Source organism: Streptomyces sp. NPDC003034, from assembly GCF_053591375.1.
Map to the genome: position 1 here is coordinate 166917 of NZ_JBSFTS010000006.1, position 55693 is coordinate 222609.

The following is a 55693-nucleotide window of genomic DNA, read 5'->3' on the forward strand; positions in this document are numbered from 1 at the left end:
ACGTCCTCGTCCCGCGCCCGCACGGCCACCGCCGTCCCCGGCCGGTCGGCGGCCAGCGCGGCCAGCTCGTCCAGGCCCAGCCGGGGGGCACCGGTCTCCGGTACCGGAACGTCGTGCAGGACCAGGTCGGGCCGGCAGTCCCGGAGGATGAAGTCCAGCCCGTAGGCGGCCGGCCCGGCGACGACCTGGGTCAGCCGTGCGCCCAGGAGGTGCGCGGCGAGCCGCACCAGCACCACCTCGGGCCGGTTGCGGCCCGCCACGCAGGCCACCCCGGCTCCCCGCCCGACCCCGGCCTCCGCGAGCACCCCCGCCAGGCGGTAGACGGTGTCCAGCACCTCGGAATACGGCATGACGCTCCGGCCGACGCCGAGGGCCGGGCGCTGCGCGTACCGCTCCAACGCCTCGACCAGATCCGTGACATACCGCGCGGCCACCACGTGCGCCCCCTCTCCGTGCCCCGCGTCGACCCTACGCCCCGGCGAAGGCCGAGGCCGTCGCGGTCGCACACGCGGCGCCGCACCGCTGAACGGGTGACACCCCGCAACTTGCCACGCGGGCAACCGTTGATCAAGGCGCTACACCATTACGCCATCGGGCACTCGTGGAACAGAAGGACCAATAATGATCAAGAAGATGATGGCCACCGCCGCCGCCACCGCATCGATCCTGGGCGCGGGCGCCGCCGTGGCCGCTCCGGCCATGGCCATCGGCAACGACAACGGCATCAACACCGTGAACGGCAACGGCGCCTCGCAGGTCTACGGCAACCAGACCACCCACGGCGCCATGAGCCCGCAGCTCAGCCTGGTCCAGGGCACCCTGAACAAGCCCTGCATCGGCCTGCCCGCGAAGATCAACGCCCAGTCGATCGCCGCCCTGGTCAACGTCGGTGTCCAGGACATCAACGTCCTGGCCAACCCGCAGCACCAGCAGTGCACCGAGAACTCCACCCAGGCCAAGGGTGACGAGCCGCTCTCGCACGTCCTCAGCAACATCCCGGTCCTGTCCGGCAACTTCTCGTCCGGCAGCTGACGCACCCCTCTTCGAGCCGGGGCCTCCGACGCCTGCGCGAGTGCCCACGGGGCCCCGGCTTTTCCGTCCCGGATCCGTGGATCCGGATCTCACGCGGGCGCGTCGGCCGGAAGGCCGTCCCAGTGGGCACCGATTCGCATACAGAGCCTCCCGCCCTGACGGGCAGGAGGCTCTGTGTGTGCGGGTGCGTTTCGGCGCCCCCCGGAGCGCCGGGTGTCGTACGCCCGCCGACCCGTCCGCGGTCGTACCGTACGGGGGTGCGCCTCACCCCCACCCCCACCGCCCTGGCGGCGGCCGTCGTCCTGTGCGTCACCGGAGCGTCGTGTACCGCGGCGCCGCCCCGCATCCGGTCGCAGGCCCCGATCCCCGCACTCGCGGCCGAGGTCGTCCCCGTGCCGCCGGAGAAGATCGGCCCGACGCACCGGCCGGGCTGCCCCGTACCGGTCCATCGGCTGCGGCTGATCCGGATGAACCACTGGGGATTCGACGGAAAGGTCCACCGGGGAGAACTGGTCGTCCACGAGGAGGCCGTCCGGCCCCTGCTGCAGGTCTTCGGCAAGGCCTTCGAGGCGCGGTTCCCGATCCGCCGGATGCGCGTGATGGCCGAGTACGACGGCAACGACGCGCGGGCGATGGCCGACGACAACACCTCCGCCTACAACTGCCGCCGCGTCACCGGAGCGCCCGCGCTGCTGTCCCGGCACGCGTACGGTGACGCCGTCGACATCAACACCGTGGAGAACCCGTACGTGGACGGGCGGGGCGCCGTGCATCCGCCGGAGGGCCGCCGCCACCTGCGGCGGGATCGTCCCGTTCCGGGCATGATCCGCGAGGGGGACGTGATCCTGAGGGCCTTCCGCGACGTCGGATGGCACTGGGGAGGCCGCTGGTCCAACCCGGACTACCAGCATTTCTCCGCGAACGGCGAGTAGCCGCGGCGACACGGTCTCTTCGACGTCAGCTTTGCGACGACATGTTCGTTGTCATCCTTTGGACGACATGCTACAAGGGAAGTACGTTGTAGCACATGGGAGGTGTTCGTGATGCTGATGCGCACTGACCCGTTCCGCGAGCTCGACCGGCTCACGCAGCAGCTGATGGGTACGGAGGGCACCTGGTCGCGGCCCACCGCGGTGCCGATGGACGCCTTCCGGGAGGGCGACACGTATGTGATCGCCATGGACCTGCCGGGCGTGTCCACGGACGCGATCGACATCGACGTCGAGCGGAACATGCTGACGGTCAAGGCCGAGCGGCGGCCCCGCGGCGAGTCCGACGCCGTGGAGATGGAACTCTCCGAACGCCCGCTGGGGGTCTTCTCCCGCCAGGTCATGCTGGCCGACACCCTGGACACGGAGAAGATCGAGGCGGAGTACGAGAACGGTGTCCTGACTCTGCGCATGCCGATCATGGAGCGGGCCCGGCCTCGCAGGATCGCCGTCAGCGGTGACGCCGGACCCCGGCAGATCAGCGGCTGACCGGCGGTAACAGGCGGCGGAGGTACCGATGGTCATGCGAAAGGAGGCGTTCCTGGACCACGTCCAGGAACGCGGCGAGTACAGCACCCGTGAAGAGGCCGACCGCGCGGCCCGCGTCGTGCTCGGTCTGCTCGGCGCGCACCTCGTGGGAGAGGACCGGGTGGAGACGGCGGCCCGCCTGCCCGAGACCTTCGCGCTGATCCTGCTCAATCCGCTCAGGGCGGCGGAACCGCTGAATGCGGAGCGGTTCGTACGGGCTGCCGCCGCCTGGATCGACGGCGCCACGGAGCAGACCGCCAAGTGGGACGTGAGCGCCGTGCTCAGCGTGGTGGCGGATGCCGTGGACGAAGATCTCATGCGGCGGATCCTGCTTCAGCTGCCCCCCGGATACGACGTGCTCTTCGGCCGGCCCCAGCCCGTCTGACGGGCCGGGGGCGGCCACTTCCACGGGGAGGCGCGGGCCCTCAGCCGTCCGCCCCGGGGCGCGCGAGCCGTTCGACACGAGCCAGGAACTCGGTGGGGTGGAAGGGCTTCGCGAGACATTCGTTCACACCGGCCTCCAGCGCGCGGACGGTGCACTCCGGATCGGCGGGCGGCAGCGCCAGGATCGGCACGAGCCGGTGGGCGGGGTGCCGGCGGATCTCCTCGAACATCGACACCTCGTCCAGACCGGGCCCCGTCCGCTCGCAGACCACCAGGGCGACGGGCGCGTCCCGGTCCAGCAGCGCCACGGCGTCCACGCCGCTTCCGCCGTCGACCACGGCGAAGCCCCTCCCCACGAGGAGGCGCTCAAGCAAGGTCCGGAGCGTGCGCTCCTTCGCCACCAGGAGGATCTTGGCGGGGGAATCGCTGCTCATGGTGTTCGGTGTTCCTCTGCATCGGGTCCATCGCCTCCCTCGGGTCCCTCGCGTCCATGTGGTGCATGCGGTGCATGTGCGCGGGGTTGGGCCGGCTCGCCGTAGAGCCTACGAGAGGGATGCCCGGGCGACGCGACGCGGCCGACGCCACCACGGTTCTTGCATCGCCGGAGCCCGGATGTCTAGCGTCGGGGCATGACCACTGAGCCGCAGCGCTTCGAGATCCTGTTGGTGCCCGAGCACGTCAAGAACCAGAGCGGCGGCCCCAGCCCGGACCACCCCTTGCGCTCGGCCGTGGTCGAGGCGACCGGCCAGACCGGTGCTTCGGGCTACCCCCACTACGCGGGGGAGGGAGTGGAGGCCGACATCGACCCCGCCACCCGCACGGTGGAGGCGCTGCTCATCGACGGCGCGGAGCTGGACCCGGGACTGACGGCCCTGATCGCCCCCGAGTCCCGGGGCCGGGCCGGAGGCTGATCAGCAGCAGGCGCCGGGCGGCGTACGGGCCCCCGTCAGGAGCCGTCGGCGAACACCGCGTACACATCGCGCTGCCCCGCGTACTCGCTGAGGTTCCAGATCACCGACTCCCGGTACGCCCAGCCGGTGGCGGTGCCACTGTGGAAGCTGAGGTCCTCGCAGCCGGTGGCCAGGCGGACCACGGTGGTGGGCGTGTCGGCGCCCGAAGTGAGGCTGCGCAGGCTGCCGTTGGCATCCGGGCCGTTGCTGGCCGACAGGTAGTGCCGGCTGTCGCGCGAGACCACGCCCTGGATCTTGCCCTGCGTCACCGTGACGGCTTCGACCGCCGTGGTGGAGGCGAGCCTGCGGGTCGTGTAGTCGAGCGGCCACCGGACGATCTTCGGGGTTTCGATCGTGGTGCCGTTGCCGTTCCACCCGGGACCGGAGTAGTCGACGGCGGGGGAGGTGAGGCTGGTGGCGTACTCGCTCACCGTGAGGCTGTCCGGGCTCGATTCGCGGTCGAGGCCGATCGCCGAGAAGCGGACCAGGGTGCCGGTGTTGTCGTAGGCGCCGATCTGCGGGAGGACGAACCGGTAGTCGTACGCGTGGTAGCGGCCGTCGGTGTGCAGTCCGCAGACGTCCGGGAGTCCCGTACTGACCTCGAACAGGCGGTCCATGTCGAACACCCGCAGGCCCTTGTAGGTGTCCACGACGTAGAGCCGGTTCCCGTACCACATGATGCCGCCGGCGTGCTTGCGGATCGGCTCGTAGGTGTACGTCCCGTCGGCCGTGCGGACCGGTTCCACGAGCAGGACGTGCCGGTACACCGGGGCGACGGCCGACGTGTAGTCGACGAAGCTGACGCGGATGCCCTTGTCGATGGCCAGCTCGTGGACGTCGTCCTGGTTGGGGTCGGTCTCGAAGTACCAGGACACCAGCACGACGCGCTTGCCGCCGGCGGGCCACAGGCCGGCGCCCAGCGCGTCGGCACTGGTGGTGATGCCCTGCGGAATCCATTCGACCGCGTCGCGGTCGCTGTTGTTCCAGGTGAAGCCGTGCGAGAAGCCGCCCACGCCCGCCGGCGCGGCGGACAGGCGCGTCGCGACACGGTTGGCGGTCGCCAGCACGCCGGTCGTCGTGTTGACGGGCAGTACCCGGGCCAGCCCCGCGACGAGATCCGTGAACTGCCCGGACGCGTTGGAGGTCCGCTCGGCGAGTGTGAACTGCCCGGGGTCGATGGTGGCGGCCCGGGCCGTGCTGGGGGCCAGCGCGGCGCCGGCCACGGTGATGAACGGCGCGGCGGCCATTCCCTTGATGATCGTTCTGCGTGACATGGCCATGGGGCGAGAATCTAGGGCTCCGGTCACGTCGGCGCAAACAGGCGAACCAACGCCCGCGCGGGTGCGGCTGACGGGGTGCCAGCAGGGCGGCGCGGCCTCACCCGGACCGCTCCGGAAGAGGCCGCCCCCGATCGCGGCGCGGCGCGGCGATCAGTGGAAGAGCATGGTGGCGCCCCCGGCCGCCGTGGCGACCGAGCCGGGACAGAGGAAGCTGCCGGACGTCTTGGTGGCGGTGAAGGGCCGGTTGACGTACTTCCTGCTCGTCCCCTCCCGGTCCCACACGATGTTCGTCGCCTTGTAGCGGCAGGAGACGAAGCTCTGCTGTCCGGTGATGTCGATGAGGTCGGTCTTCGCCACGCCGCCGGCGTCGTCGAAGGTGAAGACGGGGTTGTTGTTGAGGGCCGCGGTGAGGCCGCCGTCGCACGCGAGATTGCCGCCGGGCCTGTTGATCGTGGTGCGGTCGACGGTGAGCGTGCTCGGTGGCGCGGCGCTGGTGTTCGCATTGGTCCAGGCGCAGGTGGAGCCCGATACCGCGATCACCCCGTCCACCTTCATATCGGCCGCGGGTCCTGACGCGACGGCTCCCGAAGTGCCGCCGACGGTTGCCGCGACAGCCAGCGCCGCCAGTCCTGTGAGCCGGGAGATGTACCTCATGTCGCTCCTCCTTGCCACGTCCTTGTGGGGGTCTGAACCCGGTTTCGGCCGTCTGGCGGAGGATCCCGGATTCGGAGTGCGCCAGGAGAGTGGCACAGGGATGTTGAAATGTCATGCGCAGATCAAGAGGCGTCCGAAAGTCGCCCCGGCTCCGACCGGTTCGGCGTACGGTCCGACCGGTTCGGCGTACGGTCAGCCGCTTCGGTGGGCCGTGAGGAGGAGGTACTCCCACTCCATGACGCCGTTCTCGGTGTGCTCCCGGGCGAGGGCGTCGAGGTCGCGGTCGAGGGCGGCGGTCCGTTCGGGATCGCCGGCGATGTTGCGGTAGACGGCGATGGTGGGGCCGTAGCAGGCCTTGAAGAACTCGCGGAAGGCCGAGGGCTGCCCGAACCGGTCCACGCGCACCGTCCGGCGGCGGGCCTCCACGTCGGTGACGCCGTCGCCGAGGAGTTCGTGGACGTGCTCCTCGTCCCCCCACAACGGGGGCGGGAGGGCGTCCGGCGGAGGTGGGGGAGCGTAGGGCTTCATCGTGGCGAACATCCGGCCCAGGAAGCCCTCCGGCGTCCAGTTGATCAGGCCGATCGTGCCGCCGGCGCGGCAGACCCGGAGCAGCTCGTCCGCGGCGGCCTGATGGTGCGGCGCGAACATGACGCCCACGCAGGACATCACGACATCGAACTCGCCGTCCGCGAAGGGCAGCGCCTCGGCGTCCGCCTCCCGCCACTCCAGTTGGACACCGCGCACCGCGGCCCGCTGCCGCCCGACCTCCAGCAGCTCCGGCGTCAGGTCGGACGCCACCACGTCGGCCTCCGCCATGGCGGCCGGAAGGGCGGCGTTGCCGGCGCCGGCGGCGACGTCGAGCACCCGGTCACCGGGCTTTACACCGCACTCCTGGACGAGGAGGGGCCCCAGCTCGGAGATGACGTGTGAAGCCACCGACGGGTAGTCGCCCAGAGCCCACATCGCGCGGTGCTTGGCCTTCAGGGCGCGGTCGGCCAAGGCCGCCGCGCCGCTCGCCTCCGTCATGACAGCGCCCTTCATGCGTCGGAGCGGCCCCTTCTCCGAGCATAAGGAGATTTCCCGGCACCGGCCTGCCGGAGCCGCCGCGCACGCCCGCCTCCCCGGCACCGGTCGTCCCGGCTCGCCGCTCCGCCGGTCGCTCGATCGGGTGAATGGCCGCCGCCTACGAACAGACCGGCTCCCGCACCATCGCGGGGCCCGCCGGGTGCCCGCCCGAGGGGCGCTGCGGGAGCGGGATCTCGAAGTGGACCGTGCCGAAGCCGCCGTGCTCACCGGTCGTACGGGCATCGCAGACCTCGGTGGCCAGACTGCGCCAGAACGCCTCGGCGCCGGGGATGTCGACATTGGTGTGGAGGTAGATGCTCTCGTAGCCGGGGACCCCCGCCGCGAACTCGCAGGCCGCCCTCACCATGGCGCGCGCCAGCCCGTGCCTTCGGTGGCCGGGGCGTACGTACACGCGCAGCAGCTGGGCCGTGCGCCCCGACGGGTAGCGCTCCGCCAGCCATCTGGGATGCGGCGGGTGGGCGGGCCCCCGGGAGTGGAGCGCGGTCGTGCCCACCACCTCGCCGTCCTCGCGTACCGCCACCACCAGGGTGTGGCGCGGGTCGTCGAGGTACGTGGCGCGGAGGTCGATCACGTCGGAGTGCCACTCGGGCACGTATCCGTAGGCGAACTCCCGGTAGAAGGTGTCGAGCATGACGCTGCGCGCTCCGCGTACGTCCTCCGGCCCGGCGTGCCGTACCTCGTACGGCCCTGCGTTTCGGTGCTCGGGCGCCCGAAGCGGCGGCGCCTGATGCTGTCTCAGATCCCTCATCGCTTCACCGTATCGGAAAATCGACGTATTGGAAATGAAAACGCTTTCAGATAGCGTCCCTCTGGGTCCGGTCGGACGCCTCCTGACAGCCGCCCGCACCCGACGCGTACCCAAGAGCTGTGACGGCGGTCTGAGAGGAAGTCCCGTGGGACATCTGCTGGTTATCGAAAGCTGGGTGGGGTCGATGAGCAGGCTCCTGCCGAGGGCGATCCGCGAGAGCGGACACGAGTTCAGCTTCCTCACCCGCGACCTGCACCACTACCTGCGTTCAGCCCCCGCCGGCGGACCGCACCCGCTGCTCGCGGCGCGCAACATCATCACCGCGGACACCAACGACGTGGAGTCGCTGCTGCCGCAGGTCGAGCGGCTGCACGCCGTGCTCAGCTTCGACGGGGTGGTGTCCTCCTGCGACTACTACCTCCCCGCGGTGGCGCGCACCGCCGAGCGGCTGGGGCTGCCCGGCCCCGCCGCAGAAGCCGTCGAGAGCGCCTGCCGCAAGGACCTGACCCGCCGGACGCTGGCCGAGGCGGGGGTGGGCGGGCCGCGTTTCGCCGTCTGCACGGACACGGCGCAGGCGCTGTCCGCCGCCCGTGAGATCGGCTACCCGCTGGTCGTCAAGCCGGTGGACCTGTGCGCCGGGATGCTGGTCCGCCAGGTCCACGACGAGCACGAACTGGATCTGGCCTGCCGGGCCCTGACCGAGTTCCCCGTCAATGCCCGGGGCCAGGAGCGGGCCCCGGTCTTCCTCCTCGAAGAACTGCTCACCGGCCCGGAGGTCAGCGTCGAGACCGTCTCCTTCGGCGGCGCCACGCACGTCGTCGGAGTCACCGACAAGAGCATCGGCGGCGCGCCGGCCTTCATCGAGACCGGCCACATGTTCCCGGCGGACATCGGCCCGGCCGAGGCCCGGGAGGCCGCCGACAGCGCCGTACGGGCCGTCAAGGCCCTCGGCCTGGACCAGGTCGTCTGTCACACAGAGATCAAGCTGACCCCCACCGGGCCCCGCCTGATCGAGGTCAACCCCCGCCCGGCGGGAAACCGCATCACCGAACTGGTCCGCCACGTCACCGGCATCGACCTCGCGGCCGCCTGCGTGGACGTCGCACTCGGCCGCACACCGGACCTTGACCACCGCTCCACCGGGGTGCGCAGCGCGGCCATCGCCTTCCTGCTGCCCGACTCCGCCGGGACCGTGACCGGCATCGACGGCGCCGAGGAGGTACGGGCCACGCCCGGGGTCGTGGAACTCACCCTCGCCGAACCGGGCCGTACCGTCCGGCCCGCGACCAGCAACAACGAGTACCTGGGCCACGTCATGACCACCGACACCGAAGGCGGTGGCGCGCGACGGGCGGCCGAGCGGCTGATCGCCGGCCTGAGCCCCCGCTACGAGCTGCCCGCAGCGGTGAGCGCATGAGCGCCCCCACCCTCCACGAGCCGTCCGTACGCAGCGTCGAGGACCTCATGGAGCGGGTGCGCACCGGTTTCTACGGTCCCGACCCCGCCCGGGAACGGGTGGCGCTCGCCTTCACCACCGCGCAGGCCGTACGGCACGAAGGCCGCTCCGGCGGCTACCGCAACGAGGTACTGAGCCTGCGGCTGGCCGCCGCCGTCGGATCCTGCGCGGTGGAACCGGGCACCCTGCCCGCCGCCTCGCTGGACGAGTGCGTGGGCGCCACCGTCGCCAGCCTGCTCGACCACCCGCTGCTGCCCGTGCGGATCGCCGCGCTCGACGCCTACCTGATGCACGTCCGCCCGCACACCCCCGAGCACGGGGCCCGCCCGTACGCGATCGCGGCCGGCAGCTCGCTGCACCGCTCCCGCGCCCGAGCCCGCGCCGTGGCGGACCTCCTGCCGGCGACCGGCCTGCGCCGGGTCCTGGTCGTCGGGGTCGTCAACTCGCTGCTGGAGCAGCTGCGCGAGCGCCGGACACCGTACGCCCCCTGCGACCTCAAGGGCGGCGCCACCGAATGGGGGGAGCCCGTCCTGACGGACGCCGCCTCGGAGCTGGAGCACTGCGACGCGATCCTCGCCTCCGGCATGACGCTCGGCAACGGCACCTTCCAGCCCCTGCTCGACCATGCCGCCGCCACCGGCAAGCCGCTGGTCATGTTCGCCCAGACGGGCAGCGCCGTCCTGCCGCGCTTCCTCGGGGCGGGCGTCAGCGCCGTGTCCGCCGAGCCGTACCCCTTCTTCTGGCTCGACGGCGGCCCGGGCGTCGTCCACCGCTACGGAGGAGGCCGATGACCGTCGCACCGATCCTGCCCCGCCCCGCGGCCACGGCCGCCAATCCGGATCTGCTGCCCCTGGTCGGCCGTACCCCGCTCGCCAGGATCCGCACCGCATTACCGCACCGGCACCCCGGCTTCTGGGCGAAGCTGGAATGCCTCGGCGCCGGCGGTATGAAGGCCCGCGCCGCAGTCTCCATGCTGAGCGGCGCCCGCGCGCGCGGCGAACTGCTGCCCGGCTGCCCGGTGGTCGAGTCGACCTCCGGCACGCTGGGGGTGGGGCTGGCCTTCGCCGGCCAGGCCCTCGGCCATCCCGTCGTCCTCGTCGGCGACACCGAGCTCGAACCGTCCATGCGGCAGCTGCTGCGCGCGTACGGGGCCGAGCTGGAGCTCGTCGACCGGCCCGCGGCGGAAGGCGGCTGGCAGGCGGCCCGGATCGCCCGGCTGCGCGAGGTCCTGCGCCGCATGCCGCACGCCTACTGGCCCGACCAGTACAACAACCCGGACAACGCCGCCGGCTACCTCGCCCTCGCCACCGAACTGACCGACCAGCTCGACCACCTGGACGTCCTCGTGTGCAGCGTGGGCACCGGCGGCCACAGCGGGGGACTGGCCGGCCCGCTGCGCCGGCGCTGGCCCCGGCTGAAAGTGATCGGAGTCGACTCCGTCGGCTCCGCCATCTTCGGACAGCCCGCCCGCCCCCGGCTGATGCGGGGTCTGGGCAGCAGCATCCATCCGGACAACGTCGTCCACGAGGCCTTCGACGAAGTGCACTGGGTGGGACCGGCGGAGGCGGTCGACGCCTGCCGCAGACTCGCCCGCTCCAATTTCGTCAGCGGCGGCTGGAGCACCGGAGCCGTGGCCCTGGTCTCCGCCTGGGCGGCGCGGGTCGAGCCCGGCGCGGTCGTGGCCACCATCTTCCCGGACGGTCCCCACCGCTACCTCGGCACCGTCTACGACGACGACTTCTGCCACGCCCACGGCCTGGACACGGCCGTGCTCGCCGTCCGCCCCCTGGAGATCCCGCACCCCCGCGCGGTCGAGGCGGCCGGCTGGGTCCGCTGCCGGACCGTGATCGACCCGGTGGCCACCGACCGTTCGCCGCTGCCCGAGCCGCCCCACGCGCCGCTGTCCGTCAACGGCCGCCCGCCGCTGCCCGCACCGACCCGCGGAGGCGCGGAATGAAGCTCACCTGGCACACCACCGACCTCGAACTGGCCGAACCGCTGCGCATCTCCCGCTCGGTGATGGCCCGCCGCGACGCCGTCTGGGTCGCGATCGAGCACGGCGGACTGCGCGGCTGGGGCGAAGCCGTCAGCAGCGACTACCTCGGGCTGCCCACCACGGCCATCGTCAAGCACTTGGAGGCGTCCCGCACCCGGACCGAGCGCTTCCCCGACCCCGAGACCGCCTGGGCCGAGACGGGCGCCGGGAACACGGCATGGGAGGGCCTGCCCGCCGGAGTCCTCGCCGCACTCGAAGCCGCCCTGCTGGACCTGGTCGGCAAGCGGGCCGGCGAACCCGCCCACCGGCTGCTGGGCACGCACGCGGCACCGGCCGCCGCGACGGCTCGTACGATCGGCATCATCGCGCCCGTACCGGCCGCGGCGCAGGCCGCCCGCCTCGCGGTGAGCGGCTTCACCGTCCTCAAGGTCAAGGCCGGATCCCCCGATCCGGCGGAGGACCTCGCCCGCGTCGAAGCCGTACGCACGGGAGCGCCCGAGGCGAGCCTGCTGCTGGACCCGAACGGCGCCTGGACCGAACGCCAGGCCCTCGACCTGCTGCCGCGCTTCGCCGCCCTCGGCGTCACCGCCGTGGAGCAGCCCATCGCGCCCGGGCGCCCCGACGCACTGGCCCGGGTCGCGAAGCAATCACCGCTGCCCGTCATCGCCGACGAGGACGCCGTCTCGTACGAGGACGCCGTGGCGCTCGCCGGCCGGGTCCACGGAGTCAACGTCAAACTCGCCAAATGCGGCGGGGTGCGGGCCGCGCTGCGCATCCACGCAGCCCTGCGCGGCAGCGGCACCGAGCTCATGCTCGGCTGCCTCACCGCCAGCTCCCTGGGCATCGCCCCCGCCGTGCACCTCGCCGACCGGGCCCGCTGGGTCGACCTCGACGGGCACCTGCTGCTCGCCGACGACCCGTGGACGGGCATCGGCGGAGCCGACGGAACCGTACGCGCCGCGAACCGGGCCGGCCTCGGCGTCAGACTCGCCCACGCGGAGGGCGCACGGTGAAGACCCTCGCCGCCGTACGGAGCTTCCCGCTCGCCGTACGGCTCCTGCTCGTCAACCAGCTCGGCGTGAACACCGGCTTCTACCTGCTCATCCCGTACCTCGCCACCCACCTGTCCGAAGACCTCGGCCTCTCCGCGGCCGTCGTCGGCGTGGTCCTCGGGGTGCGCAACCTCAGCCAGCAGGGGCTGTTCCTCCTGGGCGGTTCGGCCGCCGACCGGCTCGGCGCCCGCGGCGTGATCATCGCGGGCTGCGGCCTGCGGACGGTCGGCTTCGCGCTGTTCGCCCTCGGCGACACCCTGCCGCTGCTGCTCACCGCATCCATACTCAGCGGGCTGGCGGGCGCCCTCTTCAACCCCGCCGTACGGACGTACGTCGCCCAGGAGGCCGGAGAGCGCAAGGCCGAGGCCTTCGCGCTGTTCAACGTCTTCGCCACCACCGGGGCCCTGCTCGGACCCCTGCTCGGAAGCCTGCTGCTCCTCGTGGACTTCCGGGCCGCCGCCGTCACCTCGGCGGCCGTCTTCGCCGTCCTCACCCTCGCGCAGCTCCTGGTGCTGCCCGCCCGCACGGTACCGGCCCCCGAGACCCGCGTACTGGCTGACTGGCGTGAGGCCGTACGCAGCAAGGGATTCGTGGCCTTCTCCCTCGCCATGATCGGCATGTACGGCCTGGAGAACCAGCTGTACCTGCTGCTGCCCCACGCCGCCGTGCGGGCCTCCGCCTGGGACGGCTCCATCGGCCTGCTCTTCCTCGGCGGAACCGTCGCCAACCTCCTCTTCCAGCTCCGCATCACCCGCCGGCTTAAAGCCTCGGGCAGCCGCGCCCGCTGGATCGCCACCGGCCTGGCCGTCATGGGCCTGGGCTTCGTCCCGCCGATGCTCGTCTCCGGAGTCTGCGCTCCGCACCCGGCGCACCTGCTCCTGGTCCTGGCCGGCACCCTGCTGCTCCACCTCGGCGTGATGATCGCCCAGCCGTTCGTGATGGAGCTGATACCCGCCTTCGGCCGGGCCGGCCTGACCGGCACCTACTACGGCCTCTTCTACGCCGTGTCCGGCGTCGCGGCCGCCGCGGGCAGCGCGGCGGTCGGCTGGGCCATGGACACCGCCGGGCACACCGGCCTGGCCTGGCTGCCCTTCGCCTGCTGCGTCGCCCTCGGCCTGGCCTCCGCGGCGGCCGTCGCACGGCTGCACCGAAGACACGCCCTGCCCCCCGACCCCGGTCAGGACCCCGCCTCCCCTGCCGGTGCCCGCCCGAGAAGCGAGACCCGATGACCACCGGAAAGCTGCTCATGACGACCGGAAACCTGCTCACGGACCATCCCGGACTGTACGAACAGCGCTTCCCCGACCCGGACCACCGCGCCGCGCGCTGGGCCGAGGAGGTGCTGGCCCACCACGGCGCCGGCCCGCGCCTCCTCGACGTCGGCTGCGGCACCGGCCGTGACGCCGCCTGGCTGCACCACCGGGCGGGCCGCCGGGTCACCGGCATCGACACCTCCCCGGCCATGCTGGCGCACGCCCGCCGCCACCACCCGGGACCCGCCTACCACCGCGCGGACATGCGCGACTTCGACTTCGCAGCGGCCCGCTTCGACGCCGTCGTCTGCCTGGACAGCGCCCTGCTCTACTGCCACACCAACGAGGACATCACCGCCTTCCTGGCCCGCTGCCGCGCCCACCTCTCGCCCGGCGGCCTGCTCGTCGCCGAAATGCGCAACGGCGCCTTCTTCCTCGGCAACACCGAACTGCTCGACGGCCCGCGCTTCGCCCACGTCACCTGGCGCGGGGTCACCTACACCTCCCGCACCACGCTCTCCATCGACCACGGCGCGCAACTCCTGCGCCGGCGCCGCGACTGGACGGCCGACGACGGCTCACCCCCGGTGGAGCAGCACTCCGCCTGGCGCCTGCTCTTCCCGCAGGAGCTCCGGCACTTCCTGACCACGGCCGGCTTCGAGATGCTGGGGCTCTACGACGGGCCCGGCCCCCGGACCGAACCGCCTTGGAGCCAAGGCGACCTGCCGCATCCCACCGTGAGCTCCGACCGGCTCCACCTCATCGCCCGCCTGACGGCACCTCACAGCAACGGAGACAGCACCGCATGAACGACCGGCACCCCGATCTGGCCCGCCGAGGCTTCCTCCTCGCCGGCAGCGCCACCGCGCTCGCCCTCGCCGCCGGCTGCGGCACCACGGGAACCCCCGCCACCGACGCGAAGAACGGCGGGGGGACCACCCCCAAGTCAGGCGGCCGTCTGCGCGCCGCCTTCGCGGGCGGCGGCGCCGGCGAAACCCTCGACCCGCACGCGGCCAACCTGTTCGTCGACGCCGCCCGCGCCAAGGCCCTCTTCGACAAGCTCGCCGACTTCGGCGCCGACCTCGCCCCCGTACCCCGCCTCGCCGCCGGCTGGACGCCCAACGCGACCCTCGACACCTGGCAGATCACCCTGCGCCCGGCCGCCTTCCACGACGGCCGGCCCGTTACGGCCGAGGACGTCCTCTACAGCTACCGCAGGATCGCCGATCCGAAGGGCACCTTCCGCGCCAAGGCCTCGCTGGAGCCCATCGACCTCGCCGCCAGCCGCGCCGTGGACGCCTCCACCGTCGAGTTCAAGCTCAAGCGCCCCTACGCCGAATTCCCCAACACCCTCGCCGCCTTCGGCGCGTACATCGTGCCCAAGGACGCCACCGCCTTCGACCGGCCCGTCGGATCCGGCCCCTTCACCTTCGTCTCCTTCAAGCCCGGCAGCAGCCTCCTGGTCAAGCGCAACCCCGCGTACTGGGAAGGCGCACCCCACCTCGAAGAGCTCGAATTCGTCATCGCCACCGAGGAGTCCGCCCGCGTCAGCGCCCTGCTCGGGGGGCAGGTCGAATACGCCCACGAACTCAACCCGGCCACCGCCCGCGCCCACGAGGGCAAGGGCCGGATCGACGTCGTACGCCTGCCGGGCAGCGCCATGCAGGGCTTCGTCATGAAGACCGACCGGCCCCCCTTCAACGACAAGAGGGTCCGGCAGGCGTTCTTCCTCATCGCCGACCGCAAGGAACTCGTCGACGGCGCCCTCTCCGGAGCGGGCGAGATCGGCAACGACCTCTTCGGCAAGGGCTGCCAGTACTACGCCTCCGGCCTGCCGCAGCGCACCCAGGACCTCGACCGAGCCCGGGCCCTGCTGAAGGAGGCCGGCGCCGAAGGGCTCAAGGTCACCCTCGACACGGCGCCCGCGGCCACCGGCTTCATCGAGGCCGCCGGGATCTTCAAGGACCAGGCCGCCAAGGCCGGTGTCACCGTTGAGGTCAAGGTCGGCAACAAGGAGACGTACTGGAAGGACATCCTCTCCGCCGGAACCTTCGCCTCCTACCGCTCCGGCGCCATGCCCATCGAGTCCCACGTCTCCCAACGGCTGCTCACCGGCTCCACCACCAACGCCACCAAGTGGCAGCACAAGGACTTCGACGACCTGTACCAGCAGGCCCAGTCCACCGGGGACGAGAAGGAGCGCACCGCCCTCTACGAGCGGATGCAGCGCCGGCTGTACGACGAAGGGGGCTTCCTGATCTGGGGCTTCGCCGACTGGATCGTCGCCACCGCGCCCAAGGTGCGCGGGGTGTCCGCGAAGGCTCCCGCCAACACGCTCGACTGGGCGCGCTTCGACAAGATCTGGCTCGCGTGACGGGGGGCCTTCCCTGGATCGGCCGCCGCCTGCTCCTCGGCCTGGGGCAGACGGCGGCCGTCGTCCTGCTGATCTTCGTACTGACCGAGGCGCTGCCAGGCGACGCGGCGGTCGCCCTCGCCGGGGACCAGCCCGACCCCGAGCGCATCGCCCGCATCCGCGAGACCATGCGGCTGGACCGGCCCGCCACCGAACGGTTCCTGGAGTGGGTGGGCGGCATGCTCCGCGGCGACCTCGGCACCTCCCTGGTCACCGGGCGGCCCGTGACCGGCTATCTGACGGCGGGCCTCGGCTCCACCCTGCTCCTGGCGGCCACCACCCTCCTCGTGCTGATCCCGCTCTCGGTGGGCCTCGGCGTCCTCGCCGCGCGCCGCGAGGGCGGACCCGTGGACCGGACCGTCAGCGCCGTGACCCTGGCCCTGCACGCCGTACCGGAATTCGCCCTCGGCGTGCTGCTGGCCGCACTGTTCGCCCTGCACCTGGGCTGGCTGCCGGCGACCGCCGTCGGCGTCGACCCCGCCGTGGAGCCCGCCGTCCTGATCCTGCCCGTGCTGGTACTGACGGCTCGGCCGGTGTGCACCCTGAGCCGTCTGGTGCGGGCCGGCATGATCGAGGCGATGGCCTCCCCGTACGTCGCCCAGGCCCGCCGCTACGGCCTGTCCGGCGCCCGCGTCCGCTGGACCCACGCCCTGCCCAACGCCCTGGCGCCCGCCACCCAGCAACTGGCCCGCACCTGCGACTGGCTCCTGAGCGGAGTGATCGTCGTGGAGGCGCTGTTCGTCATCCCGGGCCTGGGCACCGTACTCATCGAGGCCGTCGCCGCCCGCGACGTACCGGTCGTGCAGGGCATGGCGGTCGTCTTCGGCGTGGTCACCGTCCTGGCCAACCTCGGCGCCGACCTCGTCGCCCGCCGCTTCGCACCGCGCTTCGAGGTGGCGGCATGAGGCATCCCGCACCCCGCTACTTCCTCGGCGTCGCCGTCGTCGCCGTACCGCTCCTGCTCGCCCTCCTCGGACCCCTGATCGCCGGGCCGCCCGGACCGCGGTCCGTCTCCTTCGCCACCGGCCAAGACCACTGGCTCGGGACCGACTTCACCGGCCGCGACGTCTGGCGGCAGGTACTGCTCGGCGGCAGACCGGTCGTGCTCGTGGCACTCGGCGCGAGCGTCCTCACCTACCTCGTCGCCCTGCCGGTCGGGCTCGCCGCCGCCCTCACGCACCGCACCTGGCTGGAGGAAGGCCTGATGCGGCCACTGGACGTGCTGATCGCCGTGCCCTCGCTGCTCCTGGTGCTGCTCGTCGCGGCGACCTTCACTCCCGGCCCGGTGGGACTGACGGTCCTGGTCGGCCTGGCCGCCGTGCCCGACGCGGCGCGCGTCGTCCACGCGGCGGCGGTGGAGGTCTCCTCCCGGCCGGCCGTCGAGGCACTGCGCATGCAGGGCGAATCCTGGTGGCGCACGGCCGTCGGCTACGTCGCCCGCTCCATGCGGCGCACGCTCGCCGCGGACGCCGGGATCCGGCTGACGGGGGCCCTCTACCTGGTCGCCACCGCCGCGTTCCTCGGTGTCGGGGTGCAACCGGACGCCGCCGACTGGGCGGTGATGGTCGACCGCAACCGCACGGGCCTCTTCCTGCAGCCCTGGGCCGTGGTGGTGCCCGCCCTGCTCATCGCGGCGCTCTCGATGGGCGTCAACCTGCTGTTCGACGCGGCGCTACAGGACGGAGCCGCGCGCGAGGGAGCTGTGCGAAGGCCCGGCCGAGGGAAGGGAAGGGTGCGATGAGCGCCGTCGTGGAAGTACGGGGACTGCGGGTCGAGACCGGGGGGCGGGCCATCGTCGACGGCGTGAGCCTCCAGGCCCACGCGGGCCGGATCACCGCCGTCATCGGCCCCTCCGGCAGCGGCAAGACCACCACCGGCCTGGCGCTCCTCGGTGAGTACCCGGCCGGCGCCGATGTCGAAGGTACGGTGCGCACCCCGCCGGGCGGGGTCGGATACGTGCCCCAGCACCCCGCGGCCGTACTCAACCCCGCCCGGCGCGTCGGCGCCCTGCTGCGCGACATCGCCGTACGGGCGGGCGGCGGCCGGCAGGAGGTCCGGGAGCGCGTGCACCAAGCGCTGCGCCTGGCGCAGCTCCCGGACCCGGCGGAGGTCCTGCGCCGATTCCCCCACCAGCTGTCCGGCGGCCAGCAGCAGCGCGTGGTGCTGGCGCAGGCACTGCTGTCCGGCGCCCGCGCCATCGTCGCGGACGAGCCCACGACCGGGCAGGACGCGCTCACCAAGCAGGGCATCGTGAGGGAACTGGCCGACCTCGCCCGGCAGGGCATCGCCGTCATCCTGCTGAGCCATGACACGGAGGTGGTACGGCAGTTGGCCGACGAAGTCGTCGTGATGCGCGCGGGCCGCGTCGTCGAGCGGGGCCCGGCGCGATCGGTCCTCGGCGGCGCGTCACCCGCGCCGGTGGTACCGCCGCCGCGCCCCCCACGCCCGGACGGGCCCGCCCGGCTGGAGACGCGGGCCCTGAGCGCGGCGCACCGTACGGCGCGGGGAAGCGTCGAGGTGCTCAGCGATGTCGCCCTCTCGGTGGCCGCGGGGGAGTGCCTGGCGCTGGTCGGCCGCTCCGGCAGCGGCAAGACCACCCTGGGGCGCTGCCTGGCCGGACTGCACACGCGCCACCGCGGGAGCGTCCTATTGGACGGCCTGCCCCTGCCGGGCAGCCTGCGGGCGCGCAGTCGCGCACAACTCGCGGCCGTGCAGTACGTGTTCCAGGACCCGAAGGCGGCCTTCGCCGAACACCGGCCGGTCCTGGACCAGGTCGCCCGTACGGCGGTCCGGCTGCGCGGCGCCGGCCCGGACGAGGCGCGCGAGGAAGCCGGGCGGACCATGGAGTCCCTCGGTCTCAGCGCGAGCACGGCCGGGCGCCGTCCCGGGGCCCTCTCCGGCGGCGAACTCCAGCGGGCCGCCTTGGCCCGGACGCTGCTGGCCCGGCCGGGGGTCCTCGTCTGCGACGAGATCACCTCGGGACTGGACCCCGCCACCCGGCGCGCCCTCCTCGACCTCCTCGCCGGGCTGCGGGACCGCACCGGACTGGCCCTGGTGTTCATCACCCACGACCTGGGAGCCGCGGAAGCGCTGGCCGACCGCATCGCCGTGCTGGACGCGGGACGGGTCGTGGAGGAGGGTCCCGGCGAGCGGCTGCTCACCGCACCGCAGCACCCCGTCACCCGGGGCCTGCTCCAGGCCGCGTACGGGACGGGGCGGGGGCTGTCCCATACGGCGGGGGCATGAAACGGCCTCGCCCGGCCCCCCCGATCAGTGCGCGGCGCGCGCCGACCCGTTGGGGGAGAGGTGGTAGATCGCGAAGGCACGGTTGATGACGGGCATCGCCACATTGCGCACCCGCACCCCGCCCGCCGTCATCCCGTGCTCCGTACCCATGTGCGCGTGGCCGTGGACGGCGAGATCCGCCCCCGCCTCGTCCATCGCCTCCGCCAGCAGATAGCTCCCGAGGAAGGGATAGATCTCCGGCGGCTCACCCGCCAGCGTGTCCGGTACCGGCGAGAAGTGCGTCAGGGCGATCCGCAGGTCCGAGCCCTCGTCGCGCAGCTCGCGCAACGCCCGGCCGAGCCCCTCGGCGCAATTGCGGGTGTACCGGACGAAAGCCTTCATCTCCGGCTCGCCGAACTCGCTGGCACTGCGCCCGACGAAACCCCCGCAGAACCCCTTGGTCCCCGCGATGCCGACCCTCGTACCGTCCACGTCGAGCACGACCCCGTCGCCTTCCAAAACATGCACGCCCCCCTTGCTCAGCTCCCGGACGACCTCCGTCTCCTGGTCGCTCTGGTAGTCGTGGTTTCCCAGTACGGCGACCACCGGCACCGGCAGCCCGGCCACCTCACCGGCCACCACCCGGGCCTCCTCGGGGGTCCCGTGCCGGGTCAGGTCGCCCGCGAGCAGCAGCAGGTCCGCGCAGTTCCCGAGGGTGTCGAAGGCGGGGCGCAGCAGACCCTCGCTCCCCGGCCCCAGATGGATGTCCCCGACGGCGGCGATGCGGATCACGACAACTCCTCGGGATGAGCGGGCGGGTCCGGGCAGTTCACGGTGAGGTCGTCGTGCCAGGGCACGCCCGCCAGCTCCTCCTCCGCGAGCCGCAGAACGGCGGACCGGCACTCCGCGGTGGACACGCTGCCCCACACCAGGGCGCGACCGCCGCGCGTCTCGATCCGTACGCCGAGCTCGGCGATGTCCTCCCGGGCCAGGCGGTCCCGCAGGTGCTGGATGCGGTAGTCGATGATCTCCGTGGACGTCATGACGTCCCCTCCGTCCGCTCCCGGGGCTCGATGACGTGGAGCCGTTCGAGGAGGTAAAGGAAGGCGTCCGCCAGCGGAGACTGGCGGTGGACCCGGTCGAGCCGTTCCCAGTCGATCTGTTCGCGCAGCATCCGCGCCATGGGCAGCAGATCGCCGTAGTCGCAGTAGTGCTCGCACAGGGCGGCAAGCCGGCTGTCCATGAGATCGGTGGGAGCCAGCACCGGCATCCACACCGAGTCCACCGCCTTGACGGGCGCCCGCTCCAGCAACTCGGTGGAGACGGGACGCCGGGCCAGCTCGAAGATCAGATCGATCTCCTCGCCCGCCGACCGGCCCTTGACCAGCCAGTCCTCCGGCGCCCGGCGCATCGCGATGCCGCCCTCCTCAAGGGCCGCGATCACCGCGTCCGCGTCCTCGGGCCGGACGCAGAAGTCGGTGTCGTGCTGGAACGAGGCCGGCACGCCGTGGGCGAACGCAGCCACGCTGCCGGCGAGGGCGAAGGGCTGGCCGGACTGCTTCAGCAGCGCGGCCACGCGCTTGGTCACCTCCAGGATCGCCTGGGTGTGGTCCTTCGGCAGCTGGCCGTCGGAGACCACCGGTGGGCTCAGGCTCTCCGGCACATTGACTCCGCCCCCCGAGGCGTTCACTGGTTGACTGATCACGGAGTGCCTCACTGTTATCACTCGTCCATCACTCGTCGGCCGGGGGCGTTTCCTCAGGCGCGTCCCCGGGCCGGCCGCGGACACGGGTGCGGTGACTGGTGTCGCACCACGGGAAGATCCTGCTGCGCCGGCAGGTGCACAGCGCGACGACGGGCCGGTCGGAGTACGCGATCGAGCCGTCCCGGCGGGCCCGCTCCACCGGGCCCTCGACCAGTTCGGGACCGCCCGGCTCAGGCTCCCGTACGACGCGCCCCGCGCCGGCCGTCGAGGGCCCGCCGTGCTCCGGCGGCACCGCTGCCGTTCCCCTTGAAGTCATGGGAAGCGAGTAACCGCTGGAGCGCCGCCGAAACCCCGTATGCGTGCGGTTCGCCCGAGCGGGTAGGCGCCGCGCATGCCCTTTCCCGTGATCGAAGCCACCGCCGCCCCGCTCGCGCGCGGCTCAGCCCGGGCCCCCGGCCGACGCGGCGGCGAGCGGGAACGTCCGTACGAAGAGCTCGTCCATGAACGGGTCCGAGCTCAAGAGAGTGGGCACATGGGGATGCACATGAATCGCGCCGCGCTCTTCGATGTCGACGGAACCCTCGCCGACACCAACCACCTGCACGTCACGTGCTGGTGGGAGGCCCTGCGGCAGGCTGGCCACCACATTCCGATGCACGAGATCCACCGGGCGATCGGCCTCCCGGGAAAGGACCTGGTCGCGCACCTGCTCGGTGAGGACCGCGACGCGGGCGCGGACGGCGAGCTCAGCGCCGCGCACGACACCCTTTACGGTACGTACTTCGACCGGCTGCCGGGCCTGCGCTCCGCCGCCGAGCTGCTGCGTGAGCTGCACCGGCGCGAGTGGCGCGTCGTCCTGGTCACCTCCGCCGGCAGCACCGAGCTGGAGGCCTTGAGGAAGGCGATCGGCGCCGACGACGCCATCACGGCGACCGCCAGCTCGGACGACGTGGAGGAGGGAAAGCCGGCGCCCGACCCGATCCAGCACGCCCTCGGCCTCGTGGACGCGCCCCCGGACACCGCCGTCTTCGTCGGCGACACGGTGTGGGACATGAAGGCGGGTGCCCGGGCGGAGGTGACCTGCGTGGGCCTGCTCTGCGGCGGCATCCCGCGGACGGACCTCGAAGGGGCAGGCGCCCGCGCCGTGTACCGGCACCCCGCGGACCTGCTCGCGAACCTCGACCGCAGCCCGTTCGCCGACACACCGGCGAGCGGGGACGGCACGGCACGGACTGACGGAAAGGACAGGGAGGCATGACAACGAACCCATCCGCCGCGCCGGGCGGCGAAGGAGCCCGCGTCGTGGTCGTCGGCGCCACCGGAAACGTCGGAACCAGCGTGGTGCGGGCCCTCGCCGAGGACCCGGCCGTGGTCTCCGTCCTCGGGCTCGCCCGCAGAACCCCGGAGTGGCACCCGCCGAAGACCCAGTGGGAGGCCGTGGACATCGAGCCGGGCGGGCCCGACCTCGCGCCGCTCTTCACCGGGGCCGACGCCGTGGTGCACCTGGCCTGGAAGTTCCAACCGACCCACGACCCCGCGCAGACCTGGCGGACGAACGTCCTCGGCAGCGTCCGCGTCTTCGAGGCCGTGGCCGCGGCGAACGTGCCCGTACTCGTCCACGCCTCCTCCGTCGGGGCTTATTCACCGGGGCCCAAGGACCGCGCGGTGGACGAGTCCTGGCCGACCCACGGCTGGCCGCAGGCCGCGTACTGCCGGGAGAAGGCCTACCTGGAAAGGGTCCTCGACGCCTACGAGCAGGAGCATCCCGGCATCCGCGTGGTGCGGATGCGCCCCACCTTCCTCTTCAAGCGCGAGTCCGCCTCCGAACAGCGGCGGATCTTCGCCGGCCGGCTGGTGCCCGGACGCCTGGTCCGGCCCGGGCTGATCCCGCTGGTGCCCGACTTCCAGGGGCTGCGGTTCCAGGCGCTGCACACCGACGACGCGGCCGACGCGTACCGGCGAGCGGTCATCCGTCCCGTGCGCGGCGCCTTCAACCTGGCCGCCGATCCGCCCCTGGACGCGACCGCCCTCGCGGGGATCTTCGACGCGCGGCGCGTGCCGGTCCCCACCGCGGTGGTCCGCACGGCCCTCTCCGTCGCCTGGCGGCTGCGGGTGGTGCCCGCGTCCCCCGACCTCTTCGACGCCGTACTGCGCCTGCCGATGCTGGACTGGTCCCGGGCGCGCGAGGAGCTGGGGTGGGAGCCGAGCCGGACCTCCGTCGAGGTCTTCGAGGAATTCCTGGAAGGCCTGCGCGAGGGTGCGGGCTTGGACACCGCGCCCCTCGCGGCCTGAGCTCCCCGGCCGCTGCACGCCCGCCAGGCCACTGCACCGCCCGGACCGCCGCTGCACCGCCCGTACCGTCACGGGCGGTGCAGCGGCTTCTCGTGTCTCGTGTGCGGCCCCGTGCCGCTCTGCGGCGGCTTACGGCTTGAGGAGCGTCTTGATCATGCCGTCCTCCTTGGCCTGGAACATGGCGTAGGCCTTCGGCGCGTCTTCGAGCGGCATCGTATGGGTGGCGAAGCCCTCCACACCCAGCGGATCGCCCCCGTCGAGCAGCGGAAGGATGTCATCCACCCAGGCGCGGACGTTGGCCTGGCCCATCCGCAGCTGGATCTGCTTGTCGAACATCGTCAGCATGGGCATCGGATCCGCCGCACCGCCGTACACGCCGGACAGGGAGATCGTCCCGCCGCGCCGCACCAGCTCGATCGCGGTGTGCAGGGCCTGCAGCCGGTCGACCCCGGCGCGCTCCATCAGCGCCCGCGCGAGGGGGTCCGGCAGCATGCCGGTGATGCGCTGCGTCGCCGCGGCCACCGGCGAGCCGTGGGCCTCCATGCCCACCGCGTCGATCACGGAGTCGGTGCCCCGGCCGTCGGTCAGGTCCTGGACCGCCCCGGTCAGTCCCTTGCCGTGTTCGGTGAGGTCCAGCGTGTGGACCCCGTACGAGGCCGCCCGCCGCAGGCGAGCCGCCACCAGGTCGATGCCGATCACCAGCCCGGCACCCCGGTGCAGCGCGATCCGCGCGGCCATCAGCCCGATCGGCCCGAGGCCGAGCACGGCGAGGGAACCGCCGGGCGGCACGTCCGCGTACTCGACGGCCTGCCAGGCCGTCGGCAGGACGTCCGAGAGGTAGACGAACCGCTCGTCCGGCGGCCCGTGCGGCACCTTGACGGGCAAGGTGTTGCCGAAGGGCACCCGGAGGTATTCGGCCTGCCCGCCCGGCACCTGCCCGTACAGCTTGGTGTAGCCGAAGAGGGCGGCGCCCTTCCCGTACGCGCGGACCTGGGTGGTCTCGCACTGGGAATGCAGGCCCCGGTCGCACATGAAGCAGTGCCCGCAGGAGACGTTGAACGGGACGACGACCCGGTCGCCGGGCTGGAGGGCGGTGACCTCCGGGCCGACCTCCTCGACGATCCCCATGGGCTCGTGGCCCAGGATGTCCCCGGGATCCAGGAAGGGGCCCAGCACCATGTAGAGGTGCAGGTCCGAGCCGCAGATCCCGCTGGACGTCACCTTGACGACGATGTCGGCGGGGTCCTCGATCCGAGGATCCGGGACGCTTTCCACGCGGACGTCCCGCGTGCCCTGCCAGGTCAATGCGCGCATGGTCTTGCCTCCGCGACGGGCTTGCGAGGGGACCAGCTGCGCCTGCCCGCCGGGTCCCACGACCATGCGCCGTTCGGTGCTCCGCCAGGACCGATCGTATCGGGTGGTCGCTGTCTGAAATGATCGTTTCGATTGTTGTGTGCGTTCGCTCTTGACTGTGATCGCTTTCGGACAAACCATGGTGCTCGTTCGCATCCTCCTTCCGTACGAGGTCCCGTAGGAGCCGTGCATGTCGCGCACTTCACGTACGTACCGCATAGCCGCCACCGCCTCCCTCACCGCTCTCGGGCTTCTGGCCACCGCCTGCGGAGCCGGCGGCAGCGACGCCTCGGGGCAGGCCGGGGCCGCCGACAGCGCCACCCGGCCGGTGGAGATCACGTACTGGTCCTGGATGCCCGGAACCAAGCAGACGGCCGAGGCCTTCAACGCGACCCACGAGAACATCAAGGTCAAATTCGCCGAGGTGCCCGCGGGCCTGGCCGGCGGATACGACAAGCTCGCCGCCGCGGTCAAGGCGGGCAACGCCCCCGACGTCATGAACATCGAGTACCAGGCGGTTCCCGACCTCGTCACCCAGGGCCTGCTGGCCGACTCCTCCCAGCTGCTCGGCGCCACCGTCAAGAAGCAGCCGCAGCAGGTCCAGGCGCTCGTCACCCTCGGCGGCAAGCAGTGGGCGGCGCCCTTCGACGTGGCACCGCAGATGCTCTACTACCGCAAGGACCTCTTCGAGCAGCGCAAGATCGCGGTGCCCAAGACCTGGGCGGAGTTCAGAACCGCCGCCGAAGAGATCAAGAAGGCCGACCCCGGGGCCCGTATCACCTCCTTCTGGAGCGACGAGGCGGCGACCTGGGCGGGCCTGTCCCAGCAGGCCGGCGCGCAGTGGTACGGCACCGAGGGCGACGCCTGGAAGGTGAGCATCAACGACGCGCCCACCCGGAAGGTCGCGGAGTACTGGGGCGGCCTGGTGAAGGACGACCTGGTCTTCAACCACAAGGCCTGGAGCCCGGAATCCACCAAGGCCACCTCCGAGAACAAGGTCTACACCCGCCTCGGTGCCTCCTGGAGCGCGGGCAGCCTGAAGACCGAGCAGGCGAAGCAGGAAGGCCAGTGGGCCTCCGCCGCCCTCCCCGGCTGGGGCGACGGCAAGGTCGGCATGGTCGGCGGCTCCTCCTTCGCCGTCATCAAGGACAGCAAGAAGGCGGCGGCGGCAGCCGAGTTCATCAAGTGGGCCACGACGAGCCCGGAAGCCGTCAAGGCCCGCCTGAGTTCCGGCACATCCAGTGCCCTGCCCGCCGACGAGGCGCTGCGCGCGAGCGCGAAGGCCTCCTTCGACACCAGGTTCTACGGAGGCCAGGACATCTACGCCACCGCTTCCGCGCAGGTCCCCAACATCGCCACCGGCTGGGTCTGGAGCCCGGTCCACAACGCGACCTCGGTCGATCTCGTGGCCGCCCTGGCCAAGGCCGAGAACGGCGACTTCGCGCCGGCCTTCGACACCGCGCAGGCCACGGCGCAGAAACTGATCAACGACCGCGGGCTGAAGCTGGCGAAGTAGCGCCCGTACGGGGCCCGGCGACCACTCACCGGGCCCCCGCCCAGACGCCCGACCCTCGCCCCCGACTTCCCGCCCTTCCCCTCAGCTCCACGCACGCGTCCCCGGCTTTTCGCCCCGCCCCCTTCTTCCTTCGGCCCCGGAGGTGCCCCCGGTGGCAGTACCGATCGTCCGCAGCAGTGCCGCACCGCCCCGCCCCGACCGACGCGGCCGACCGGGCGAGCGCGGCGCCGCGGCCCTGCTCGCGGGCCCGTTCGTCGTGCTCTTCTTCGCCGTGATGGTCGTGCCCATCGGGTACGCGGCCTACCTGAGCCTCTACCGCGAACAGTCCTCCGGCCTCGGCTTCGGCGGTACGCGCACCTACTTCAGCGGCATCGACAACTACCTGCGGGCGCTGAGCGCCCCGGCCCTCCAGCAGGGCTTCCTGCACATCGCGGCGTACTGCGCCGTCTACATTCCCGTCATGATCGGCGGAGCTCTCACCCTCGCCCTCCTCATCGACTCGGCCATGGCCCGCGCCAAAAGGTTCTTCCAGCTCGCCGCCTTCCTGCCGCACGCGGTGCCCGGTCTCATCGCCGCCGTCATCTGGGTGTTCCTCTACACCCCCGGTCTGAGCCCCGTCCACCAGTTCCTCGCCTGGGCCGGAGCGGAGGTCGACTTCTTCGGGAACGACGCGATCCTCTTCTCCATGGCCAACGCCACCGCCTGGCAGTGGATCGGCTACAACATGGTGATCTTCTACGCGGCCTTGCAGGCCATCCCGCGCGAGACGCTTGAGGCCGCGACCGTCGACGGCGCCGGCGGCATCCGCACCGCGCTGTCCGTGAAACTACCGACGATCCGCTCCTCGGTGGTCCTCACCACCCTCTTCACCTGCATCGGCGCCATTCAGCTGTTCACCGAGCCGGAGACCTTCCGCTACGACGCCACCGCCCTGTCACCGGAGTGGTCCCCGACGATGTTCATCTACCAGGCGGCCTTCTCCAAGCACGACTACGGGATCGCCGCCGCGGCCTCGCTCATCCTCGCCCTGCTCGGCGCTCTGCTCTCCTATGTCGTCACCAGGCTCGGAAACCGGTGGAAAGAAGCATGAGCACTCTCACCGCGGACAAGACCACGGAGCCCGGCGAGCGGCCCTCCCGGGGCCACTCGAACCGCCGGCGCACGCGCCCGCCCCGAACCCGCACCGGCGCCGGGCCGCTCGCCTCGAAAGCCGCGGTCAACGGCGTCCTCGCCCTGGTCGCGCTCTACACCCTGATGCCCCTGACCTGGCTGCTGTTCGCCGCCACCAAGAACAACACCGACCTGTTCGGCCAGCCCGGCTTCACCCTCGGCGAGTTCAGCCTGCTCACCAACATCGCCGACCTCTTCGCCTACAACGAGGGCATCTTCGGGCGCTGGCTGCTCAACAGCTTCGTCTACTCGGTCCTCGGCTCCCTCGGCGCGACCCTGCTGAGCCTCGCCGCCGGCTACGCCTTCGACAAGTACGACTTCCCGGGCAAGGAGAAGCTCTACGGATTCGTCCTGCTCGGCCTGCTGGTGCCCGCCACCGTCATCTCCCTGCCCATGTACCTGCTCGCCTCCCAGGCGGGCATCGTCAACAGCTACTGGGCCGTCCTGGTCCCCGGCCTCGTCAGCCCCTTCGGCGTCTACCTCTCCCGGATCTTCTCCGAGGGCTACGTCCCCGGCGAGACCCTGGAGGCCGCCCGCATGGACGGCGCCGGCGAACTGCGCGTCTTCGGCTCCCTCGCCCTGCCGATGCTGGCGCCCGCCTTCGTCACAGTCTTCCTCTTCTCCTTCACCAGCAGCTGGAACAACTTCTTCCTGCCGCTGGTCATGCTCAACGACCACGAGCTGTATCCCGTGGGACTCGGCCTGTTCAACTGGAACGCGACCCTCAGCCAGTACCCCGATCAGTACGCCCTCCTCATCACCGGCTCGCTGGTCTCCGTCCTGCCGCTCGCCGCGGCCTTCCTCTGCCTCCAGCGCTTCTGGCGCTCGGGCCTGACCGCGGGTGCGGTGAAGTGACCATGGCCCTCCCCGTACGGCACGCCCCGCGCACCGTCCTCGCGATGGGCACCGCGATCCATCGCACCCTGCTGGACACGGGCGCCCTGGAGCGGCTGGCCCGCATCGCGGACGCGGACACGGCGTTCGTCGTCACCGACTACCGGGCCGCCGACCCCGAGCTGCTCACCCGTACCGAGGTCCTCTTCACCCACTGGGGCTCCCCGCTCCTCGACGAGGACGCGCTGCGCCGCCTGCCCGCGCTGAAAGCCGTCGTCCACGCGGCCGGCTCCGTCAAGCACCACGTCACCCCCGCCGTCTGGCGGCGGGACATCGCCGTCTCCTCGGCCGCTGCCGCCAACGCCCTGCCCGTCGCCGAGTTCACCCTCGCCGCGATCCTGTTCGCCAACAAGCGGGTGCTGGAGAGTTCCCGGCTCTACCGCCGCGAGCAGGCAGCGTACGACCTCCTGCCCCGGTTCGCCGGATACGGGAACTACCGGCGCACCGTGGGCGTGGTCGGCGCCTCCCGCATCGGCCGCCGCGTCATCGAGCTCCTGCGGCCCTTCGACCTCGAAGTCCTCCTGTACGACCCCTACGTGAGCCCGGCGCAGGCCGCGGCCCTCGGGGCCCGGCCGCTTCCGCTCGCCGAACTCGTCGCGCGCAGCCATGTGGTCTCCATCCACGCACCCCAACTGCCGGAGACCCACCACATGTTCGACCGGGAGATGCTCGCCCGCCTGCCCGACGGTGCCACCCTCATCAACACCGCCCGGGGCTCCCTCGTGGACACCGACGCCCTCGTCGCCGAACTGGAGGCGGGCCGCATCCACGCCGTCCTCGACGTCACCGACCCGGACGAGCCACCCGCCGGCTCGCCGCTGTACACCCTGCCCAACGTGCTCCTCACCCCGCACATCGCCGGCTCGCTCGGCAATGAACTGGGGCGCATGGCGCACTGGGCCGTCGAGGAGGTGGAGCGGTACGCGCGGGGGCTGCCCTTCGCCCACGGCGTCACCCGGGACGAACTGCCACGTTCTGCCTGAGGAGAGCCGCGCACCGGCTCGGCGCCAGTGAGCGCCCATAAGGTCGATATCGCTGGCTATATACGGACTTCAGGGCATAGACACGAAGTTAACCCATGCCGGGCGGGCGCGGTACAGCTGGCCCGGCCTGGAGTCCGCCGGAACACCCGCCCCAGGAATCGGCGCCTCCGCACACTGACGTAAGTTGTCCCCCGGCCCGCCGGGCCGGTCGGAGACGAGGGACGAGCGCGGGCAGGAGTGGGCTGAGGACATGGTGCGACGCGGACGTGCGGAATCGGGGCGGGACGTCACCTCCGGTACGCCCGCCGTCCCGGACTCCGAGATAGCCGCCGCGGCCGCCGGGGGATACGAGACCTCGGGCTGGCTCCGCCTGGGACGCGACGGCCGGCTCACCGCCTATGCGAGCTGCGCCGAGGGCCTGGTGCGCTGGACGGAGTCGGCGCCCGGATCGGACGTCTGGCACGGGCCGGACCTCTTCCGCGTCGAGGGGTGGGGCGGAAGGTTCACGCTGGCCCAGGACTCCCACGGGTTCGTCTGGTTCGCCGGTACGCGCTACCGGGAGGACGTTCCGGGCGGTTACGAGTTCGTCATCGCCGCTCAGTACCAGACCGGCCGGCCGCTGGGCGACTGGCGCACGGTCGGCAATCCCTTCGCCGCGGAACAGGAGGCCGCGCCCGCTCCGGGAGACCCGGTGCTGCTCCCCGACGGCGGGGGCTCGCTGCACGTTCTCGTCACCCGCTTCGGCGAGGGTGTGCGCGGCCGGACACAGGCCGCCGACGGCAAGTGGGGGAGCTGGACGGACTATCAGGGCAAATGGGCCCGCGGCGCGGTCGTGCCGCTCGTGACCTCCCAAGGGCGGGCCGAATTCGTGGCGCCCTTCCGGGGCGGGGCCTCGTACTGGGCCCAGGACCGCCCCGGGAGTGCCTTCAGGTGGCTCGGCCGCACCGAGGCCGAAGCCATCGACGGGACATACAGTGCGTACGAGACGGGATTGGGCATCGGCACCCATTTCTGGCGGCACCCGGCGGACGGCAGCGTCATCGCCTACCGCCCCCGGTGGGGTGCGGGTGGCGTGCCGGCGCCGCTCATGCCGTTGGGCGGTGCGGGCGGCGTCGGCCCGGTGGGTGTCACCCGGGCCCACGTCAACGGTTATGACTGCACCGTTCTGTTGCAGCGGGGCGCGGAGGGGTATCCGGAAATCGCGGCCTACCCCACGCACGGAGAGCAGTACGGGGCCTGGTGGGCCCCCCTGGGGGAGCGGTGCGCCGGGCTGCCGGCCATCGCCCTGGACGGGTACGGCTCGATCACGATCGCGATGATCGGGGAGGACGGTGGGCTGCGGATCGCCCGTCAGGACCTCATGGACGTCGGCCAGGGGGGCCATGCGGGCCTCGGTTTCGGCGCCTGGCGTCGCGTCGGGTGACCTTCCTCACCGTGTGTGTCCGTCTGTCGGGACGCGGCGGTGGATTCCCCTCGACCGCGCCCCGAATTGGCGTGAGTTGGCCTTTTCGTCACGCCGCATCGGGAAGTGTACGTTCACATGTGCGAACTTCTGAGGCCGTGGTGACCCTGTGAATACTTGCTCGCCGTCAACCCGTTGGCTTACGCTGCCCAGATCTTTGTGAGGATCGCATAAGTGTGCGGATTGAAGGTCGGTGGGGCGCGTTGACGTCGCACGGAGTGGCGGGCGGCCGGGGCGAGGGACGGGTCCGGCAGTGTGCCGCGGGAGGCCCCCGCGAGCTGGAACGAGTGACTATCGAGGAGTTTTCCGAGTGGCAGGTATGTCCCGCCTGAGCGTCGTCGTGCCCTTCCAGGACGTCGAGATATACCTCCGGGAGTGCCTGGAGTCGATAGCGAGGCAGACGTTCCGAGACCTCGAAGTGATCATGGTCGACGACGGCTCCACCGACTCCTCGACCGCCATCGCCGCGGAATTCTGTCGCCGGGACCCCCGCTTCCGGCTCATCCGGCAAGAGTCCATGGGCCCGGGACACGCCCGTAATGTCGGCATTCGCGCCGCCTGCCCCGACGCCGAGTTCCTCGCGTTCGTCGACGGTGACGACGTCATCCCCGAGTACGCCTACGAGTTGCTCGTGCAGACGCTCGAAGCCTCCGGCTCCGACTTCGTCTCCGGCAACGTCCAGATGATGAACTCCACCAAGAAGTGGCAGTCCCCGCTGCACCGGGCGCCCATGCAGCGCAGCAGGCGCGGCACGCACATCACCAAGCTGCCGGCCCTCATTTACGACCGCACCGTGTGGAACAAGGTGTTCCGGCGGTCCTTCTGGGACTACCACTACATCGCCTTCCCCGAGGGCGTCATGTATGAGGACTCCTGGGTGAACATGTTTGCCCACTTCCGGGCCGCCAAGGTCGACATCCTCACCGACGTCGTCTACTTCTGGCGCCGGCGCGAGGGCGGCGCGGCCCCCTCGATCACGCAGAGACACACCGAGTTCAGCAACCTCCAGGACCGCGTCGCCGCCGTGCAGTCGGTCAGCCGCTTCCTCGCCGGGCACCGCGCGAGGTCGTACAGCGAGCACAAGAGGAAGTACGACCTCGCCTGCCTGAAGTCGGACCTGATGCTGCACCTGAAGGTGCTGCCGGATGCCGACGAGGAGTACCGGGACGCCTTCATGCGATGGGCGAACGAGTTCCTGGACGAGGCCGACGAGGACATCATCGACGAGCTGCCCGCCGACGCCCGCGTCAAGTGGCTGCTGGTGCGCGAGGGCAGGCTGAAAGAGCTGCTCGACGTGGTGGAGTTCGAACGCAAGGGCGGGCCGATGCCCGTTCAGCGGCGTCTGCACCGCTACCTCAACTACCCCTACCTCGGGGACCGCTCGATAGGCCTCGACAAGAGCGCCTACCGGCTGGACAAGGAACTCTCGCTGCACGGGTCGCTGACCCGCGCCCACTGGGACGATGCCGAGCACCTGACCCTCGAAGGGTCGGCGTACATCCGTTTCATCAATGTGCACAAACGGCACATGTCGATGAAGGCGATCGCGCTCCGGAACAAGAAGCAGGGCCGGGTGGTGGTGGCCAAGGCGAAGACCACCTACTACCCGCAGGCCACCGAACACTCCGGGCAGAACCGCTACTGCTACGACTGGTCGGGCTTCCAGGTCCGTATCGACACCAGCCGGCTCAAGCGGAAGGGCGAATGGGTCGAGGGCACCTGGGACGTGGCGGCCGGCGTGCTCAGCCGCGGGCTGTTCCGCTACAAGGGCATAGCCCGGGGCGGCGCCGGCACGGCGGCCAACCCGCCCTACCAGTACGTCGACAAGAACACCCGGGTGCTTCCCCTCTTCCTCCAGGGCAAGCTCAAACTCCGTGTCGAGCGCGTCCGTTGCCGCATCACCCGGCACCGCCTCGTCGGCGACCACCTCGAAGTGGGTGGTGTGTACCTGGGCACCAAGGTCCCCGAATGGGGCAAGTTCCGGGTGACCAGCATGGGCGGCGCCGGACAGCACGACTCCTGGGTCAACTTCAGGCCCGGCGGCGAGGGCTGGTGCACCTTCGTCACCCGCATCCCGGTCAAGGCCTTGGTCCCCGGGCACCGCGGCAGCTCCGACGACGGGATCCCGCAGACCTGGAACACCGGCAGCAACGGCTGGAGGACCACCTTCCACGTCGAGGGCCGCAAGGGACCGCTCTACCCGGTCATGGCGGAGGACGCCACCGACGGCCACTACCGCCTTCCGGCGCACCTGCAAACCGACCGGGGCGACCGCGAGGTCTTCGTGCACCGCAACGGCTCCGGCTACGTCGTGCTCTTCGAGCGCGACACCCTGCCCCTGGCCACAGCGGCCACCTGGCGGGAGGACGGATCCCTGGAGGTCGCGGTCAGCTACGCCGCCGAGGACACCCTCACCGCGCCCCAGTACGCCGCCGCGCACATCGTCGTACGCTCCCGCGCCCACGGAGCCGAGCGCGCCGTCCCCATCACCTGGTACGGCCGGGAGTTCCGGTTCGTCCTCTCACCCGCGGCCATGCGCACCCTGGCCGGGGACATCCCGCTGGCCTCCGGCCGCTGGGACTTCTACCTGCGCCGCGAGGACGTGTCCACCGTCCCCGCGGAGGACCGTTCCAAGGACCTCATGGTCAAGATGACCCAGGAGCTGATCCCGTCCTTCCCCAGTGACGTGACCGTGCGCGAACGGCGCTACGAACTCCAGGCAGAGGCCTACGACCGCCTCTCACTGCTGGTCCACTCGGCGATGCCGGACGAGGCTCGCGGCCCCTACCGGCAGAAGCTGATGCGGACCAAGACGTACCCGAACGCCCGCCGCAAGCCCGTCACGCAGGCCGTGCTGTTCGACGCCTTCAAGGGGACCCAGTACTCCGACAGCCCCCGGGCACTGCACGAGGAGATGGTCCGCAGGGGCGTCCCCGTCGAGCACCTGTGGGTCGTGCGGGACGACCAGGTCGCCGTGCCCCCCACCGCCCGGCCGGTGCGGATGTGGTCGCCCGACTGGTACGAGGCCATGGGCCGGGCGCGCTACATCATCGCCAACAACCACCTGCCCGACTGGTTCCAGAAGCGCGACGGGCAGATCGTCGTACAGACCTGGCACGGCACCCCGCTCAAGCGCATCGGGCACGACATCGAAGCCGTGCACTTCGCGGACAAGCGGTACCTGGAGCGGGTGGAGAAGGAGGTGCAGAACTGGGACATGCTGGTGTCCCCGAACAGTTTCAGCACCCCCATCCTGAAGCGGGCCTTCCAGTTCCCCGGCGAGATGGTGGAGAGCGGCTACCCGCGCAACGACATCCTGCGCCGGTCCGACTCGGGCCAGCGGGCGGCGGAAGTACGGCGCCGCATCGGGCTTCCGCCGGGCAAGAAGGTCATCATGTACGCGCCGACCTGGCGCGACGACCAGTTCTACGCGCCCGGCAAGTACAAGCTCGACTTCCGGATCGACCTGGAGGAAGCCCGCGCGCAGCTGCAGCAGGACCACGTGCTGCTCGTGCGCCGCCACCCCAACGTGGTGGACCCCGTACCGGGCGCCGGTGACGGCTTCGTCTTCGACGTATCCGACTACCCGGACATGGCGGACCTCTCCCTCATCACCGATGTGATGATCACGGACTACTCCTCCCTCATGTTCGACTTCGTCAACACCGGGCGGCCGATCCTCTTCTTCACCTACGACCTCGATCACTACCGGGACACCCTGCGCGGCTTCTACTTCGACTTCGAGCAGTCCGCGCCCGGCCCGCTGCTGTTCAGTTCGCCGGAACTGATCGGCGCCATCCGCAACATCGACCGCATCCAGCACGACTACGCGGCCCGCTACCGCTGGTTCCAGCAGGAGTTCTGCGACCTGGACGACGGCTACGCCGCGGCCCGGCTGACCGACCGCATCCTGATCGCCGGCGGGGATCTCGATCCCACGCAGGCACAGGCCCAGTCCCAGGCGCAGGCGGCCGCTCGGGCTCGGGCTCAGGCGGCCGGGCAGGGCCCGACCGGTTACGACCTGGCCGATCAGGCAGATCAGGCCGCTCCCTGGCCTCAGAACAACCTCAATCAGATGCCGCGGCAGCGGGTGCGGGGATTGGATTCCGAACATGTCTAAGGCAGCCCAGAACGCGCGCCGCATCTTCACGGGCGTGGATTCCTCCGGGCCGGTGCCCATCGAATACCGGTTCTCCCACGCCAAGAACGGGAACCGGCATCTCGTCGTCGTGTTCGCGAACTTCACCGCGCCCGGGGAGTACGGCTGGTCGAACGGCGTCCTCGACAAGGTCCGTTCGAACATCCTCTGGGTCCGCGACCTCTTCGACGGCGCGAACAGCTACTACCTGTGCAAGGGGATGGACTTCTCCCTGGAGAGGTCCGTTGCCGGGCTCATCTCCCGCGTCCTGAACGCACTGTCGCTGTCGCCGGACGAGTGCACCATGTTCGGCAGCTCCAAGGGCGGCAGCGCGGCCCTGCACTTCGGCCTGAAATACGGCTTCAGGAACATCGTGGCCAGCGTGCCCCAGTTCCTGATCGGGACGTACGTCAGGGAAGGCATTCCGGGGGCCGCCCGCATGATGATGGGGGAGGTGACTGAGGAGAACGTGCGCATCCTCGACTCGGTCCTGCCCGACGTGGTGCGCAGCGGGGCGAATCGCTCGGCCAACATCTACCTGATCAGTTCGCCTCAGGACGATCAGTACGCGCGGCAGGTGGAGCCCTTCCTGGGGCTGTTCCAGGGGTACGAGAACTTCAATTTCGTGTACAACGACTCTCCCCTCATCACCGATCACGGAAAAGTGACGCTGCGCAATCTCCCCACGATCATGGGGTTGCTGAACCTCCTCGTCGACGGAATCGTCCCCAGGATAGGCGTGGTCCGCAACGGCCAAGAGCAGCCGGGCCGGGACACGTCCGCCATCGATGCCTATCTGGAGGAGACCTCCCAGGTGAAGGGGGACTCGTTCCCCAGGCCGGTCGTGTCGACGCCGATGGCGGACGAGCGCATACCCGCGAATTTCATCCGTTTCGTCGGGACCGCTCCTGGCGCGGTACGCGTCAGTTTCTGGGAGGACGGCAAGTATCAGGGAACCGCGCCCGTCGCTGGCGACGGCAGTTGGACATGGGAGCGGGCCAAGCCGTGGGGCAAGGGACGCCATGTCGTGCGGCTCTTCGCGGCGGATGCGAACAACTACCAGTCCGAGCGCACCGAAGTCAGCTTCACGGCGCTCGACCCGGAGGCCGAACCCGTGGCGGGGACGGGCCCGACGCTCACGCCCGTACCGATGTCGGTGCCGATCCCGGCCCAGCCCCTCGTGCTCACGGTGACGGCACCGGCCGCCCATCAGCAGGTGCCGGGCCCGCTCGTCAGCTTCATGGGATACGCCCCCGGCGCTGTGCGAGTCGACTTCCAGGAGGGCGGTGTGGGCCTGGGGACCTGCGGTGTGATGAGCGACGGCAGCTGGGTGTGGGAGCCGGGCTGGGCCTGGAACGAAGGCGCGCACTTCGTCGAAGCGATCGCGGTCGGTGCGGCGGGCAACGCATCTCTCTGGACCACCCTCCCCTTCACCATGGTGAACGGATACGGGGCGCCCTCGCAGGGTCACTTCACGGCGCGGTACTGACCCCGGCCGTGGGACGGCTCACCCGCATCACCAGGGGCCGGTGGTCGGAATCCTTCGTGTCCACCACGTCGCAGGCGGTGCGGGGCAGGTTCGTGAAGAGGTAGTCGATCTTCGTTCCGGTCTTGTACGTGGGGCGTCCCGTCCGGGAGTCGCCCTTCTGGTCGCACTCCTGGTACGCGCTGTACATCTCGGGCGGCCATATCCAGGCGGCCGCGTCCCGGCTGCCCGGCGGCGCCGCGTTGAAGTCGCCGCCGATCACGGTGAGGCCGTCGTCGGCCACCGCCGCGACGAGCGAGCGGAGCTGGTCGTCCCGGAGCTCCCAATCGGGGTGGGCCACGTCACTGTCGGGCATGGCGATATGGGCGTTGCACACCCGTATGCCCTGCACCGGGACCGAGGCGCACAGGATCCCGCGGTGCAGCCCGACCGTGGGCTGTTGGGTCTGCACCGGTTCCACATCGGTGAGCGGGGAAGCGGCCAGCAGGCCGTAGCCGGCCTGGCCCTCGCCCTGCCCGGTGCAGTCGACGGGCGTACGGTGGCCCTCCGCGTCCACCTCGACGTACGGCTCGAACGCACTGTGCCACTCCGAGCCGAGGCGCAGGGCCGCGGCCAGTAGATCGTCCGAGCACACTTCCTGGAGCAGCACGACGCGCACGCCGGATCCGTCGACCAGGGCACGCAGCTGCTGGAACTTGTCCTTCGGGCTGCCGGTCTCCTCGCAGCTCCACTGCCGCACGCCGCACATGTTCCACGTGGCGACAGGGAGCTGGGCCGACTCGCCGCCGGCGGGGACCGGGCCGGGAAAGGGGAACGGGGCCGGGTCCGCCGACGTGCACGCCGCGGACGTGAGCAGACTCAGGACCGCCGCCGTGCGGCCGAGCCGGCGGCGAAGCGGCCGCGTCCTGGTCTGCTTCTGTCTCTGCATCCCGACATCATCAGGTATGGGCCGGTCAGGCCATACATCGGGGGCCGCCGCGCAGGGCGGTCACGCCCGGGAGAGCTCGCGCACGGTGGCCATGTCACTGAAGGGCAGCAGCTCCTCGCCGACGATCTGATGCGGCTCGCTGCCCTTGCCGGCGATGAGGACGGTGTCCTGGAGGCTCGCCGCGGACAGGGCGAAGGCGATGGCCTCACGGCGGTCGGCGAACCGCTGGAAGGGCGTGCCGGTCTCGGTGAGACCCGGGGCGATCTGGTCCAAAATCGCCTCCGGGTCCTCGTGGCGGGGGTTGTCCGAGGTCACAACGCACAGGTCGGAGTGGGCCCCGGCGATCCGGCCCATGTCGGCGCGCTTGGTGGTGTCCCGGTCGCCGCCGCAACCGAAGACGGTGATGACACGGCCGCGAGCGAAACCGCGGATGGTGGTCAGTACCTTGCTCAGGGAGTCGGGGGAGTGGGCGTAGTCCACGATCACGGACGTGCCGCCCGGAGTCTCGAAGCGTTCGAAGCGGCCCGGTACGGGAGGCGTCGAAGCGAGCGCGGCCACCAGCGGGCCCAGCTCGTGGCCCAGGACGTGGCAGGCCGCCAGGGCGGCCAGCGCGTTGGCCACCGAGTACCTGCCGGGGACGGGGATCGACGCCGGGTAGGTGCGCCCGTCGTGGTGCAGGGTGAACCGCGTGCCCGAGGCGCTCACCACGAGGTCGGTGGCCCGGTAGTCCGCCGGCGCGTCCAGCGCGTACGTGGTCACCGCCCCCGGCATCATCGAACCGATCCCGGCGCCGACCGGGTCGTCGGCATTGACCACCGCGCGGCGGCACAGGCCCTGGAAGAGGCGCAGCTTGGCATCGCGGTAGTTCGCCATGGTCCCGTGATCGTCCAGGTGGTCCTGGGTCAGGTTGGTGAAGACTCCGACGTCGATGAACGTACGGTCGATCCGGTGCGTCAGCAGCCCCATGGAGGTGGCCTCCAGCACCACACCGGTGACCCCGCGGTCACGCATGCATCCCAGCAGGTACTGCAGGTCCGGCGACTCCGGCGTCGTCAGCACCGACCGCGGCATCGGGATCGGCTCGTCGCCGATCCGGCTGCCGGCCGTCCCGATCACCCCGACCTTCGCGCCCTCCGCGATCCGCAGGGCGGACTCGACCATGTAGGCCACGGAGGTCTTCCCGTTGGTGCCGGTGATCGCCACCATGTCCATCTGCCGCCCCGGCTCGCCGAAGTAGCGGGAGGTCACCACCGCGGCCGCCGTCCGGCTGTCGGGCACCCGCACGGCGCACGCGCCCGGCGGCCATACTGAGGCCGGCACAGCCGGCGCCGTGCCGTCGACGAGTACGGCGGCGGCGCCGCGTGCGAGCGCGGGCGATACGGAGCCGGGCCCGCCCTCGCGATGGCCGGGCACCGCGATGAACAGCGAGCCGGGCATCACCCGGTCGGCGTCGAAGGTCGTCCCCGCGGTGATCAACGTCTGCTCCGGGTCACCATGGAGGACGTGGTGCTCCTGCCCGGCCAGCAAGTCGCTCAGCTTCACAATGTTCCCTTCGAGGTGGCTCGGCCGCGGTCGGGCGGCCGTAGCCGGGCGGCAGCACCGGCGGCGCGCCGGAGACTGCGGTGGTGATGTGGAGCGGAGGTGCGCGCTCGCCGAGGAGAACAACGCGGGCGGTTCGGCCCGGCGGGGGGAGTGCCGCTCGGGGTGCGCAGGAAAAGTCAGCCGGAAGAGGGGCCCGGGTGGCCCGCCCGGGGCCGTCGCACGGGACCGCGGAACACCGCTAGCCGTGGCCGTGCAAGGCGATACGGCGCGTCTCGGGCGCCGCGGCGGCCGGGCACAGCCCAGAGGTCGCCCGCTGCGGGCACTCCCTCGAAGAGCATGTGCGACCCATGGGCCGAGTGTACGGGCGGTCGAGCGGCCCGAAGCCCACATCGCCGGCGCCCGCGACGCACCGATACGCCTGAGGGATGCACCCGGCACGCCTTAGGGTTGCGCCGTGGAGACGAACACGAGGGCGGGGACCGACACGGGGGCGGGCATGGACGGCGGCCGGGTGCTGTACGGGTGCATGGGGCTGGGCGGGAGCTGGGAGCCGGAACCGTACGGGCCCGGTGACATCGACGCCGCCGAAGCGGCGATCGGCGCTGCCCTCGACAGCGGGATCACCACCTTCGACCACGCCGACATCTACCGGCACGGGAAGGCCGAGGCCGTGTTCGGCGAGGTCCTCGCCCGGACGCCGGGACTGCGAAGCCGCATCACCTTGCAGACGAAGTGCGGGATCCGCCTCGCCGGCCAGGACGGTCCGGGCAGGTACGACCTGCGCGAGAAGAGCATCACGCGCCGGGTGGAGGAGAGCCTGACCCGCCTGCGCACCGACGTACTCGACGTACTCCTCCTGCACCGGCCCGATCCGCTGGCCGACGTGGACTCGATCGCTTCGGCGCTGGGCTCCCTGCACCGGCAGGGCCTCGTACGGCACTTCGGGGTGTCCAACATGGGGGCCGCGCAGATCGCGCACCTCCAGGCCCGCCTCGACGTGCCGCTGGTCGCCAACCAGCTGGAGATGAGTCTGCACAGCCGCGACTGGGTGGAGGCCGGCGTGCTGCTGAACACGCCCGAGGCCGCCCGCAACGGATTCCCCTACGGGACGCTGGAGCACTGCCGCGACCACGGAATCCGCCTGCAGGCCTGGGGCGCGCTGGCGCAGGGCCGCTTCACCGGCGGTCAGCGCACGCCCGCCGAGCGGGCCACCGCCGACCTCCTGGCCGAGCTCGCCCGGCAGAAGGACACGACGCCGGAATCCGTCCTGCTGTGGTGGCTGAGCCGGCACCCCGCGGGCATCGCACCGGTGATCGGCACCGCCCGCCCGGAGCGCATCCGCGCCTGCCGTGACGCGGCCGTGCGCGAGCCCGGCCTCACGCACGAGGAGTGGTACGACCTGTGGGTCACGGCGCGCGGCGTACCGCTGCCCTGAAGCCGGGTGCCCTCTAGGGCGCGGATCTGAGGAGCCCGCCGGCCGCCGACTCGGATCGAGGCGTCCTTGATCGTCATGTCAGACTGACGAGGTCAGGACAACCGGGACGAGCCGACCGACAGGGGCGCAGTGTTGAGCACGAGTGTCGAAGGACAGATGGACATCGCCGGCCCGGTGGGCAAACTGCTCCACCGGCGGCCGCTCAAGAACTCCACCGTGATGCAGTCCTTCGGTATCGACCCGGTCACGGCGGAGATCTTCGTCCTCCAAGTCGTCCAAGGCGGCCTCACCCTCAGCGGTGAGTCCGGCCCGAAGACCGGACCCCAGCGTGCGGACAACGGTGATCTGGCCGTCACCCGCCTCAGCCAGGCCGGCGCCGTCACCGGATTCATGTACCTGCGGGGCTTCGGCCACGGCGTCTCCATGGGCGTCGAACACCGCGCCGGCGTCTCTTACCTCTGGACGGAGACCGCGGCCGTTCCCACGGGCGACGACGAGGACGGCTACGGCACGGCCGTCACCCACTTCCCCTTCCGCACCGACTCCGTTCTCGACTACGGAAGTCCGCTGCACGCCAAGCCGTACACGCCGGTGGCCGGCGCGACCAACGTCACCTGCACCATCGACCCCACCACCAACCGGCTCGTCGTCCGCTTCAAGAGCGGCGGCATGAAGTACGAGTCGTACGACCTGGCGAAGGCCGCCGCCGGCGTGTGGGAGCCCATCAGGCGGATCCCCCAGCCCGACCCCAAGGGCGTTTTCCAGGGCTACGCCTCGCTCGGCGGCGTCCTCTACATGCTGGCCGGAGAGGCCATCGCCGCCGACAACCCCGCCAACCCGGCCCCGGGCAACACCTACCTGACCGCCGTCGACTGGTCCACCGGCCTGGTCCTCGACCAGCAGTTCGTCAGGGCGCAGCCGGGCCTGGAATACCGCGAGCCCGAGGGAATGGCCGTATCGGTGCGCGGCGGCATACCGCACGTGCACTTCGGGTTCGCCTGCGACGACTCCGGCCCGCGCACCTGCACCATCCTGTCGCTGTCGGCTGCGCCGGAGACCGACGGCGTCAAGGTGCTCACCGACTGGCGGCCCATCCAACTGGCGAGCGGGGTCTCCGTCGACGGCAACGCCCCCCAGGGACGGCTGATCAGCATGGCGGGGACGACGACCCTGCAACTGAGCGGCGGAGTCAAGGGAAACTTCACGGCGGACGCCGTGCTGGGCACGCTGCCCGACGCACTCGTGCCCAGCCTGCCGGTCGGCGCCAACGTGCCCCGCAACAACAACGGCGGTCACTGCGTCGCGCACGTCGAGGCGGACACCAGCCGTCAGCTCCGGCTCTACGGGGGCCGCAGCACGAACGCCATCACCTGGGCCCAGCTGGACAGTTTCAGCGCGGTCTGGAACTGACCGCCGCCTTCCACGGCTCCCTGTTTCTTCCCGGCCCCGTCAAGGAGACGACCAACCATGTCCCACAACCGCCGCAGCGTCCTCGGCGCCGCTCTCGCCCTGCCCGCCACGCTGACCGCGGGCAGCCTGCTCACCGCTTCGCCGGCCGGCGCCGTGGAGGCCGCGGCCGCCGTCGAGGCCCAGCCGTGGGCCGACATCCTCCTTGAGCCCGGCATCACCCCGCAGTCGGGCGCTACCCCGCCCCAGGTCCGTCTGATCACCATCGCCGGCACCGTCTTCCTGCAGGCGCGTGGCGCCGTGTACTGCCGCCTCACCGCCGACGCCCAGATCGGCACGCTCCCCAGCGCCATGCGGCCCACGTGGTACGTCCGGGCCGCGACCTCGCGCAACAATAGCCAGGGCATCAACGCCTGCCGCTTCGAGGTCAACCCGTCCGGCGCCGTGTCCATCTACGGCGGCAACGCGGGCAATCCGATCACCTGGATCCAGTTCGACTCGGTCCAGGCGATCTGGCGCTGACGGTGCCCGCCCCACCGGCCGCGCCACGCCCTCTCAGGCGGCGTGGGACCCGGCCGGCCCCGGGCCGAAATCGCGCTCGAACGCCTCGCGGAAACCGGGCCGGTTGACCGCCCGCTCGAAGGCGCGGGCGGCGGCGGCGAGCCCGGCCTCATTCTCCTGGGCGGCGGCGAGCACGGCCAGATACTCGGGCAGGCTCAGCCCACGAGCCGTGGCGAGGGCGGTGAGCCGGTCGTGGACGTCGGTGTCGACCTCGACGCTGGTGGTGTCAGCCATGTTCCGAGTATGCGCGTCCCCGCCTCGCCCAGGGGTCTGTTCACCGGACACGGCAGCGGACACGGCAGTGGGAAGGGGACCGTGCCGGCACGGAACCGGCCCGACCGCCCCGACTCGGTGTGGCTCCCGGGCCCCGCCCGGCAGGCGAGAATCAGAGGGTGACTGTTGATCCTTTCCTGTGGCTGGAAGACGTCGAGGGCGAGCGCGCTCTCGCCTGGGCGGCGGACCGTACGGCGCAGACCCGCGACCTGCTGACGCGGGGACCGGAGTTCCCCGCCCTGAAGGCGGAGCTGCGCGAAGTCTTGGACGATGCCGCGCGCATCCCCTACACGACCCGCCGCGGGCCCCTGCTCTACAACTTCTGGCGGGACGCGCAGCACCCGAAGGGCGTCTGGCGTCGTACCGGACTGGCGCAGTACCGCAAGGAGGAGCCCGAGTGGGAGGTCCTCCTCGACATCGACGCCCTCGCGGCCGCGGAGGGGGAGGCCTGGGTGTGGGCCGGGGCCCGCGTGCGGTATCCGGACTACGGCCGGGCCCTGGTGAGCCTCTCGCGGGACGGCTCGGACGCGGTCGTGCTCCGCGAGTTCGACCTCGGCACCCTGGCGTTCACCGAGGACGGCTTCCGCGTGCCGGAGGCGAAGACGAGCATCGGGTGGATCGACGAGGACCACGTATTCATCGGTACCGACCTCGGACCCGGCACTCTCACGCAGTCCGGTTATCCGCGCACCGTGCGCCGCTGGCGCCGCGGCACCCCGCTGGACGAGGCGGAACTGGTCTTCGAGGCGGCAGCCGGCGACGTGTCCGCCTCGGGCTGGCACGACGCCACGCCGGGCTTCGAGCGGAGCTTCGTCGCCCGCTGCCCCGACTTCTTCACCACCGAGCTCTTCCTCCTCTCCGGTGACGGCACCCCGGTGAAGGTGGACGTACCGGACGACGCCCGCGCGTACGTCCACCGGCAGTGGCTCCTGGTCACGCCCCGGACACCGTGGCTGAACCAGCCGGCCGGATCGCTGCTCGCCTTCGACTTCGACGGCTTCATGGCGGGCGACCGCGATCCGGACGTGCTGTTCCTCCCCGACGCGCACACCGCGCTGTCGGGGCACTCCTGGACGCGGCGCCATCTGATCCTGGAGGTCTTCGCGGACGTGGCCACGCGGATGGAGGTGCTCACCCCCGGCCCGGCCGGGTGGAGGCGCGGGCCGCTGGCCGAGGTGCCACCGCTGTCGAGCGCGACCATCACCGACACCGACCCGGACGTGAGCGACGAGTACTTCCTGGACGTGGAGTCCTTCCTCCAGCCCTCAACGCTCTACCGGGGCGAGATCGGGTCCGGCAGCGAAATCCTGAAGTCGGCCCCGGCCCACTTCGAGCCCGCCGGGCTGTCGACCCGCCAGTTCTTCGCCGTCTCGCCCGACGGCACCCGCGTCCCGTACTTCGTCATCGGCCCGGACGGGAGCACCGCCGCCCCCGGCGGCCCCGGCCCGACGCTGCTGTACGGGTACGGCGGCTTCGAAGTCTCCATGACCCCGCACTACAGCGGTGTCCGCGGCAAGGCCTGGCTGGCTCGGGGCGGTACGTACGTAGTCGCCAACATCCGCGGCGGCGGAGAGTACGGGCCGCTCTGGCACCAGGCCGCGCTGGGGGCCGACCGGGTCCGTGCCTTCGAGGACTTCGCCGCGGTGGCCGCCGACCTGACGGCCCGGGGCATCACCACCCCCGACCGGCTGGGCATCGCTGGCGGCAGCAACGGCGGCCTGCTCATGGGCGCCATGCTCACGCGCTGCCCCGAGCTGTTCGGCGCCGTCGTCGCGGAAGCACCGCTGCTGGACATGCTGCGCTTCCACCGGCTGCTGGCCGGAGCCTCGTGGATCGCCGAGTACGGCGACCCCGACGACCCCGCGGACCGGATCCACCTGGAGCGGTACTCGCCGTACCACCGGCTGTCCGCGCGGGAGGTCTATCCGCCGCTGCTGCTGATGACCTCGACCCGTGACGACCGCGTCCACCCCGGCCACGCCCGCAAGATGGCCGCCCGGATGCTCGAACTCGGCCACCGGGTCCTCTTCCACGAACACACCGGCGGCGGTCATGCCGGCGCCACCGACAACGAACAGACCGCCTTCAACCAGGCCCTGATCCACACCTTCCTCGACCAGCACCTCGGCCGCCGCAAGGGCGCCGCCCAGCGGTGACCGACCCTCGCGCGGCCTCACGCGTCGTTGAAGCCGCGCAGGTCAGCGTCCACACCCCGGTAGAGGTGATCGACATCTGGTTCCAGATCGAGCATGTCGAGGAAGACGGCGAGTTCGGCGGCGCCACGGGCATGCCGCGCGACGGTCTGCCGGGCGGCACGGCGCTCATCCCCGGCCTTCGCCGTATTGCGGGGGCTTTCGTCGGCACGGTCCATGCCGACGATCCGAACACGCCCCGGAGTCCGGCGCATCACACGTGCCGCCGTTCGCCCGCCGCCCGCGGCTTGCGCCCCGCAGCGGGCCGCCGCGGAGCCACGGGCGGCGGCCGTCCTCGGCCGTGCCGTCTACGTGCGGCTTTCCCCAGCGGTATGGACGGCAGCCATGCAGCGGGCGCAGTATCGGTCGAAGGCGCTGTCGGGAAGCGCTTCGATGGGCCGAGGGGGTTCCAGGTGGCACCCGCACAGGGTGCGCGCGGTTCCGTCCTTGGCTATGACGTGCCAGAACAGTTCGCGTCGGTCGCCGGTGGACTCGGCGCGCATCTCGTACATGGGCGTGCCCTTCTGGCTGTGCGGCGGGACGGGACCGGTCCCGTACTCCATGAGAGTGCACCAGCCTCGAAGAGGCCAACGGAGGTACGCCAACAGGTGGAAACAGAGTTGCCGCAGGTTTGAACGGAGGTTGGAACGGAGGTTTGGACGCGGCGGCGCGGAGTCCGCTCCCGCAGTGGTGGACGTGGGGAGGGCGTGTGCGGCGGTCAGCAGAACGGGCGCCGACGCTCCGTCCTTGGATAAGGTGCCGTTCGATATCGGCGTTCTGCGTGGGAGACATGACTTGATGAGTGGCCAGCAGCCGGACCGGGACGGCAATGCTCAGGTCTTCCAGCCGCTTGGGGGAGACGACCCGACCACGATCGCCGGATACCGGTTGGCCGCCAAGCTCGGCGCGGGCGGCATGGGCAAGGTGTACCTGTCGTACACGCCCGGCGGGAGGCCCGTGGCCATCAAGGTGATCCGCCCCGAATTCGGCGAAGACCCCGAATTCCGCCGCCGCTTCGCCCAGGAGGTGCAGTCCGCGCAGCGCGTGCAGGGCCTGTTCACCGCCCCCGTGATCGACGCCGACACCGACGGCGCCCAGCCCTGGCTGGCGACCGCCTACGTACCGGGCCCCTCGCTCGCCGACGCGGTCGTCGCGCACGGCGCGCTGCCCGTCGACACCGTGCTGCTGCTCATCGCCGGCATGGCGGAGGCCTTGCAAGTCATCCACGGCGCGGGAATCGTGCACCGCGACCTCAAGCCGTCCAATGTGCTGCTCGCCGCCGACGGCCCCCGCGTCATCGACTTCGGTATCGCCTACGCCGCCGACGCGACCTCGCTCACCGGCAGCGGTGTCACCATCGGCACCCCCTCCTTCATGGCTCCGGAGCAGGCCGCCGGGCGCAGGGTCACCCCGGCCACCGACATCTTCGCGCTCGGGCAGGTCGCGGCGTACGCGGCGACGGGTGCTCCGGCGTTCGGCGAGGGGACCTCGCACGGGGTGCTCTACCGGATCGTCCACGAGGAGCCCGACCTCAGCGCGGTCCCGGAGCGGCTGCTGCCGCTGGTCACCCGCTGCCTCGCCAAGGACCCCGAGGCCAGGCCGTCGATCCCCGAGATCATCCAGCTCTGCCAGAGCGCGAACGCGGAGACGGTGCTGCGGCGTCCCGAGGAGTGGCTGCCGGGATCGGTCGCCGCCGACATCACGGTCCGCGCGGCGGCCCCCGCCCCGGTCCAGACCCCGCCGCCGCCGACCTCCGCGCCCTCCGCCGCCTACTCGCCCACCACTCCGGTCTCCCCGGCCTCACCGCCCCCCGGCTACGGGCCCCCCACGACGCCCCGGACGCCGCAGGCCCCGCTCACCGCGCAGCCGCACGGGCAGCACCGCACGCCGGTGCCCACGCCCTCCCCGGCCCATGCCCACCACTACGCGCCGACCCAGTTCCCCGGCCACGTGCCGACGCACGCCCAAACGCACGGGCTGCACGGGCAGCAGACCTACCCCGGACACCCCGGGGGCCCGGCGGCCAGCCCCCCGAGGAGCCGGGGCCACCGGGGCACGGCCATCGCCGTCGCCGCCGCGCTGATCTTCGGCATCTCGGGCGCCGGTACGGCGTACTTCCTGCTCAAGGACAAGGGGGAGCAGACGCGGACCGGGGGCTCCTCCCAGGGGCAGCAGAACGAGGCCGGGGGCACGGCGGGCGCTGCCAAGCCCGATGCCAAGCCGGACGCCAAGGCCGATCCGAAGCCCACCGACTTCAAGGGCATCAACCTCACGGCCGGCTACCACCTGACGCTCGGGGACGACGACGTGCGGCCGCAGCAGGGCGAGGACGGCGGGTACGAGCTGTCCTACGACACCGGCGGCTACATCGACGCGGAGACCGCACAGGGGAACCTGGTGCTGCTCGACCCGGGGCAGGAGGGATCCCTCGCCGCCTGCCGTGCGGATACCCGCTACACCAAGAACATCTACGTGAACAAGCTCTCGAAGGGCCGGCAGGTCTGCGTCACCACGGGTACGGGGCACATGGCCCTCGTGACCGTCCAGGGCTTCTCGGCCGAGGGATCGCCCAGCAAGTACATGACGCTGGACTTGACCGTCTGGCGCAATGCCGTGGGCTCCGGCTCCAGGAGCTGAAGCGCTTTCGACGGCGGGGGAGCGCCGTGGCGCGGTGGACGGCCGCAACATCCAGGGGGCGGGGAGCGGGAACGGCCGGGCGGGCGCAGCCGCTCAGGGGCGGCGGTGGGCCGCCTTCTCGGGTGGCGCGGCGGGCATCCGGTCCGGTGCCGGGGCCGGGGTGCTGCCGGTGTCGGCCCGGCGCGGTCCCATGGAGCGGTAGAGCAGCGGCGCGGCGGTCATCACGCGCATCGGCAGACAGTTCTTGGTGTCGACGACGACCCGTGGCGCGGCCATCCGCACGGCCAGGTCGTGCCAGTCGGCCTCCATGATCTCGGGCCAGTCGGTGAGTACGAGGGCGGCTTCCGCTCCGCCGAGGGCCTCCTGCAGGCTCGCGGCGACCTCGACCCCCGGGAAGTAGGCGGTGATCTGCTCCGCCGTGAGGGTGGGTTCGAAGACGCGCATCCGCACACCGAGCGTCCCCAGTTCGGGGACGAGACTCATGCACGGAGCGTCGCGCAGATCGTCGGTCCAGGGCTGGTAGCGCAGGCCGAGAACGGCGACGGTGGCCTCGCCCGAAAGGAGCCGGGCCGCGCCGAGCGTTTCCTCGATGATGCGTACGCTGCGCAGCTGCTGGATCTGGTTGGCGGCGATGGCGGCTTCGATCACGGGGAGCGGACACCTGGCCAGGCGGGACCAGTGGCGCAGCGCGAGGGTGTCCTTGGGCAGGCAGGAGCCCGCGTATCCGCCCTCGGCGCGCAAGAACGCCGGCCCGATGCGCGGGTCGAGTCCCGTGCCGGTGAGCACGTCGTCGATATCGGCCCCGGTGCCCTCGCACAGGGTGATCAGGTCGCCGACGAAGCTCACCTTGGTGGCCAAGAAGGCGTTGCTCCCGTACTTGATCACCTCTGCGGACGTGGGGTCCGTGATGAGGAGCGGGGCGTCGATGCCCCGGTACAGGTCCTTCACTTCCTCCACCAGGCCCCTGCGCGACAGCCCGGCGACCAGGCGGGCGGGCCGGCGCCAGTCGTCGATGGCCGCCCCCTGGTTCAGGAACTCGGGGCTGTAGGCGTAGCGATCGCCCAGGCGTCCGGCGAGGGGCCCGGCGAGCCAGGCCGCGCTGGTGCCGGGCGGAATCGTGCTCTTGACCATGATCAGGCCGGGGAGGGGGTCCAGACCGAGCACGCTCGTCAGCGCCGCGGTCACCTGGCGCAGGTCCGGGCGTCCGGAGGCGGTGGGAGGGGAACCGACCGCGATCACCACGGCCTCCAGGGGCTCCGGGATCTGGGCCAGGCCGGAGGTGAAGGACAGGCTCTGCGTATCGAGGGCGGCGGCCAGCGGAATGCACAGGCCGGGCTCCTCGAACGGAAGCCGACCCCCGGCCAGCTGCGCGACCCGGTCGGGAGCACTGTCCACGCCGATCACCACATGGCCCTGCTCGGCCAGACCCAGCGCGGCCGTCAGTCCGACATAGCCCATGCCCACGACACCGACACGCATAACGGCTCCTTGTTCTTCCCCGGCTGGTGGATCGGGTCGCAGCGGGAAGGCACCTGTTCCCGGTCGGTCCCGCTGTGCCGCCGGCGTGTGAGGTCAGGTGTGCGGGCGGCTGCTGGTCCAGCCGTGGCCGCCCGCGCGTCCTTCTTCGCGGGGCATGCGGGGACGGGCGCCGGGCGCCCGGTCGTTGAAGCCGCCGAAGACACCGACCGGTCCGGTCCCGGGGGCAGTATCCGCCGGCGGGGCGAAAACGATCTCGGTCAGGCCCTTACGGGAAGTGTGTTCCAGCATGGGGAGCTCCTGAGGGAAATGCAGGCTGCGCGTCCATCGTCAGTCCGCGCCACCGCACCCGCATCCGGGCACGGCACCGCGGTCCGGGATCCGCCCGTTCGCGATCACCTAGGGACGGGCGGGTACGGGGACCGCGCGCGTGGCAGGGCCCAGGTACGCCCGCATCTCGCCGGTGCCCGGCAGCCCGCGCAGCTCGTGGCCGCGCCAGCCGCGGGCGTACGGGGGCGGCGGCGCGTCGCCCCGTACGAGGACGGCCACGGGACGGGTGCGGGCGGCGGCCGCCAGCGCGGCCGGGGTGATGCTGCCATCGTGCCCGCCGGTCTGACGGGACGCGCACCCGGCGCGGAACGCGATCCGGACGGCCTCCTCCCCGCTCACGATGCACGGTGGGCGCACTCCCTGGCGGCGAAGGTCCGCCGCCAGCCGCGCGAAGGCCGCGTGGTTCGCGCGGCCACGGTCGCTCACGCGGTCGAGGACGAGGTACTGCACCGTCAGGTGAGCGCACACGGCGAGTGCCAGGGCGGCCGCGAAGACCGGGCGCCGGCGCGCCGCCGCGGCCAGCCGCGTCAGGCACAGCGCCGTCGGCAGCGCGAGCAGGGCGTAGGCGGGCAGCAGGAAGCGCGGGGCCGCGTACCCGATCAGCAGCAGGTACGGCACCGCGAGGGACAGTGCGGCCAGGGCCGCCAGCAGCACGGGCGCCAGGAGCCGCCGCCGGGCCGCCGCCAGCACCCCGCCCGCGGTGAGCAGGGGCAGGGCGAACCACCACAGGGAGGCGACGGGATGGCGCAAGGGCACGTCGCAGGGGCGGCACAGCGTCCGCCCCTGCAATGCCCGTACGTGGTCGTCGAAGGCGAGGTTCCAGCCCAGGTGGCCCTGGATCTCGCTGGCACGCCTGAGCCGGGGGAGGAGCCCGCCGTAGCGCACGTAGGCCTCCACCACCCATTCCGCGCTGCCGAGGGCCGCGCCCGCGGCGAGCACGAGCAGCAGCACCGGCCTGCGCCACGGCCTCACCCACAGCACGGCGGCGATGAGGGGCAGGGCGAGCCACAACGCGTCCGTGGGCCGCATCAGCGCGGCGAGCGCCACGCCCGCTCCGAGACCGGCCAGCGCCCGGCGATCGGACGGGTCCCGCGCGGCCCTCAGGAAGCAGCCGACCGCGATCAGCGCCCCGTACGCGACCCAGAGGTTGGGCATCGCCTGCGGGCCGTACAGCACCGTGATCCACAGCCCGGCGAACAGGGCGCCGGCGACGGTGAGGACGGTGAGGGGGAGCAAGCGCCGCCAGACCCACAGGGACAGCAGCAGGCCGGCCGCCGACAGCACGGTGAGGTAGATCCGCAGCGCCTCCACCGATGAGGTCAGCGCGACGACGGGCGCGACGAGGAGGGTGATGCCGCGGGCCCGGGGAGCGCTGAAGAAGGCAGCCGGGGCCTGCGGGCTCACCTGGCTGACGTACACGGTCTCGTCCCATCCGAGACCCGAGCCGGGTATGACCATCAGCAGCTGGGCGACCGCGTACACCGCGGCGACCCCGCCGAGCCAGCGGAGATCGCGCCTGGCCGTCCGGCTCCGGCCGGGGCGGGGCCCCTCGCCCTGCGGGTTCGGAGCGACGGCTGAAGTCTGCGTCATGGCCGGACCTCGTGGACTGTAGGGGGCGTGGGAGCGGAGACATCGCGTCTGCTCACCACGCTGCCCCCCGGCCGCCGTCCCTGCCATTCCTCTGTACGGCACTCGGACCAGTGCGGCGCGCGGGCCGGGACCGCATGGCAGGCTGGGAACCATGTGCGGTCGTTACGTCTCCACCCGCAGCCCCGAGGACCTCACCCGCCTGTTCCGGGTCACCCGCTGGAACCTGGAGCAGGTGGTGGACCCCAGCTGGAACGTCGCACCCACCGATGCCGTGTGGGCGGTACTGGAACGCCCCGACCGCCGGACCGGGGCGCTGGAACGGCAGTTGCGGACGCTGCGCTGGGGCCTGGTGCCGTCCTGGTCGAGGAGCCCGGACGGCGGGGTGAAGATGATCAACGCGCGGGTCGAGACCGTGCACGAGAAGCCGGCCTTCCGCCGCGCCTTCGCCCAACGCCGGTGCCTGCTGCCCGCGGACGGCTTCTACGAGTGGCAGAGCGTCCCCGCGAGGGGCAAAGCGAAGGCGTACAAGCAGCCGTACTTCATCGGGCCCGAGGACGGGGGCGTGATGGCGATGGCCGGGCTCTACGAGTTCTGGCGCGACCGCGGGGTCGAGGACGAGGACGATCCGGCGGCCTGGTGGACCACCTGCACGGTCATCACCACCGATGCCACCGACGCGGCCGGCCGCATCCACCCGCGCATGCCCCTGACCATCAGCGCCGCCGACTACGACACCTGGCTCGACCCCGCCCACCAGGACCCGCGGGAACTGCGGGCCCTGCTGGCCGCTCCGGCCGGCGGGCACCTGGATGTCCGCCCGGTCACGACCGCGGTCAACGACGTGCGCAACAACGGTCCCGAACTCCTGGACCCGGCGCCCGACATCAGCGGCTGACCGCGCCGGGCGGCCGTAGCAGCGCGGCTACTCGAAGCGCGTGGCGTCGCCCGCGCCGCGGCGTACGATCTCGATTCCGCCGCCGGAGAAGTCGATGACCGTGGTCGGTTCGGTGCCGCAGTCACCGGAATCGACCACGGCGTCCACCACGTGGTCGAGCCGTTCCTTGATCTCCCAGCCCTGCGTCAGCGGCTCGCTCTCCTCCGGCAGCAGCAGCGTGCTGGAGACCAGCGGCTCACCGAGTTCGGCCAGCAGCGCCTGGGTGACGGCGTGATCCGGAATCCGGACGCCGACCGTCTTCTTCTTCGGGTGCATCAGCTGGCGCGGTACTTCCTTCGTCGCGGGGAGGATGAAGGTGTAGCTGCCGGGCGTCGCGGCCTTGATCGCGCGGAACACATCGTTGTCGAGGTGGACGAACTGACCCAGCTGCGCGAAGTTCTGGCACACCAGGGTGAAGTGGTGACGGTCGTCGAGGTTGCGGATCGACCGGATCCTGTCGATCCCCTCGCGACTGCCCAGCCGGCAGCCCAGTGCGTAACAGGAGTCCGTCGGGTATGCGACGAGCGCGTCGGCGCGGATCAGGTCGGCCACACTGCCGATGGTGCGACGCTGAGGATTTTCGGGATGTACATCGAAATACTTCGCCATCCGCCGACCCTACGCGATGCAGGTCCTCCCGCTGGGTGGACAGGGGCGGCGTGGGATCGGGTGGGGCGGGGCCGGATCCGAACGGTGCGCAGGGGCCGGCCCGTTCCCGACGGCGCGCCGTCCTGGGCGGCGCTCCGGGTGGGGAAGCGGAGTCGCCGCCGAAGCGGCCGCCTCCCCGGCGGGGGGAAGGCGGCCGCTTCGGTGGACGGTGACGACCGGGTGGCCGGCCGACGGGCTCCGGACGCGGCCACGCGGCCGCTGTGGCGGCGCGGGCGGGCCCCTGAGCCCTGCCTGCCCGACCGCCGGGGCCGCACGGGGAGCGGTTGGATTCAGGCGGGTGCGGGGGGCTGCTGCGCCGGAGGGGTACCGCCGCCCTCTCCGCCGCCCTTCGCACCCTTGTCCGTCCCGTGAGCATGCTTGCCCGCCGCGGCCTCCTTGGCGGCATTCGCGGCCTTGAGTGACTGACTGTCCTGCGGGGTGGCGCCGCCCTTGTCGCTGCGCCGGATCCCGGGATCCTGTGGTTTCGGCACGTTCGACTCCTCCCAAGCTGGTGGTGCGCGAGTGTTCGGCTATAGCGGCGCCTGCCCCGCAGGCGCCGTCCGACACGTGGCTTCCTGACCGATTGCCCCGGCCGGTCGGGTACGGGCCGAAGCGGCCCCGCGACAGCACGGGACGCGTCCAAACGGGGCCGGTGTGCCGAGGAGAGACGTTGCTTCTTGATCACTTGGTCGTTGGGCGGTACGTGCGGCGGCGGTGCCGGCCGCGTCCCACACCACCGCTCGCGAGAGAGACCCCCCATGTGTGCTCACGCCCTCGCCGCGGCCCTCGCCGTGGCATGGACACCACTGACACGCCGACGTCCCCAGCGCCCGTCCATGACGCCCGGCGCCCCGTCGCGGATCACCCGTCGTACGGTCCTCACCGGTGCCCTCGGCTTCGGAGCGGCGACGGCGTGGCCGTCGACCCCGGCCTCAGCGAGGGCGACGACGGCCGCGTCCGCGGCGGCATCGGCGGCCTCCGGCCCGGAAATCTTCGGCTGCGAGGCGTGGGGCGCCCGCCCGGCCGCCGAGCCCGTCGCCATCCTCTCCACACCCCCGCAGCGGATCATCGTGCACCACACGGCCACCACGAACGTCGAGGACTATTCCCGAGAGCGCGCCTTCGCCGTCGCGCGGGCGATCCAGACGTACCACATGGACACGCAGGGCTGGATCGACACCGGCCAGCATTTCACCGTCAGCCGCGGCGCCTACGTCACCGAAGGCCGTCACCACAGCCTCGCGGAACTGGCCGCCGGTTACCGGCAGGTCCGCTCCGCCCACTGCGTCGGACAGAACAACCAGGCCGTGGGGATCGAGAACGAAGGCACCTACACGAGCGTGGAGCCGCCGGCCCGGCAGTACGAAGCCCTGGTCGCCCTCTGCGCACACGTCTGCCGCCAGTACCGCCTGCCGCCCTCCGAGATCCACGGACACCGGGACTTCAACAGCACGGACTGCCCCGGCGACCGCCTGTACGCCCTCCTGCCCCGGCTGCGCCAGGACGTCGCCGCCCGGCTGGGGCAACGGCTGTGGCCGGGAACCGCACCCGACTTGCGGGACCTCTGGACCGGCCAGGCGGAGTACCTCCCGCCCGGCGCGCTGGACGCGGAACCGGCCCGATAGGAGCCGGCCGGCGGCACACGGACGGCCTCAGCCCGCGGGGCACCGCCGGGCCGACCGAGTGGACCGGGGCGAGGCCCGGCGCCGCCGCGCGGGGACCACCGGCAGCGGCCGGCGCCGCCGCGCGCCGGGTTCCCGCTCCTTTACGCCGGCCCGGCGTAGGCTCGACCGCATGAGCTCCCGACACCTCGTGCGCACCTGGGAGATCCTCCCGAGCAGGGGATACTCGACGGCTTGGCTGGACCTCACCGAACGCCGTCTCACCGCGCGGGGGCGGGACATGGGTCTGCTCCCCGAGCCGTACTGGGTCACGTACACCCTGGACACGGCCGACGACTACGTGACCTCGCGCCTGTACGCCACGGTCGAGACGGCAGGGGCCACCAGGACGCTGGACCTGCGCAACGACGCGGGCCGCTGGACGGTGGACGGCGCATACCGCCCGGACCTCGACGGCGCCCTCGACTGCGACCTGGGCCTGTGCCCCCTCACCAACACCATGCCGGTCCTGCGCCACGGCCTGCACCGGCAGCCCGGAACCGAGCCCCATCCCTTCCTCATGGCCTGGGTGTCGGTCCCCGGCCTGGAAGTCAGCCCGATCCGGCAGACGTACACCCATCTGGCCCGCGCCGAGCACGGCGCCCGCATCCGCTATGAGTCCGGCGACTTCCGCAGCGATGTCGAGTTCGACGTCGACGGTCTCGTCCTCGACTACCCGGTCCTGGCGACGGCCCTCACCCGTACCTCCCCGCCCTCCTCGTCCGCCTGAGACCCGGTCAGGGCGCCGCCCGGCGCAGCGACAGGGCGAGGGCGCAGCTGGTGACGGTGAGCACGACGATCGGCGGCGGGGGCAGCAGCAGGACGGATACCGCCAGGCCGCCGAGCGAGGCGGCGAGCGTGATCCATCCGAAGGCGGTGCGCCGCTCCACCAGGGCCGGGGAGTGCCGGACGGCGGTGAGTGCGAGCAGTCCGCAGGCGATGGCGAACAGGGCCATGACGAGGCTCATGCCGTGGAACACGTCGAGCGTGCTGCGTTCCAGACCCAGCAGGCTCATGCCCGATTCCCGCATGGCCGCCGATGTGGCTTCTTGTCGCGGAGTCGGGTCGCCCAGCGCCAGAGCGGCGGTGAGGGCGAGGTGCCCCGTACCCAACACGACGAAGCCGGCGGCCCCTGCGGTGAAGAGCCGGACGGATGTGGCCGGCTGAGGGAGGACGGACGGAGCGGTCGCGTTCACCTTGGCTCCTTGAGTAGTAGGTCGACTTCGGTACACCCTCTACAGCTGTAGAGGGTGCAGAGGGAACTCTACACCTGTAGAGCCGGGGTGCGTCCATGCCTCCTGGAAGGCACCGGTCCGTCCGTCCATCCGCCCGTCCCCCGAGAGCCGCTCCGCTCCCGCGCGCAGGTGTCTCCCCCGTTCGGTCGGTGGTGCGCGGGTGCGAGGGGGCGTGCGAAGAAGCGAATGCGCCATTTCCGGAGAACTTTCAGCGACCGGCTTGCACGTTGGGGTGCCTTTTTCGATGGGGTGGTGTTCATGAGCGCTCGACACTCGACGCTCGACGGCTGCCGGACGCGGGGGACAGGCAGGCGGGTTCCGCTCACTTCACTGGAAGGTTTCACGCCGACGTGAATCTTGCCGAGATGGTCGCCCTCGTACTGATAACCGCCACCGCGGTCCGTGTGTCCGCCGTTGAAGTGTCCAGGCGGCCGCCGGGCGCGGGTGCACGGGTCCGACCGGCCGGGATGCCGGCCTGCCACCACCCCGCCGCCCGCCCGGTCCGCCACCGTGAGGTGACCGCCTCCCGAGCGGCCGCCACAGAGCAACCCTGGGGAAGTGCATGAGCGAAGGCGAGTTCGACCCTTCAGGAGACCAGGCGGTCTCCAGCGAACTGGCCGGTGTCCTGCCGGTGGAGTTCACGGCTTTCCACTCCCAGCACCACCGCGCCTACTTGCGCTACGCCCACTTGCAACTGGGCTCCCGCAAGGACGCCGAGGACCTCGTCGACGACGTCTTCACCTTCTTGTTGAAGGCGTGGTGCCAGGCGCTGAAGGAGGCGAGCCTCCATGGCTTCGCG

55 protein-coding genes (2 of these 55 only partly in view) are annotated in these 55693 nt (G+C 71.7%); 33 read left to right on the plus strand and 22 right to left on the minus strand.

What is annotated here, in order from left to right; all coding sequences use genetic code 11:
• Positions 1–437 carry the 5' portion of an AMP-binding protein gene (locus ACWDX7_RS09990; RefSeq protein ID WP_451490761.1) on the minus strand. It extends 1123 nt beyond the left edge of the window, so only the first 437 of its 1560 coding nucleotides appear in the window; its start codon is at positions 435–437; the stop codon falls past the left edge of the window.
• A 184-nt stretch (positions 438–621) separates the two neighbouring features.
• On the opposite strand from ACWDX7_RS09990, the gene ACWDX7_RS09995 reads away from it, so the two are divergent.
• The 4 genes from ACWDX7_RS09995 to ACWDX7_RS10010 all read left to right on the plus strand — a co-directional run bounded on the left by ACWDX7_RS09995 (position 622) and on the right by ACWDX7_RS10010 (position 2934).
• Complete coding sequence (locus ACWDX7_RS09995) at positions 622–1032, plus strand: rodlin (protein ID WP_451490760.1); 411 nt, start codon at positions 622–624, stop codon at positions 1030–1032.
• A 257-nt stretch (positions 1033–1289) separates the two neighbouring features.
• Positions 1290–1964, plus strand: a complete 675-nt coding sequence (locus ACWDX7_RS10000) for a M15 family metallopeptidase (protein ID WP_451490759.1) — start codon at positions 1290–1292, stop codon at positions 1962–1964.
• A gap of 111 nt (positions 1965–2075) precedes the next feature.
• Entirely contained in the window at positions 2076–2510 is a 435-nt protein-coding gene (locus tag ACWDX7_RS10005; RefSeq protein ID WP_451490758.1) for an Hsp20/alpha crystallin family protein, read from the plus strand.
• A gap of 28 nt (positions 2511–2538) precedes the next feature.
• Positions 2539–2934 (plus strand): DUF2267 domain-containing protein, encoded by a 396-nt coding sequence (locus tag ACWDX7_RS10010; RefSeq protein ID WP_451490757.1) that lies wholly within the window; start codon positions 2539–2541, stop codon positions 2932–2934.
• Positions 2935–2974: 40 nt separating this feature from the next.
• Here the strand turns inward: ACWDX7_RS10010 and ACWDX7_RS10015 are convergent, their stop codons facing one another.
• Positions 2975–3367 carry a response regulator gene (locus ACWDX7_RS10015; RefSeq protein ID WP_451490756.1) on the minus strand — a complete coding sequence of 131 codons (393 nt, stop codon included), beginning with the start codon at positions 3365–3367 and terminating at the stop codon, positions 2975–2977.
• Between the two features lie 195 nt (positions 3368–3562).
• Between ACWDX7_RS10015 and ACWDX7_RS10020 the strand changes: the two genes are divergently transcribed.
• Positions 3563–3844 (plus strand): hypothetical protein, encoded by a 282-nt coding sequence (locus ACWDX7_RS10020; protein WP_451490755.1) that lies wholly within the window; start codon positions 3563–3565, stop codon positions 3842–3844.
• Between the two features lie 35 nt (positions 3845–3879).
• Here ACWDX7_RS10020 and ACWDX7_RS10025 read toward each other — a convergent pair whose 3' ends face one another.
• From ACWDX7_RS10025 to ACWDX7_RS10040, 4 genes are all read right to left on the minus strand, one after another.
• A complete protein-coding gene (locus ACWDX7_RS10025) occupies positions 3880–5163 on the minus strand; it encodes a hypothetical protein (protein WP_451490754.1) in 1284 nt (427 codons plus the stop codon).
• Positions 5164–5313: 150 nt separating this feature from the next.
• Positions 5314–5817, minus strand: coding sequence for a hypothetical protein (locus ACWDX7_RS10030; RefSeq protein WP_451490753.1), 504 nt, complete (start codon positions 5815–5817; stop codon positions 5314–5316).
• Between the two features lie 192 nt (positions 5818–6009).
• The gene (locus ACWDX7_RS10035; RefSeq protein WP_451490752.1) at positions 6010–6858 is read right to left on the minus strand and encodes a class I SAM-dependent methyltransferase; all 849 of its coding nucleotides are present in this window, start codon (positions 6856–6858) and stop codon (positions 6010–6012) included.
• 142 nt (positions 6859–7000) lie between these two features.
• A complete protein-coding gene (locus ACWDX7_RS10040) occupies positions 7001–7534 on the minus strand; it encodes a GNAT family N-acetyltransferase (RefSeq protein ID WP_451490906.1) in 534 nt (177 codons plus the stop codon).
• 262 nt (positions 7535–7796) lie between these two features.
• Here ACWDX7_RS10040 and ACWDX7_RS10045 point away from each other — a divergent pair, with 262 nt between their 5' ends.
• Genes ACWDX7_RS10045 through ACWDX7_RS10090 form a run of 10 tightly spaced genes read left to right on the plus strand, consistent with a single transcriptional unit; the run spans position 7797 to position 19067 of the window.
• Positions 7797–9068, plus strand: coding sequence for an ATP-grasp domain-containing protein (locus tag ACWDX7_RS10045; protein ID WP_451490751.1), 1272 nt, complete (start codon positions 7797–7799; stop codon positions 9066–9068).
• Positions 9065–9898, plus strand: coding sequence for a Rossmann-like domain-containing protein (locus ACWDX7_RS10050; protein WP_451490750.1), 834 nt, complete (start codon positions 9065–9067; stop codon positions 9896–9898). Before ACWDX7_RS10045 ends, ACWDX7_RS10050 begins: the two co-directional genes overlap by 4 nt.
• Positions 9895–11064 (plus strand): PLP-dependent cysteine synthase family protein, encoded by a 1170-nt coding sequence (locus ACWDX7_RS10055; RefSeq protein WP_451490749.1) that lies wholly within the window; start codon positions 9895–9897, stop codon positions 11062–11064. The genes ACWDX7_RS10050 and ACWDX7_RS10055 overlap by 4 nt, the downstream gene beginning before the upstream one ends.
• Positions 11061–12116: an enolase C-terminal domain-like protein gene (locus tag ACWDX7_RS10060; RefSeq protein ID WP_451490748.1), complete on the plus strand. Its 1056-nt coding sequence runs from the start codon at positions 11061–11063 to the stop codon at positions 12114–12116. The genes ACWDX7_RS10055 and ACWDX7_RS10060 overlap by 4 nt, the downstream gene beginning before the upstream one ends.
• Positions 12113–13384 (plus strand): MFS transporter, encoded by a 1272-nt coding sequence (locus ACWDX7_RS10065; RefSeq protein WP_451490747.1) that lies wholly within the window; start codon positions 12113–12115, stop codon positions 13382–13384. The genes ACWDX7_RS10060 and ACWDX7_RS10065 overlap by 4 nt, the downstream gene beginning before the upstream one ends.
• Entirely contained in the window at positions 13381–14217 is an 837-nt protein-coding gene (locus ACWDX7_RS10070) for a class I SAM-dependent methyltransferase (protein WP_451490746.1), read from the plus strand. Before ACWDX7_RS10065 ends, ACWDX7_RS10070 begins: the two co-directional genes overlap by 4 nt.
• Entirely contained in the window at positions 14214–15782 is a 1569-nt protein-coding gene (locus ACWDX7_RS10075) for an ABC transporter substrate-binding protein (RefSeq protein WP_451490745.1), read from the plus strand. Before ACWDX7_RS10070 ends, ACWDX7_RS10075 begins: the two co-directional genes overlap by 4 nt.
• Positions 15770–16726: an ABC transporter permease gene (locus tag ACWDX7_RS10080; protein WP_451490905.1), complete on the plus strand. Its 957-nt coding sequence runs from the start codon at positions 15770–15772 to the stop codon at positions 16724–16726. Before ACWDX7_RS10075 ends, ACWDX7_RS10080 begins: the two co-directional genes overlap by 13 nt.
• Entirely contained in the window at positions 16723–17562 is an 840-nt protein-coding gene (locus tag ACWDX7_RS10085; protein ID WP_451490744.1) for an ABC transporter permease, read from the plus strand. The genes ACWDX7_RS10080 and ACWDX7_RS10085 overlap by 4 nt, the downstream gene beginning before the upstream one ends.
• Positions 17559–19067: an ABC transporter ATP-binding protein gene (locus tag ACWDX7_RS10090; protein ID WP_451490743.1), complete on the plus strand. Its 1509-nt coding sequence runs from the start codon at positions 17559–17561 to the stop codon at positions 19065–19067. The genes ACWDX7_RS10085 and ACWDX7_RS10090 overlap by 4 nt, the downstream gene beginning before the upstream one ends.
• Positions 19068–19091: 24 nt before the next feature.
• On the opposite strand, the gene ACWDX7_RS10095 is transcribed toward ACWDX7_RS10090, so the two are convergent.
• Genes ACWDX7_RS10095 through ACWDX7_RS10110 form a run of 4 tightly spaced genes read right to left on the minus strand, consistent with a single transcriptional unit; the run spans position 19092 to position 21067 of the window.
• On the minus strand, positions 19092–19838 hold the full coding sequence (locus ACWDX7_RS10095) for a metallophosphoesterase family protein (protein WP_451490742.1): 747 nt from the start codon (positions 19836–19838) through the stop codon (positions 19092–19094).
• Positions 19835–20089 (minus strand): BON domain-containing protein, encoded by a 255-nt coding sequence (locus tag ACWDX7_RS10100; protein WP_451490741.1) that lies wholly within the window; start codon positions 20087–20089, stop codon positions 19835–19837. The genes ACWDX7_RS10095 and ACWDX7_RS10100 overlap by 4 nt, the downstream gene beginning before the upstream one ends.
• The gene (locus tag ACWDX7_RS10105) at positions 20086–20751 is read right to left on the minus strand and encodes a nucleotidyltransferase family protein (RefSeq protein ID WP_451490740.1); all 666 of its coding nucleotides are present in this window, start codon (positions 20749–20751) and stop codon (positions 20086–20088) included. The genes ACWDX7_RS10100 and ACWDX7_RS10105 overlap by 4 nt, the downstream gene beginning before the upstream one ends.
• A 28-nt stretch (positions 20752–20779) precedes the next feature.
• Positions 20780–21067, minus strand: coding sequence for a CDGSH iron-sulfur domain-containing protein (locus ACWDX7_RS10110; RefSeq protein ID WP_451490739.1), 288 nt, complete (start codon positions 21065–21067; stop codon positions 20780–20782).
• Positions 21068–21295: 228 nt separating this feature from the next.
• Between ACWDX7_RS10110 and ACWDX7_RS10115 the strand changes: the two genes are divergently transcribed.
• On the plus strand, positions 21296–22009 hold the full coding sequence (locus tag ACWDX7_RS10115) for an HAD family hydrolase (protein WP_451490904.1): 714 nt from the start codon (positions 21296–21298) through the stop codon (positions 22007–22009).
• On the plus strand, positions 22006–23043 hold the full coding sequence (locus ACWDX7_RS10120) for an NAD-dependent epimerase/dehydratase family protein (RefSeq protein ID WP_451490738.1): 1038 nt from the start codon (positions 22006–22008) through the stop codon (positions 23041–23043). The genes ACWDX7_RS10115 and ACWDX7_RS10120 overlap by 4 nt, the downstream gene beginning before the upstream one ends.
• 129 nt (positions 23044–23172) lie before the next feature.
• On the opposite strand, the gene ACWDX7_RS10125 is transcribed toward ACWDX7_RS10120, so the two are convergent.
• Entirely contained in the window at positions 23173–24357 is a 1185-nt protein-coding gene (locus ACWDX7_RS10125; RefSeq protein ID WP_451491803.1) for a zinc-dependent alcohol dehydrogenase, read from the minus strand.
• Between the two features lie 229 nt (positions 24358–24586).
• On the opposite strand from ACWDX7_RS10125, the gene ACWDX7_RS10130 reads away from it, so the two are divergent.
• From ACWDX7_RS10130 to ACWDX7_RS10160, 7 genes are all read left to right on the plus strand, one after another.
• A complete protein-coding gene (locus ACWDX7_RS10130; RefSeq protein ID WP_451491804.1) occupies positions 24587–25912 on the plus strand; it encodes an ABC transporter substrate-binding protein in 1326 nt (441 codons plus the stop codon).
• Positions 25913–26186: 274 nt separating this feature from the next.
• Positions 26187–27002: a carbohydrate ABC transporter permease gene (locus ACWDX7_RS10135; protein WP_451491898.1), complete on the plus strand. Its 816-nt coding sequence runs from the start codon at positions 26187–26189 to the stop codon at positions 27000–27002.
• The gene (locus ACWDX7_RS10140) at positions 26999–27937 is read left to right on the plus strand and encodes a carbohydrate ABC transporter permease (RefSeq protein ID WP_451491805.1); all 939 of its coding nucleotides are present in this window, start codon (positions 26999–27001) and stop codon (positions 27935–27937) included. The genes ACWDX7_RS10135 and ACWDX7_RS10140 overlap by 4 nt, the downstream gene beginning before the upstream one ends.
• Before the next feature lie 2 nt (positions 27938–27939).
• Complete coding sequence (locus ACWDX7_RS10145) at positions 27940–28959, plus strand: hydroxyacid dehydrogenase (RefSeq protein WP_451491899.1); 1020 nt, start codon at positions 27940–27942, stop codon at positions 28957–28959.
• Positions 28960–29209: 250 nt separating this feature from the next.
• Complete coding sequence (locus tag ACWDX7_RS10150; RefSeq protein WP_451491806.1) at positions 29210–30382, plus strand: hypothetical protein; 1173 nt, start codon at positions 29210–29212, stop codon at positions 30380–30382.
• Positions 30383–30740: 358 nt separating this feature from the next.
• The gene (locus tag ACWDX7_RS10155; protein ID WP_451491900.1) at positions 30741–34541 is read left to right on the plus strand and encodes a bifunctional glycosyltransferase/CDP-glycerol:glycerophosphate glycerophosphotransferase; all 3801 of its coding nucleotides are present in this window, start codon (positions 30741–30743) and stop codon (positions 34539–34541) included.
• The gene (locus ACWDX7_RS10160) at positions 34534–36048 is read left to right on the plus strand and encodes a hypothetical protein (protein WP_451491807.1); all 1515 of its coding nucleotides are present in this window, start codon (positions 34534–34536) and stop codon (positions 36046–36048) included. Before ACWDX7_RS10155 ends, ACWDX7_RS10160 begins: the two co-directional genes overlap by 8 nt.
• Here the strand turns inward: ACWDX7_RS10160 and ACWDX7_RS10165 are convergent.
• A complete protein-coding gene (locus tag ACWDX7_RS10165) occupies positions 36032–36973 on the minus strand; it encodes an endonuclease/exonuclease/phosphatase family protein (RefSeq protein ID WP_451491808.1) in 942 nt (313 codons plus the stop codon). The genes ACWDX7_RS10160 and ACWDX7_RS10165 overlap by 17 nt on opposite strands.
• Before the next feature lie 60 nt (positions 36974–37033).
• Positions 37034–38515, minus strand: coding sequence for a UDP-N-acetylmuramoyl-L-alanyl-D-glutamate--2,6-diaminopimelate ligase (locus tag ACWDX7_RS10170; protein WP_451491809.1), 1482 nt, complete (start codon positions 38513–38515; stop codon positions 37034–37036).
• Between the two features lie 454 nt (positions 38516–38969).
• On the opposite strand from ACWDX7_RS10170, the gene ACWDX7_RS10175 reads away from it, so the two are divergent.
• The 3 genes from ACWDX7_RS10175 (at position 38970) to ACWDX7_RS10185 (ending at position 41879) form a co-directional block, all read left to right on the plus strand.
• Positions 38970–39950: an aldo/keto reductase gene (locus ACWDX7_RS10175; protein ID WP_451491810.1), complete on the plus strand. Its 981-nt coding sequence runs from the start codon at positions 38970–38972 to the stop codon at positions 39948–39950.
• A gap of 132 nt (positions 39951–40082) precedes the next feature.
• Positions 40083–41360: a phage baseplate protein gene (locus ACWDX7_RS10180; RefSeq protein WP_451491811.1), complete on the plus strand. Its 1278-nt coding sequence runs from the start codon at positions 40083–40085 to the stop codon at positions 41358–41360.
• Positions 41361–41417: 57 nt separating this feature from the next.
• Positions 41418–41879 carry a hypothetical protein gene (locus ACWDX7_RS10185; protein WP_451491812.1) on the plus strand — a complete coding sequence of 154 codons (462 nt, stop codon included), beginning with the start codon at positions 41418–41420 and terminating at the stop codon, positions 41877–41879.
• A 33-nt stretch (positions 41880–41912) separates the two neighbouring features.
• On the opposite strand, the gene ACWDX7_RS10190 is transcribed toward ACWDX7_RS10185, so the two are convergent.
• A complete protein-coding gene (locus ACWDX7_RS10190; protein WP_451491813.1) occupies positions 41913–42152 on the minus strand; it encodes an antitoxin MazE7 in 240 nt (79 codons plus the stop codon).
• 158 nt (positions 42153–42310) lie between these two features.
• Between ACWDX7_RS10190 and ACWDX7_RS10195 the strand changes: the two genes are divergently transcribed.
• Positions 42311–44347: a prolyl oligopeptidase family serine peptidase gene (locus ACWDX7_RS10195; protein ID WP_451491814.1), complete on the plus strand. Its 2037-nt coding sequence runs from the start codon at positions 42311–42313 to the stop codon at positions 44345–44347.
• Positions 44348–44364: 17 nt separating this feature from the next.
• On the opposite strand, the gene ACWDX7_RS10200 is transcribed toward ACWDX7_RS10195, so the two are convergent.
• Together ACWDX7_RS10200 and ACWDX7_RS10205 are read right to left on the minus strand one after the other, a co-directional pair.
• Entirely contained in the window at positions 44365–44562 is a 198-nt protein-coding gene (locus ACWDX7_RS10200) for a hypothetical protein (protein ID WP_451491815.1), read from the minus strand.
• 129 nt (positions 44563–44691) lie between these two features.
• A complete protein-coding gene (locus ACWDX7_RS10205; RefSeq protein WP_451491816.1) occupies positions 44692–44946 on the minus strand; it encodes a hypothetical protein in 255 nt (84 codons plus the stop codon).
• 235 nt (positions 44947–45181) lie between these two features.
• On the opposite strand from ACWDX7_RS10205, the gene ACWDX7_RS10210 reads away from it, so the two are divergent.
• Positions 45182–47020: a serine/threonine-protein kinase gene (locus tag ACWDX7_RS10210; protein WP_451491817.1), complete on the plus strand. Its 1839-nt coding sequence runs from the start codon at positions 45182–45184 to the stop codon at positions 47018–47020.
• Between the two features lie 93 nt (positions 47021–47113).
• Here ACWDX7_RS10210 and ACWDX7_RS10215 read toward each other — a convergent pair whose 3' ends face one another.
• The 3 genes from ACWDX7_RS10215 to ACWDX7_RS10225 form a co-directional block, all read right to left on the minus strand.
• Positions 47114–48499, minus strand: coding sequence for a nucleotide sugar dehydrogenase (locus tag ACWDX7_RS10215; protein ID WP_451491818.1), 1386 nt, complete (start codon positions 48497–48499; stop codon positions 47114–47116).
• A gap of 93 nt (positions 48500–48592) precedes the next feature.
• A complete protein-coding gene (locus ACWDX7_RS10220; RefSeq protein ID WP_451491819.1) occupies positions 48593–48787 on the minus strand; it encodes a hypothetical protein in 195 nt (64 codons plus the stop codon).
• A 108-nt stretch (positions 48788–48895) separates the two neighbouring features.
• On the minus strand, positions 48896–50416 hold the full coding sequence (locus tag ACWDX7_RS10225) for a hypothetical protein (RefSeq protein ID WP_451491820.1): 1521 nt from the start codon (positions 50414–50416) through the stop codon (positions 48896–48898).
• 151 nt (positions 50417–50567) lie between these two features.
• Between ACWDX7_RS10225 and ACWDX7_RS10230 the strand changes: the two genes are divergently transcribed.
• The gene (locus ACWDX7_RS10230) at positions 50568–51311 is read left to right on the plus strand and encodes an SOS response-associated peptidase (protein ID WP_451491821.1); all 744 of its coding nucleotides are present in this window, start codon (positions 50568–50570) and stop codon (positions 51309–51311) included.
• A gap of 27 nt (positions 51312–51338) precedes the next feature.
• Here the strand turns inward: ACWDX7_RS10230 and ACWDX7_RS10235 are convergent, their stop codons facing one another.
• Together ACWDX7_RS10235 and ACWDX7_RS10240 are read right to left on the minus strand one after the other, a co-directional pair.
• Entirely contained in the window at positions 51339–51959 is a 621-nt protein-coding gene (locus ACWDX7_RS10235) for an L-threonylcarbamoyladenylate synthase (RefSeq protein ID WP_451491822.1), read from the minus strand.
• Between the two features lie 329 nt (positions 51960–52288).
• A complete protein-coding gene (locus ACWDX7_RS10240) occupies positions 52289–52489 on the minus strand; it encodes a hypothetical protein (RefSeq protein WP_451491823.1) in 201 nt (66 codons plus the stop codon).
• A 345-nt stretch (positions 52490–52834) separates the two neighbouring features.
• Here ACWDX7_RS10240 and ACWDX7_RS10245 point away from each other — a divergent pair, with 345 nt between their 5' ends.
• Both ACWDX7_RS10245 and ACWDX7_RS10250 read left to right on the plus strand, forming a co-directional pair.
• Positions 52835–53623, plus strand: coding sequence for a peptidoglycan recognition protein family protein (locus ACWDX7_RS10245; protein ID WP_451491824.1), 789 nt, complete (start codon positions 52835–52837; stop codon positions 53621–53623).
• A gap of 169 nt (positions 53624–53792) precedes the next feature.
• On the plus strand, positions 53793–54389 hold the full coding sequence (locus ACWDX7_RS10250; RefSeq protein ID WP_451491825.1) for a putative glycolipid-binding domain-containing protein: 597 nt from the start codon (positions 53793–53795) through the stop codon (positions 54387–54389).
• Positions 54390–54396: 7 nt separating this feature from the next.
• Here the strand turns inward: ACWDX7_RS10250 and ACWDX7_RS10255 are convergent, their stop codons facing one another.
• Positions 54397–54855 carry an LIC_13387 family protein gene (locus ACWDX7_RS10255; protein WP_451491826.1) on the minus strand — a complete coding sequence of 153 codons (459 nt, stop codon included), beginning with the start codon at positions 54853–54855 and terminating at the stop codon, positions 54397–54399.
• 601 nt (positions 54856–55456) lie between these two features.
• Between ACWDX7_RS10255 and ACWDX7_RS10260 the strand changes: the two genes are divergently transcribed.
• Positions 55457–55693, plus strand: partial view of an RNA polymerase sigma factor gene (locus ACWDX7_RS10260; protein WP_451491827.1) — the start only. Its footprint extends 342 nt past the window's final position; the window shows 237 of its 579 coding nt (coding positions 1–237); it begins with the start codon at positions 55457–55459; its stop codon lies off the right edge, out of view.

Coding starts and splice junctions, on each gene's coding strand:
- ACWDX7_RS10185 (WP_451491812.1), top strand. CDS start 41,418: ATGTCCCACAACCGCCGCAGCGTCCTCGGCGCCGCTCTCGCCCTGCCC.
- ACWDX7_RS10120 (WP_451490738.1), top strand. CDS start 22,006: ATGACAACGAACCCATCCGCCGCGCCGGGCGGCGAAGGAGCCCGCGTC.
- ACWDX7_RS10160 (WP_451491807.1), top strand. CDS start 34,534: ATGTCTAAGGCAGCCCAGAACGCGCGCCGCATCTTCACGGGCGTGGAT.
- ACWDX7_RS10085 (WP_451490744.1), top strand. CDS start 16,723: ATGAGGCATCCCGCACCCCGCTACTTCCTCGGCGTCGCCGTCGTCGCC.
- ACWDX7_RS10030 (WP_451490753.1), bottom strand. CDS start 5,817: ATGAGGTACATCTCCCGGCTCACAGGACTGGCGGCGCTGGCTGTCGCG.
- ACWDX7_RS10245 (WP_451491824.1), top strand. CDS start 52,835: ATGACGCCCGGCGCCCCGTCGCGGATCACCCGTCGTACGGTCCTCACC.
- ACWDX7_RS10230 (WP_451491821.1), top strand. CDS start 50,568: ATGTGCGGTCGTTACGTCTCCACCCGCAGCCCCGAGGACCTCACCCGC.
- ACWDX7_RS10145 (WP_451491899.1), top strand. CDS start 27,940: ATGGCCCTCCCCGTACGGCACGCCCCGCGCACCGTCCTCGCGATGGGC.
- ACWDX7_RS10165 (WP_451491808.1), bottom strand. CDS start 36,973: ATGCAGAGACAGAAGCAGACCAGGACGCGGCCGCTTCGCCGCCGGCTC.
- ACWDX7_RS10005 (WP_451490758.1), top strand. CDS start 2,076: ATGCTGATGCGCACTGACCCGTTCCGCGAGCTCGACCGGCTCACGCAG.
- ACWDX7_RS10015 (WP_451490756.1), bottom strand. CDS start 3,367: ATGAGCAGCGATTCCCCCGCCAAGATCCTCCTGGTGGCGAAGGAGCGC.
- ACWDX7_RS10140 (WP_451491805.1), top strand. CDS start 26,999: ATGAGCACTCTCACCGCGGACAAGACCACGGAGCCCGGCGAGCGGCCC.
- ACWDX7_RS10250 (WP_451491825.1), top strand. CDS start 53,793: ATGAGCTCCCGACACCTCGTGCGCACCTGGGAGATCCTCCCGAGCAGG.
- ACWDX7_RS10150 (WP_451491806.1), top strand. CDS start 29,210: ATGGTGCGACGCGGACGTGCGGAATCGGGGCGGGACGTCACCTCCGGT.
- ACWDX7_RS10100 (WP_451490741.1), bottom strand. CDS start 20,089: ATGACGTCCACGGAGATCATCGACTACCGCATCCAGCACCTGCGGGAC.
- ACWDX7_RS10020 (WP_451490755.1), top strand. CDS start 3,563: ATGACCACTGAGCCGCAGCGCTTCGAGATCCTGTTGGTGCCCGAGCAC.
- ACWDX7_RS10155 (WP_451491900.1), top strand. CDS start 30,741: ATGTCCCGCCTGAGCGTCGTCGTGCCCTTCCAGGACGTCGAGATATAC.
- ACWDX7_RS10210 (WP_451491817.1), top strand. CDS start 45,182: ATGAGTGGCCAGCAGCCGGACCGGGACGGCAATGCTCAGGTCTTCCAG.
- ACWDX7_RS10115 (WP_451490904.1), top strand. CDS start 21,296: ATGAATCGCGCCGCGCTCTTCGATGTCGACGGAACCCTCGCCGACACC.
- ACWDX7_RS10205 (WP_451491816.1), bottom strand. CDS start 44,946: ATGGAGTACGGGACCGGTCCCGTCCCGCCGCACAGCCAGAAGGGCACG.
- ACWDX7_RS10070 (WP_451490746.1), top strand. CDS start 13,381: ATGACCACCGGAAAGCTGCTCATGACGACCGGAAACCTGCTCACGGAC.
- ACWDX7_RS10040 (WP_451490906.1), bottom strand. CDS start 7,534: ATGCTCGACACCTTCTACCGGGAGTTCGCCTACGGATACGTGCCCGAG.
- ACWDX7_RS10110 (WP_451490739.1), bottom strand. CDS start 21,067: ATGACTTCAAGGGGAACGGCAGCGGTGCCGCCGGAGCACGGCGGGCCC.
- ACWDX7_RS10215 (WP_451491818.1), bottom strand. CDS start 48,499: ATGCGTGTCGGTGTCGTGGGCATGGGCTATGTCGGACTGACGGCCGCG.
- ACWDX7_RS10235 (WP_451491822.1), bottom strand. CDS start 51,959: ATGGCGAAGTATTTCGATGTACATCCCGAAAATCCTCAGCGTCGCACC.
- ACWDX7_RS10010 (WP_451490757.1), top strand. CDS start 2,539: ATGGTCATGCGAAAGGAGGCGTTCCTGGACCACGTCCAGGAACGCGGC.
- ACWDX7_RS10220 (WP_451491819.1), bottom strand. CDS start 48,787: ATGCTGGAACACACTTCCCGTAAGGGCCTGACCGAGATCGTTTTCGCC.
- ACWDX7_RS10025 (WP_451490754.1), bottom strand. CDS start 5,163: ATGGCCATGTCACGCAGAACGATCATCAAGGGAATGGCCGCCGCGCCG.
- ACWDX7_RS10050 (WP_451490750.1), top strand. CDS start 9,065: ATGAGCGCCCCCACCCTCCACGAGCCGTCCGTACGCAGCGTCGAGGAC.
- ACWDX7_RS10125 (WP_451491803.1), bottom strand. CDS start 24,357: ATGCGCGCATTGACCTGGCAGGGCACGCGGGACGTCCGCGTGGAAAGC.
- ACWDX7_RS10130 (WP_451491804.1), top strand. CDS start 24,587: ATGTCGCGCACTTCACGTACGTACCGCATAGCCGCCACCGCCTCCCTC.
- ACWDX7_RS10060 (WP_451490748.1), top strand. CDS start 11,061: ATGAAGCTCACCTGGCACACCACCGACCTCGAACTGGCCGAACCGCTG.
- ACWDX7_RS10225 (WP_451491820.1), bottom strand. CDS start 50,416: ATGACGCAGACTTCAGCCGTCGCTCCGAACCCGCAGGGCGAGGGGCCC.
- ACWDX7_RS10200 (WP_451491815.1), bottom strand. CDS start 44,562: ATGGACCGTGCCGACGAAAGCCCCCGCAATACGGCGAAGGCCGGGGAT.
- ACWDX7_RS10035 (WP_451490752.1), bottom strand. CDS start 6,858: ATGAAGGGCGCTGTCATGACGGAGGCGAGCGGCGCGGCGGCCTTGGCC.
- ACWDX7_RS10075 (WP_451490745.1), top strand. CDS start 14,214: ATGAACGACCGGCACCCCGATCTGGCCCGCCGAGGCTTCCTCCTCGCC.
- ACWDX7_RS10190 (WP_451491813.1), bottom strand. CDS start 42,152: ATGGCTGACACCACCAGCGTCGAGGTCGACACCGACGTCCACGACCGG.
- ACWDX7_RS10090 (WP_451490743.1), top strand. CDS start 17,559: ATGAGCGCCGTCGTGGAAGTACGGGGACTGCGGGTCGAGACCGGGGGG.
- ACWDX7_RS10135 (WP_451491898.1), top strand. CDS start 26,187: ATGGTCGTGCCCATCGGGTACGCGGCCTACCTGAGCCTCTACCGCGAA.
- ACWDX7_RS10055 (WP_451490749.1), top strand. CDS start 9,895: ATGACCGTCGCACCGATCCTGCCCCGCCCCGCGGCCACGGCCGCCAAT.
- ACWDX7_RS09995 (WP_451490760.1), top strand. CDS start 622: ATGATCAAGAAGATGATGGCCACCGCCGCCGCCACCGCATCGATCCTG.